This window comes from Flavobacterium hydatis, assembly GCF_000737695.1.
Taxonomy (GTDB): domain Bacteria; phylum Bacteroidota; class Bacteroidia; order Flavobacteriales; family Flavobacteriaceae; genus Flavobacterium; species Flavobacterium hydatis.
This window is the reverse complement of record NZ_JPRM01000024.1, coordinates 57,672-115,342: the sequence shown is the minus strand read 5'-3', so window position 1 is coordinate 115,342 and position 57,671 is coordinate 57,672. Positions and strand designations below refer to the sequence as shown.

At 32.9% G+C, this 57,671-nt stretch carries 56 protein-coding genes (1 of these 56 only partly in view); 20 read left to right on the top strand and 36 right to left on the bottom strand.

Annotation, left to right across the window (positions count from 1 at the left end):
* The first annotated feature begins 133 nt into the window (after positions 1–133).
* The 8 genes from hisD (at position 134) to hisIE (ending at position 7,462) form a co-directional block, all read left to right on the top strand.
* Positions 134–1,426 (top strand): histidinol dehydrogenase, encoded by a 1,293-nt coding sequence (gene hisD / locus IW20_RS15305; protein WP_035624049.1) that lies wholly within the window; start codon positions 134–136, stop codon positions 1,424–1,426.
* Positions 1,427–1,595: 169 nt separating this feature from the next.
* A complete protein-coding gene (gene hisC / locus IW20_RS15300; protein WP_035624046.1) occupies positions 1,596–2,645 on the top strand; it encodes a histidinol-phosphate transaminase in 1,050 nt (349 codons plus the stop codon).
* 287 nt (positions 2,646–2,932) lie between these two features.
* Complete coding sequence (gene hisB / locus IW20_RS15295) at positions 2,933–4,069, top strand: bifunctional histidinol-phosphatase/imidazoleglycerol-phosphate dehydratase HisB (protein ID WP_035624043.1); 1,137 nt, start codon at positions 2,933–2,935, stop codon at positions 4,067–4,069.
* Positions 4,070–4,124: 55 nt separating this feature from the next.
* Positions 4,125–4,706, top strand: a complete 582-nt coding sequence (gene hisH / locus IW20_RS15290) for an imidazole glycerol phosphate synthase subunit HisH (RefSeq protein ID WP_035624041.1) — start codon at positions 4,125–4,127, stop codon at positions 4,704–4,706.
* Between the two features lie 54 nt (positions 4,707–4,760).
* On the top strand, positions 4,761–5,486 hold the full coding sequence (gene hisA, locus IW20_RS15285) for a 1-(5-phosphoribosyl)-5-[(5-phosphoribosylamino)methylideneamino]imidazole-4-carboxamide isomerase (RefSeq protein WP_035624279.1): 726 nt from the start codon (positions 4,761–4,763) through the stop codon (positions 5,484–5,486).
* Positions 5,487–5,517: 31 nt separating this feature from the next.
* Positions 5,518–6,273 carry an imidazole glycerol phosphate synthase subunit HisF gene (gene hisF, locus IW20_RS15280; protein WP_035624039.1) on the top strand — a complete coding sequence of 252 codons (756 nt, stop codon included), beginning with the start codon at positions 5,518–5,520 and terminating at the stop codon, positions 6,271–6,273.
* Positions 6,274–6,301: 28 nt separating this feature from the next.
* Positions 6,302–6,856, top strand: coding sequence for an STM3941 family protein (locus IW20_RS15275; RefSeq protein WP_035624035.1), 555 nt, complete (start codon positions 6,302–6,304; stop codon positions 6,854–6,856).
* 6 nt (positions 6,857–6,862) lie between these two features.
* Positions 6,863–7,462 (top strand): bifunctional phosphoribosyl-AMP cyclohydrolase/phosphoribosyl-ATP diphosphatase HisIE, encoded by a 600-nt coding sequence (gene hisIE / locus IW20_RS15270; RefSeq protein WP_035624032.1) that lies wholly within the window; start codon positions 6,863–6,865, stop codon positions 7,460–7,462.
* A 222-nt stretch (positions 7,463–7,684) separates the two neighbouring features.
* On the opposite strand, the gene IW20_RS15265 is transcribed toward hisIE, so the two are convergent.
* Positions 7,685–8,383, bottom strand: coding sequence for a carbohydrate-binding family 9-like protein (locus IW20_RS15265; RefSeq protein ID WP_035624030.1), 699 nt, complete (start codon positions 8,381–8,383; stop codon positions 7,685–7,687).
* A 175-nt stretch (positions 8,384–8,558) separates the two neighbouring features.
* Between IW20_RS15265 and IW20_RS15260 the strand changes: the two genes are divergently transcribed.
* From IW20_RS15260 to IW20_RS15250, 3 genes are all read left to right on the top strand, one after another.
* A complete protein-coding gene (locus tag IW20_RS15260; protein WP_035624027.1) occupies positions 8,559–10,214 on the top strand; it encodes a M1 family metallopeptidase in 1,656 nt (551 codons plus the stop codon).
* A gap of 229 nt (positions 10,215–10,443) precedes the next feature.
* Positions 10,444–10,653 (top strand): hypothetical protein, encoded by a 210-nt coding sequence (locus IW20_RS15255; protein WP_035624024.1) that lies wholly within the window; start codon positions 10,444–10,446, stop codon positions 10,651–10,653.
* Between the two features lie 616 nt (positions 10,654–11,269).
* Positions 11,270–13,012 (top strand): DUF885 domain-containing protein, encoded by a 1,743-nt coding sequence (locus tag IW20_RS15250; RefSeq protein ID WP_035624022.1) that lies wholly within the window; start codon positions 11,270–11,272, stop codon positions 13,010–13,012.
* A 115-nt stretch (positions 13,013–13,127) separates the two neighbouring features.
* Here the strand turns inward: IW20_RS15250 and IW20_RS15245 are convergent, their stop codons facing one another.
* Positions 13,128–13,529, bottom strand: a complete 402-nt coding sequence (locus tag IW20_RS15245; protein WP_035624020.1) for a hypothetical protein — start codon at positions 13,527–13,529, stop codon at positions 13,128–13,130.
* Positions 13,530–13,599: 70 nt separating this feature from the next.
* Here IW20_RS15245 and IW20_RS15240 point away from each other — a divergent pair, with 70 nt between their 5' ends.
* On the top strand, positions 13,600–13,983 hold the full coding sequence (locus IW20_RS15240; protein WP_035624017.1) for an acyl-CoA thioesterase: 384 nt from the start codon (positions 13,600–13,602) through the stop codon (positions 13,981–13,983).
* A gap of 105 nt (positions 13,984–14,088) precedes the next feature.
* Here IW20_RS15240 and IW20_RS15235 read toward each other — a convergent pair whose 3' ends face one another.
* Positions 14,089–15,345: a mechanosensitive ion channel family protein gene (locus IW20_RS15235; protein ID WP_035624014.1), complete on the bottom strand. Its 1,257-nt coding sequence runs from the start codon at positions 15,343–15,345 to the stop codon at positions 14,089–14,091.
* Positions 15,338–15,622, bottom strand: a complete 285-nt coding sequence (locus tag IW20_RS15230) for a DUF3817 domain-containing protein (RefSeq protein ID WP_035624012.1) — start codon at positions 15,620–15,622, stop codon at positions 15,338–15,340. Before IW20_RS15230 ends, IW20_RS15235 begins: the two co-directional genes overlap by 8 nt.
* A gap of 104 nt (positions 15,623–15,726) precedes the next feature.
* On the opposite strand from IW20_RS15230, the gene IW20_RS15225 reads away from it, so the two are divergent.
* The 4 genes from IW20_RS15225 to IW20_RS15210 all read left to right on the top strand — a co-directional run bounded on the left by IW20_RS15225 (position 15,727) and on the right by IW20_RS15210 (position 21,055).
* A complete protein-coding gene (locus IW20_RS15225; RefSeq protein ID WP_035624011.1) occupies positions 15,727–16,260 on the top strand; it encodes a DUF6155 family protein in 534 nt (177 codons plus the stop codon).
* 108 nt (positions 16,261–16,368) lie between these two features.
* The gene (locus IW20_RS15220) at positions 16,369–17,907 is read left to right on the top strand and encodes a DEAD/DEAH box helicase (protein WP_035624010.1); all 1,539 of its coding nucleotides are present in this window, start codon (positions 16,369–16,371) and stop codon (positions 17,905–17,907) included.
* Between the two features lie 458 nt (positions 17,908–18,365).
* The gene (locus tag IW20_RS15215; RefSeq protein ID WP_035624008.1) at positions 18,366–19,700 is read left to right on the top strand and encodes a DEAD/DEAH box helicase; all 1,335 of its coding nucleotides are present in this window, start codon (positions 18,366–18,368) and stop codon (positions 19,698–19,700) included.
* An 89-nt stretch (positions 19,701–19,789) separates the two neighbouring features.
* The gene (locus tag IW20_RS15210) at positions 19,790–21,055 is read left to right on the top strand and encodes an NAD(P)/FAD-dependent oxidoreductase (RefSeq protein WP_035624005.1); all 1,266 of its coding nucleotides are present in this window, start codon (positions 19,790–19,792) and stop codon (positions 21,053–21,055) included.
* 235 nt (positions 21,056–21,290) lie between these two features.
* Here IW20_RS15210 and IW20_RS15205 read toward each other — a convergent pair whose 3' ends face one another.
* A complete protein-coding gene (locus IW20_RS15205; RefSeq protein ID WP_035624002.1) occupies positions 21,291–22,520 on the bottom strand; it encodes a multidrug effflux MFS transporter in 1,230 nt (409 codons plus the stop codon).
* A 150-nt stretch (positions 22,521–22,670) separates the two neighbouring features.
* On the opposite strand from IW20_RS15205, the gene IW20_RS15200 reads away from it, so the two are divergent.
* The gene (locus IW20_RS15200; RefSeq protein WP_035623999.1) at positions 22,671–23,084 is read left to right on the top strand and encodes a hypothetical protein; all 414 of its coding nucleotides are present in this window, start codon (positions 22,671–22,673) and stop codon (positions 23,082–23,084) included.
* Positions 23,085–23,756: 672 nt separating this feature from the next.
* On the opposite strand, the gene IW20_RS15195 is transcribed toward IW20_RS15200, so the two are convergent.
* The 12 genes from IW20_RS15195 to IW20_RS15155 form a co-directional block, all read right to left on the bottom strand.
* Complete coding sequence (locus IW20_RS15195; protein ID WP_035623995.1) at positions 23,757–24,266, bottom strand: hypothetical protein; 510 nt, start codon at positions 24,264–24,266, stop codon at positions 23,757–23,759.
* Between the two features lie 2 nt (positions 24,267–24,268).
* Positions 24,269–24,808 carry a hypothetical protein gene (locus IW20_RS15190; protein WP_035623992.1) on the bottom strand — a complete coding sequence of 180 codons (540 nt, stop codon included), beginning with the start codon at positions 24,806–24,808 and terminating at the stop codon, positions 24,269–24,271.
* Positions 24,809–25,074: 266 nt separating this feature from the next.
* Positions 25,075–25,599, bottom strand: a complete 525-nt coding sequence (locus IW20_RS15185; protein WP_051885796.1) for a hypothetical protein — start codon at positions 25,597–25,599, stop codon at positions 25,075–25,077.
* Positions 25,592–25,756 carry a hypothetical protein gene (locus tag IW20_RS26350; RefSeq protein WP_165571451.1) on the bottom strand — a complete coding sequence of 55 codons (165 nt, stop codon included), beginning with the start codon at positions 25,754–25,756 and terminating at the stop codon, positions 25,592–25,594. The genes IW20_RS15185 and IW20_RS26350 overlap by 8 nt, the downstream gene beginning before the upstream one ends.
* Before the next feature lie 59 nt (positions 25,757–25,815).
* Complete coding sequence (locus tag IW20_RS15180) at positions 25,816–26,304, bottom strand: hypothetical protein (RefSeq protein ID WP_035623990.1); 489 nt, start codon at positions 26,302–26,304, stop codon at positions 25,816–25,818.
* Entirely contained in the window at positions 26,304–26,483 is a 180-nt protein-coding gene (locus IW20_RS15175; RefSeq protein WP_035623988.1) for a hypothetical protein, read from the bottom strand. The genes IW20_RS15180 and IW20_RS15175 overlap by 1 nt, the downstream gene beginning before the upstream one ends.
* The gene (locus tag IW20_RS15170; RefSeq protein WP_035623986.1) at positions 26,483–26,998 is read right to left on the bottom strand and encodes a hypothetical protein; all 516 of its coding nucleotides are present in this window, start codon (positions 26,996–26,998) and stop codon (positions 26,483–26,485) included. The genes IW20_RS15175 and IW20_RS15170 overlap by 1 nt, the downstream gene beginning before the upstream one ends.
* Position 26,999: 1 nt before the next feature.
* Positions 27,000–27,719: a hypothetical protein gene (locus IW20_RS15165; RefSeq protein WP_035623983.1), complete on the bottom strand. Its 720-nt coding sequence runs from the start codon at positions 27,717–27,719 to the stop codon at positions 27,000–27,002.
* A gap of 82 nt (positions 27,720–27,801) precedes the next feature.
* Positions 27,802–28,002 carry a hypothetical protein gene (locus tag IW20_RS26120; RefSeq protein WP_131494835.1) on the bottom strand — a complete coding sequence of 67 codons (201 nt, stop codon included), beginning with the start codon at positions 28,000–28,002 and terminating at the stop codon, positions 27,802–27,804.
* Positions 28,003–28,049: 47 nt separating this feature from the next.
* Positions 28,050–28,283: a hypothetical protein gene (locus IW20_RS15160; protein WP_035623982.1), complete on the bottom strand. Its 234-nt coding sequence runs from the start codon at positions 28,281–28,283 to the stop codon at positions 28,050–28,052.
* A gap of 123 nt (positions 28,284–28,406) precedes the next feature.
* Entirely contained in the window at positions 28,407–28,604 is a 198-nt protein-coding gene (locus IW20_RS26115) for a hypothetical protein (protein ID WP_131494834.1), read from the bottom strand.
* A 255-nt stretch (positions 28,605–28,859) separates the two neighbouring features.
* On the bottom strand, positions 28,860–29,918 hold the full coding sequence (locus IW20_RS15155) for a hypothetical protein (RefSeq protein ID WP_165571450.1): 1,059 nt from the start codon (positions 29,916–29,918) through the stop codon (positions 28,860–28,862).
* A gap of 375 nt (positions 29,919–30,293) precedes the next feature.
* On the opposite strand from IW20_RS15155, the gene IW20_RS15150 reads away from it, so the two are divergent.
* Together IW20_RS15150 and IW20_RS15145 are read left to right on the top strand one after the other, a co-directional pair.
* Positions 30,294–32,207 (top strand): DUF294 nucleotidyltransferase-like domain-containing protein, encoded by a 1,914-nt coding sequence (locus IW20_RS15150; RefSeq protein WP_035623976.1) that lies wholly within the window; start codon positions 30,294–30,296, stop codon positions 32,205–32,207.
* 1 nt (position 32,208) lies between these two features.
* The gene (locus tag IW20_RS15145; protein ID WP_035623975.1) at positions 32,209–32,805 is read left to right on the top strand and encodes a 3'-5' exonuclease; all 597 of its coding nucleotides are present in this window, start codon (positions 32,209–32,211) and stop codon (positions 32,803–32,805) included.
* 98 nt (positions 32,806–32,903) lie between these two features.
* Here IW20_RS15145 and IW20_RS15140 read toward each other — a convergent pair whose 3' ends face one another.
* The 14 genes from IW20_RS15140 to IW20_RS15075 form a co-directional block, all read right to left on the bottom strand.
* On the bottom strand, positions 32,904–33,392 hold the full coding sequence (locus tag IW20_RS15140) for a 4'-phosphopantetheinyl transferase family protein (protein ID WP_035623973.1): 489 nt from the start codon (positions 33,390–33,392) through the stop codon (positions 32,904–32,906).
* Positions 33,389–33,643, bottom strand: coding sequence for an acyl carrier protein (locus tag IW20_RS15135; RefSeq protein WP_035623971.1), 255 nt, complete (start codon positions 33,641–33,643; stop codon positions 33,389–33,391). Before IW20_RS15135 ends, IW20_RS15140 begins: the two co-directional genes overlap by 4 nt.
* A 27-nt stretch (positions 33,644–33,670) precedes the next feature.
* The gene (locus tag IW20_RS15130) at positions 33,671–34,942 is read right to left on the bottom strand and encodes a beta-ketoacyl-[acyl-carrier-protein] synthase family protein (protein WP_035623968.1); all 1,272 of its coding nucleotides are present in this window, start codon (positions 34,940–34,942) and stop codon (positions 33,671–33,673) included.
* A 163-nt stretch (positions 34,943–35,105) separates the two neighbouring features.
* A complete protein-coding gene (locus IW20_RS15125; protein ID WP_035623965.1) occupies positions 35,106–35,534 on the bottom strand; it encodes a 3-hydroxyacyl-ACP dehydratase FabZ family protein in 429 nt (142 codons plus the stop codon).
* 13 nt (positions 35,535–35,547) lie between these two features.
* Positions 35,548–36,600 carry a type III polyketide synthase gene (locus IW20_RS15120; RefSeq protein WP_035624273.1) on the bottom strand — a complete coding sequence of 351 codons (1,053 nt, stop codon included), beginning with the start codon at positions 36,598–36,600 and terminating at the stop codon, positions 35,548–35,550.
* Positions 36,597–37,310: a methyltransferase domain-containing protein gene (locus IW20_RS15115; RefSeq protein ID WP_035623962.1), complete on the bottom strand. Its 714-nt coding sequence runs from the start codon at positions 37,308–37,310 to the stop codon at positions 36,597–36,599. Before IW20_RS15115 ends, IW20_RS15120 begins: the two co-directional genes overlap by 4 nt.
* Positions 37,310–38,443: an NAD(P)/FAD-dependent oxidoreductase gene (locus IW20_RS15110; RefSeq protein ID WP_035623959.1), complete on the bottom strand. Its 1,134-nt coding sequence runs from the start codon at positions 38,441–38,443 to the stop codon at positions 37,310–37,312. The genes IW20_RS15115 and IW20_RS15110 overlap by 1 nt, the downstream gene beginning before the upstream one ends.
* 180 nt (positions 38,444–38,623) lie before the next feature.
* Positions 38,624–40,531 (bottom strand): acetate--CoA ligase, encoded by a 1,908-nt coding sequence (acs, locus tag IW20_RS15105; protein WP_035624270.1) that lies wholly within the window; start codon positions 40,529–40,531, stop codon positions 38,624–38,626.
* 596 nt (positions 40,532–41,127) lie between these two features.
* Positions 41,128–42,597, bottom strand: coding sequence for a ketol-acid reductoisomerase (gene ilvC, locus IW20_RS15100; RefSeq protein WP_035623957.1), 1,470 nt, complete (start codon positions 42,595–42,597; stop codon positions 41,128–41,130).
* Between the two features lie 75 nt (positions 42,598–42,672).
* Positions 42,673–43,197 carry an acetolactate synthase small subunit gene (gene ilvN, locus IW20_RS15095; protein WP_035623953.1) on the bottom strand — a complete coding sequence of 175 codons (525 nt, stop codon included), beginning with the start codon at positions 43,195–43,197 and terminating at the stop codon, positions 42,673–42,675.
* Positions 43,198–43,202: 5 nt separating this feature from the next.
* Positions 43,203–44,900: a biosynthetic-type acetolactate synthase large subunit gene (gene ilvB / locus IW20_RS15090; RefSeq protein WP_035624268.1), complete on the bottom strand. Its 1,698-nt coding sequence runs from the start codon at positions 44,898–44,900 to the stop codon at positions 43,203–43,205.
* Between the two features lie 126 nt (positions 44,901–45,026).
* Positions 45,027–46,700, bottom strand: coding sequence for a dihydroxy-acid dehydratase (ilvD, locus tag IW20_RS15085; protein WP_035623951.1), 1,674 nt, complete (start codon positions 46,698–46,700; stop codon positions 45,027–45,029).
* Positions 46,701–46,970: 270 nt separating this feature from the next.
* On the bottom strand, positions 46,971–48,089 hold the full coding sequence (leuB, locus tag IW20_RS15080) for a 3-isopropylmalate dehydrogenase (protein ID WP_035623949.1): 1,119 nt from the start codon (positions 48,087–48,089) through the stop codon (positions 46,971–46,973).
* A 45-nt stretch (positions 48,090–48,134) separates the two neighbouring features.
* The gene (locus tag IW20_RS15075) at positions 48,135–49,310 is read right to left on the bottom strand and encodes a 2-isopropylmalate synthase (RefSeq protein WP_051885795.1); all 1,176 of its coding nucleotides are present in this window, start codon (positions 49,308–49,310) and stop codon (positions 48,135–48,137) included.
* A 155-nt stretch (positions 49,311–49,465) separates the two neighbouring features.
* Between IW20_RS15075 and IW20_RS15070 the strand changes: the two genes are divergently transcribed.
* Positions 49,466–51,010, top strand: a complete 1,545-nt coding sequence (locus tag IW20_RS15070; protein WP_035623946.1) for a hypothetical protein — start codon at positions 49,466–49,468, stop codon at positions 51,008–51,010.
* A 319-nt stretch (positions 51,011–51,329) separates the two neighbouring features.
* Here the strand turns inward: IW20_RS15070 and IW20_RS15065 are convergent, their stop codons facing one another.
* The 5 genes from IW20_RS15065 to IW20_RS15045 form a co-directional block, all read right to left on the bottom strand.
* Positions 51,330–52,604, bottom strand: coding sequence for a histidine-type phosphatase (locus IW20_RS15065; protein ID WP_035623943.1), 1,275 nt, complete (start codon positions 52,602–52,604; stop codon positions 51,330–51,332).
* 216 nt (positions 52,605–52,820) lie between these two features.
* Positions 52,821–54,002, bottom strand: coding sequence for an MFS transporter (locus tag IW20_RS15060; RefSeq protein ID WP_035623940.1), 1,182 nt, complete (start codon positions 54,000–54,002; stop codon positions 52,821–52,823).
* A 139-nt stretch (positions 54,003–54,141) separates the two neighbouring features.
* A complete protein-coding gene (locus IW20_RS15055; RefSeq protein ID WP_035623937.1) occupies positions 54,142–54,651 on the bottom strand; it encodes a hypothetical protein in 510 nt (169 codons plus the stop codon).
* Between the two features lie 60 nt (positions 54,652–54,711).
* Positions 54,712–56,796, bottom strand: coding sequence for a hypothetical protein (locus IW20_RS15050; protein WP_035623935.1), 2,085 nt, complete (start codon positions 56,794–56,796; stop codon positions 54,712–54,714).
* A 225-nt stretch (positions 56,797–57,021) separates the two neighbouring features.
* Positions 57,022–57,671, bottom strand: partial view of a gliding motility-associated C-terminal domain-containing protein gene (locus IW20_RS15045; RefSeq protein ID WP_035623932.1) — the 3' portion only. 583 nt of this gene lie beyond the right edge of the window; the window shows 650 of its 1,233 coding nt (coding positions 584–1,233); the start codon falls outside the window, past its right edge; it ends in the stop codon at positions 57,022–57,024.

The window sequence follows — 57,671 nt, the reverse complement described above, 5'->3', positions numbered from 1 at the left end:
TTGCCCGCTTTAAGCCTTAGGCAATATGCTTTAAGTCCAAAAAAAACAAAGCTTATGGCTTAGAGCCTAAAGCATAAAAAAAAGAGATTCCAATTGCTTAGAGCCTAAAGCTTAAAGCATAAAGCAAAAAAAAATGAACAAGATATACAATCCAGCACCCGAGACTTGGTCGGAAATATTAAAAAGACCAACCAAAACAATCGATGATATCGAAACTACGGTTAAAGAAATATTTAAAGAAGTACAAAAAAAGGGAGACGAAGCAGTTTCTAAATACACATCGATATTTGATGGGATTGCTTTAGATGATAATGAAGTATCGCAAAGCGAAATAAGCGAAGCAATTGCTTTGATATCCAATGAACTTAAAGAGGCTATTCAGTTAGCAAAAAGTAATATTTACAAGTTTCACCTAGCTCAAAAAACAGATAGAATCACTATCGAAACTACCGAAGGTGTAAACTGCTGGCAAGAAAAAAGACCGATTCAAAAAATTGGTTTGTATATTCCGGGAGGAACAGCACCTTTATTTTCTACAGTTCTAATGCTTGCAGTTCCTGCGGCAATTGCAGGTTGTAATGAAATCGTTTTGTGTTCTCCTCCAGATAAAAACGGAAAAATAAATCCAGCTATTTTATATGCTGCAAATTTATGCGGAGTAACTAAAATTATAAAAGTAGGAGGGATTCAAGCTATTGCCGGAATGACGTTTGGTACAGAAACAATCCCTAAAGTTTATAAAATATTTGGTCCAGGAAATCAGTTCGTAACCGTGGCAAAACAATTGGCAACACAGTTTGGAGTAGCGATAGATATGCCTGCGGGACCATCAGAATTATTAGTAGTTGCCGATGATAGCGCCGTTCCTGCCTTTGTAGCTTCGGATTTATTATCGCAAGCTGAACACGGAACAGATAGTCAGGTAATTTTAGTTTCTACATCTAAGACGCTAATTGATGCTGTAGGAAACGAAATTCAATCACAAATTGCTGTTTTACCAAGAAAAGCAATCGCCGAAAATGCAATTGCAAATTCAAAACTGATTTTTGTTGAAAATAGTACTGTTGCGCTTCAGCTAATTAACGAATATGGCCCAGAACACTTTATTATTTGTACAAATGAAGATGATTTTTATTCGGATGAAATTTATAACGCAGGATCGGTTTTTATAGGTAATTATACGCCCGAAAGTGCTGGGGATTATGCTTCTGGAACGAATCATACTTTACCAACAAATGGATATGCTAAGAATTATAGCGGAGTGAATCTGGATAGTTTTATGAAATCGATGACTTTTCAGAAAATTACCGAAAAAGGAATCAAAAATATCGGAAAAGCTATTGAAATTATGGCTGAAGCCGAAGGATTACAAGCTCATAAAAATGCGGTTACTTTGAGGTTGAAGCAGATAGAGTTAAGAAATTAGAAGCAAGAAAATAGATAATAGAGTAAAGACTATATAATGAATACATGTAGAGTAAAACCTATATAATGAAATAAAGAAAATCAATACAATGTTTTTAAAGCCAATGTCTACTCTCTTTACTCTATTTTCTTTACTCTATTCTCTTTTTTCTATAAATTAAAAAAATAACATGGAAAAGTTTGATATAAATACCCTAGTACGTGAAAACGTAAAAACCTTAAAACCATATTCGTCTGCGCGTGATGAATTTGAGGATTTTGATACTGCCGATATGATTTTTCTGGATGCTAACGAAAATCCTTTTGAAAACGGCGTAAATCGTTATCCAGACCCACAGCAAAATAACGTAAAGCAAGTTTTGGCAAAGCAAAAAGGCATTAACCTAAATCAAATATTATTAGGAAACGGAAGTGATGAAGTATTAGATTTATTGTTTCGTGCATTTTGTGAACCAAAAAAGGACAATATAATTTCATTGCCACCTACATACGGAATGTATAGTGTTTTGGCTAACATCAATGATGTAGAAAATAAAGAGGTTTTGCTTTCAGAAGATTTCCAACCAAAAGTTGACCAAATATTAGAAGCGGTAGATGCTAATACCAAAATACTCTTTTTATGCTCGCCAAATAACCCAACAGGAAATTCATTTTCTGATGAAAGCGTAGTAGCTTTATTGCAGAATTTTAAAGGTTTGGTAGTTATAGATGAAGCTTATATCGATTTCTCTAAAAAAGAAAGCTGGATAAACGAGTTAGATGAATATCCTAATTTGGTAATCACACAAACACTCTCTAAAGCGTATGGTTTGGCAGGAATACGTTTAGGAATTTGTTATGCATCGGCAGCAGTAATTTCGGTTTTAAACAAAATAAAACCACCGTATAACGTAAACGAACTTACACAGCAAAGAGCAGGTTTACGATTAAAAGAAACGGCTAAAATAAATACCGAAATAGCTGCTATTATTGCACAAAGAGAGCAATTACTTAAAGTATTACTTAATATGAAATTTGTAGAAAAAATATACCCAACCGAAGCTAATTTTATATTAGTAAAAGTAGATGATGCCAACAAAAGATACGATGAGTTAATTGCAAAAGGAATCGTAATAAGAAACAGAACAACTCAGGCATTATGCGAAAATTGTTTGCGATTAACGATTGGAACTGAGGCTGAGAATAAAAAATTAATTGAAGCATTAAAACTATTGAACTAAAAAACAGGCCACAGATTTTTTAAGACTTTGAGAAAGAGTTGCTAACTTAGATTATCTATAAAGGGACGCGGATGATACGGATTTACAAAAATAAAGCCGCGGATTAAAACTGATTTAAAAACAATCAAAAATAAAATCCGTTTTAATCCGTGTTTTCGCGACAGCGAATCCGCATAATCTGCGTTCCTTTCGCAAAGAGTTAGATAAGATTTCACAGATTATTAAAATTTTCCCTTAATAAAAGAAATCTCCTTAATCCTTGAAATCAGTGGCAAAAAAAATAAACCATGAAAAAAGTACTTTTTATAGACCGTGACGGAACAATGGTTCTGGAACCAGCAGATTACCAATTGGATAGTTTTGATAAACTGGAATTCTATCCAAAAGCATTTCAATATTTGGCTAAAATTGCCAATGAGTTAGATTATGAACTTGTTATGGTTACTAACCAAGACGGATTAGGAACTGATTCTCACCCTGAGCATTCGTTCTGGCCAATACATAATTTTATTATGAAGGCATTTGAGAATGAAGGAGTTGTTTTTGAAGCTGTTTTTATAGATAAAACGTTTCCACACGAGAACGCAATAACTCGCAAACCAAGAACAGGAATGCTTACTCAATATCTCGATAATCCTGAATATGACTTAGAAAATTCATTTGTGCTGGGAGATCGCTTAACAGATGTAGAATTAGCTAAAAACTTAGGGTCAAAAGCTATTTTTATTAATACAGATGAAGGTTTGGGTAGTGCAGAAGTAGCATCAAAAAGAGAAGAATTAAATCCAGTAATCGCATTACAAACTACCGATTGGAAAACAATTTATGAATTTTTGAAGCTTGAAGAACGTTCGGCTTCAATAACGCGAAAAACCAACGAAACAGATATTTATATCAACCTGAATCTTGACGGAACGGGAAAAAGTAAAATCGAAACCGGAATTGCATTTTTTGACCATATGCTGGATCAAATTGCGCGTCACGGACAAATGGATCTTGAAATCCTTGTAAAAGGAGATCTGGAAGTCGATGAACACCACACGATAGAAGATACGGCAATTGCACTAGGAGAAGTGTTTGCCAAAGCATTAGGGAATAAATTAGGAATCGAACGTTATGGTTTTTGTTTACCAATGGACGATTGCTTGTCGCAAGTTGCCATAGATTTTGGTGGTAGAAACTGGTTGGTTTGGGAAACAGAATTTAAACGCGAAATGGTTGGGAAAATGCCAACAGAAATGTTTTATCATTTCTTTAAATCATTTTCGGATGGAGCCAAAGCAAATATCAATATTAAAGCCGAGGGTACAAACGAGCATCATAAGATTGAAGCCATTTTTAAAGCTTTTGCAAAAGCAATAAAAGTAGCCGTAAAAAGAGATACCGAAAAAATGATTTTACCATCGACAAAAGGAATGTTGTAAAAACGCAATAGGCTGTAGGCATTAGGTCTAAAGCTTAAAGCATAAAGCTTTTTTAATGAAAATAGTAATTATAAATTACGGTGCAGGAAATATCCAAAGTATCATGTTTGCAATCGAAAGATTAGGATTTAAAGCTACTTTGAGCAATAATCCTGACGAAATACAAGCGGCAGATAAGGTTATTTTTCCTGGAGTTGGCGAAGCAAGTTCGGCAATGGAAAAGTTGATTGAAAGCGGTTTAGATGCGCTAATTCCGTATTTAAAACAACCCGTTTTAGGGATTTGTCTAGGAATGCAGTTAATGTGCAAATCATCTGAAGAAGGAAATACAAAAGGATTAGGGATTTTTGATGTTGATGTAATAAAATTTACCCCTTCGGTAAAAGTACCACAAATGGGTTGGAACAATATTTATAATCTGCAATCGTCTTTGTTTACAGGAATCAGCGAAAACGAATATATGTATTTGGTACATAGCTTTTACGCGCCACTTTGTAAAGAGGCAATCGCGACAACAAATTATGAAGTAGAATACGCATCGGCATTACAGAAGGATAATTTTTACGGAACCCAATTTCACCCAGAGAAAAGCGGAGATATTGGAGAACAAATTTTGTCGAATTTTCTAAAATTATAAAAGAAATCTAGAGTCTTTATGACTTTAGGCTTTCAAACTTTAAGACTTAAAAAAATGAGAATAATACCAGCCATAGATATCATCGAAGGAAAATGTGTTCGCTTATCCAAAGGCGATTACAACACCAAGATAATTTACAATGAAAACCCGCTTGAAGTAGCCAAATCATTTGAGGCTCACGGAATAGAATACCTGCATTTAGTCGATTTAGATGGTGCGAAATCAAGCCGAATCGTGAATTATAAGATTCTGGAACAAATTGCTACAAAAACAAGTTTAAAAATTGATTTTGGCGGAGGATTAAAGTCCGATGATGATTTAAAAATTGCTTTTGAAAGTGGTGTAAACCAAATCACAGGCGGAAGTATCGCTGTTAAAAACAGAGCAATATTCGAAAAATGGATTGCCGAATATGGTTCGGACAAAATTATCCTAGGAGCCGATGCCAATAATGAGAAAGTAGCAGTTTCGGGTTGGTTAGAAGATTCTAACGAAGATTTAATTCCGTTTATTCAAGAGTATCAAACCAAAGGAATTGAATATGTGATTTGTACCGATATTGCGAAAGACGGAATGCTCGAAGGTCCAAGTTTTGATTTATATAAAAAAATATTAAGCGAAGCTAAAGACGTTAAACTAATTGCATCTGGTGGAATTTCAACCTTTGACGAATTACCAAAATTAGCCGAATTAGGTTGCGAAGGAACTATCATAGGAAAAGCAATTTATGAAGGAAGAATTTCCTTGAAGCAACTAGAAAAATACATAATTAGTAAATAATTGGCTCATTAATAATTAAGACTTACGATACATGTTAACAAAAAGAATAATCCCTTGCCTTGATATAAAAAACGGACGAACTGTAAAAGGGGTAAATTTCGTAGCTTTACGTGATGCGGGAGATCCAGTGGAATTGGCCAAAATATATTCCGACGAAGGCGCCGACGAATTGGTTTTCTTAGATATTTCGGCAACAGAGGAAAGACGCAAAACTTTAGTCGATTTAGTTCGAAAAGTAGCTTCGACAATAAATATCCCGTTTACTGTAGGTGGTGGAATTTCGGCTGTAGAAGATGTTGAAATTTTACTGAATAATGGTGCCGATAAAGTCTCTATTAATTCCTCTGCTGTTAAGAATCCACAGTTAATTAATGATTTGGCTCAGAAATTCGGAAGCCAATGCGTAGTTGTTGCCATTGATGCCAAACAAATAGACGGACAATGGATTGTGCACTTAGTAGGTGGAAAAGTCCCTACGGAATTAAATCTATTCGATTGGGCTGTAGAAGTTGCCGAGCGTGGCGCAGGCGAAATCTTGTTTACCTCGATGGATAATGACGGAACAAAAAACGGATTTGCAAATGAAGCTTTGGCTAAACTTTCAGAACTGGTAAATATCCCAATAATAGCATCGGGTGGAGCAGGAAACATTCAGCATTTTACTGATGCTTTTAAACTTGGAAAAGCAGATGCAGCATTAGCAGCAAGCGTTTTTCATTTTAAAGAAATCGAGATAAAAGTCTTAAAACAAGAACTTAGGAGTAATAATATTGAAGTAAGGCTTTAAGTTGAATTTTTATAATACAAACCAATATATGCAGAACAAAGACAAAATAGAAATTCCAATGAGTAAAGGTAAATTGATAAAAATATTATTTTTTTCAATCCTTTTTTTAGTTGCAAGCCTTTGGATATTATTGGATCAACCGGAAGTAGGTAATCCGATTTTTAATAATCTAATTATAAAAAACACAGCCTCTGTTTTGGGGACTTTAATGGGATTGTTTGGTATATATTTCTGTACAAAAAAAATATTCGATAAAAAACCGGGAGTTATTATTGATAATATAGGAATTATCGATAACTCATCTGGAGTTTCTCTGGGCAGGATTCCATGGACAGATGTTATGACTGTTGCCGAAAGAACAGTTATAACTCAAAAAATGATTACTATTTATCTTAAAAATCCTGATGATTATATAAATAAAGAAAGTAGCTCAATTAAAAGAAAAATGCTGAAAATGAATTTAAAGGAATCCGGTTCACCAGTAAGTATTTCTGCCAATGGACTCAAAATTCCATTTAACGAACTTAAATATGCGATAACACAGAAATTCGAAGAATTTCAGGCAAATAAAACCTTAGACTAAAACAACATGAATATAGATTTCTCAAAAAACAGCGACGGACTAATCCCAGCAATAATCCAAGATAGCGAAACCAAAAACGTATTGATGCTTGGTTACATGGACGAAGAAGCGTATCAAAAAACAATCGAAACTCAAAAAGTAACATTCTACAGCCGTACCAAAAAACGATTGTGGACAAAAGGCGAGGAGAGTGGTAACTTTTTGCACCTAAAAAGCATCAAAAATGACTGCGATAACGATACACTTTTAATACAGGTACAACCCGAAGGCCCAACCTGCCATACTGGTGTGGATACTTGTTGGCAAGAAGAAAACAAGACTACTTACGGATTCATTTCGAATCTTGAAAACACGATAAAATCAAGAAGAGAAAATGCCGATTCAGAGAAAAGTTATGTTGCATCATTATTTAAATTAGGGATTAATAAAATTGCCCAAAAAGTAGGCGAAGAAGCCATAGAAGTTGTAATCGAAGCCAAAGACGATAACGATGATTTATTTTTGAGCGAAAGCGCTGATTTACTTTTTCACTATCTTATTTTACTGCAAGCTAAAGGTTTCCAAATCAACGATGTTATTGAGGTCTTAAAAAAACGTCAGAAGTAGTTTAATAGAGTGGAGCAACCTTTGTTAAAGTTTTGAACTTTGACAAAGGTCTACGCGCAAAAAGCAGGTTTTACATGAACATTGCCAACGGTTGAAACCGTTGGAGTGCAATTTATATCGCAATTTATTATTATAATCAGTATCCCACGGTTGAAACCGTGGGCAATAATAAAAAAACAGGTTTTAACCTTAGAACCTTTGCTTCTCAGAACCTCAGAACCTTTATTCAACAAACTCAAAAGACTTAAATTGATTCGGTTGATGGAACCCAAATTGCGAACCATCATAAGGAGAAATCGCTTGATATTCGGTTTCGTTACCATAATCGATTCTAAAAAGATTCCCTTTCCATATTGTTCCAACTACAGGAGTTGTGAAATTTGCATCTTTAACAGAAGTTAAACTAGAAAACGGAATCATAATTTCGACATCATAACCGTCTTTATTAATTTTGCTGGCGGTTTTTAATCCCGTAATATCCAAAGAAATATCTGTATCCCAGCCACCACAAGAAGGCGAAAGACAGTGTATAATCATATCATAATTGCTTGAAAAAGCATTGACTCCAATCTCGATATAGTTTTCGGAATCGCCATCGGGATCTAGAAACAACTCGACCAAATCATCAGTATTAAATATTTGGCTATCATGCTTAATAGCTGAACCAACAATTTTAGAATCTTTACTTTTATACCCTAAATACAAGTTTTCATTATCCCAAGAAAGAGAAACGTATGTTTCCTGAGTAGTTTTTGCTCCAGAATCATGTATAACAAATGGACCAATAAACGGTGTTTTCCAATCGGATAAATCACCATCGATAGTAATAGTATTTGTTATCCTATGAATAGGAAAAGTTTGAGAATAGGATAAAAGTGGAAAATTTAAAACTACACAATAAAATAAATGGGAGAGCTTCATAACTAGGATTATAGCTTTATATCTTGCTAAAATAAGCAAGAAAATTTAGATGACAATAGCTAATATTTCAATAATTTAAAAAATGAAAACTATCACGAATTTAATTCGATTAGTTACATTTGTTGAAATAAAAATTTAATACCAAAAATTATCTATTATCCAAAAACTACAATTCATGAAAAAATGTTTTAGCGTTATTTTTTTCACAGCATTTGTTTTTAATTACGCAAGTGCACAAGGGCTTCTCAATAAGTCCGAAATGGCCTTTACAAGACAAGACACCTTACGCGGTAGTATTACCAAAGAGAGAGCTTGGTGGGATTTAAAATACTATCATCTGGATGTAAAAGTAAATCCAAAAGATAGTACGATTACGGGATCAAATACTATACGATATACCGTTTTACAAGACTACAACAAAATGCAAATCGATTTGCAAAAACCAATGGATATCTATAAAGTTATCCAAGATGGTAAAGAGTTGAAGTTTGAAAGAGAAGGAAATGTATTCTTTATTCAATTAATTGCAAGTCAAAAAGTTGGAGAAGTAAAAGAACTTAAAATATTTTTTGGAGGAAAACCTAAAGTTGCAGTAAGACCGCCATGGGATGGAGGAATTACTTGGAAAAAAGATAGTAAAGGCAATGATTTTATCGCCTCATCATGCCAAGGGCTTGGAGCTAGCGTTTGGTGGCCTTGTAAAGACCATATGTATGATGAAGTTGAGAATATGCTTATTAGTGTAAACGTCCCAGAACATTTAATGGATGTTTCTAATGGTCGTTTACAAAGCGTGAAAAAGTTAAAAGATGGTACAAAAACTTATAACTGGTACGTTGCTAATCCAATTAACAATTATGGTGTAAATATAAATGTTGGGGATTACGTTAATTTCTCTGAAAAATATAAAGGAGAAAAAGGTGATTTAGATTGTAACTACTATGTTTTGAGAGAAAACTTAGAAAAAGCCAAAATACAATTTAAAGATGCTCCAAGAATGCTAAAAGCATTTGAACACTGGTTTGGTCCTTATCCTTTTTACGAAGATAGTTACAAACTAGTAGAAGCTCCTTATTTAGGAATGGAGCACCAAAGTAGTGTAACTTATGGTAATGAGTATAAAAATGGGTACCTAGGACGTGATTTAAGCGGAACAGGTTGGGGATTAAAATTTGATTTTATCATTATTCATGAATCAGGACATGAATGGTTTGCCAATAATATTACCTATAAAGACATTGCAGATATGTGGGTTCACGAAAGTTTTACCAACTATTCTGAAAGCTTATTTGTAGAGTATTATTATGGTAAAGATGCTGGTGCAGAATACGTAAGAGGATGCCGAAAAGTTATTCGTAATGATAAACCAATCATTGGTAATTATGATGTAAACAATGAAGGTTCGGGTGATATGTACCAAAAAGGAGCTAATATGCTACATACAATACGCCAATTAGTAAATAATGATGAAAAATGGAGAGCTATTTTAAGAGGATTAAATGCTACATTCTATCACCAGACAGTTACAACACAACAAATAGAAAATTATATGAGTAAAGAAGCTGGAATAAACTTAACTCCAGTATTCGATCAATATTTAAGAACAACGATGATTCCAACATTAGAGTATTATTTTAAAGGAGGACAATTAGCATATCGTTGGTCAAATGCAGTAGCAGGATTTAATATGCCAGTTAAAGTTACTTTAAACGGTGTTGAAACTTGGTTAAAACCAGTAACAGAATGGAGTAATCTAAAAGTAGAATCTGAAAAAACAGATTTAAAACTAGATATCAATTTTTATGTTTCTGAATTTAATATTACAAAATAAGAATCTGTATAAAATAGACACAAAGGCTTCCAATTCGGAAGCCTTTTTTTATTGATAATAATTCAAATCTTTTTATAATAAAACTATTATTTGTTATAAAATTTGTAAATAAATTATATTATGTTATTTATTTTTATAATTTAGATTAGCTAAACTTATTAACTATTAGCAAACTAAAAAGCGTAATCCGAAAAGCTAACGAGTAGGAAAAAATCAAATTATTACAATTATGAAAAATTTAAAAAACCTAAAAAATGTTGAAATTATTAGTAATAACGCTCAAAAATTAATATTCGGAGGTGTAAAACTTCCATACGTGAATCCTACAATCGGATTATGCGACAGATTGTGTGGAGAAGCAGGAGGAGTGCTATCTAACACACCAGGACAAGGAGATGTTTGTTTGCAAGGTACATCAACATGTTGTTATTGCAGATAATAATATATATAAGAAAGGCTTCCGTAACTGGAAGCCTTTTCTAATTATGTTTAATTTGTGGTAAAGATTTAACCACAAAGACCGCAAAATTTTAAAACTAGAGTAAATCAGTGCAATTCGTGGCTAACTGTTTAAAATCCATTTAACTCTTTTAATCAGTGGCTAAGAATTAACCGAAGAGTTTACAAAGGTTTACGCAAAGACCGCAAAGTTCTAGACAATCTAATTCGCTACAATCTTGTCTTTCTGAGGAACGAAGACACGAGCGATAGCGAACTGGCGAAGCAATCTCCACGAGTAACTCGATAATCTGAAAATACTTTTTGTTAGTTTCTTGCGGGGACCCTTCCTCTGTCAGGGTGACAAGATTGTGGTTAATAGATAAGAATTAACCGCAGAGTTCACAAAGGTTTACGCAAAGACTGCAAAGTTTTAAAATTAGAGTAAATCAGTGCAATTCGTGGCTAACTGTTTTAAATCCATTTGCCCCTTTTAATCAGTGGCTAAGAATTAACCGCAGAGTTCACAAAGGTTTACGCAACCCTTCATTTAATAAAAATAAAATAGCCCCGATAAAGATCATTTTTTATCTTTATCGGTTTAATACATTATATATATGAAAAAACTTTTTATTCCTATTGTTATTGTTGCTTTACTCGTTTCCTGTAATAAAAATGCTAAAACAGGTGATGATAAAGCTACAAATGAAAAATTCGAGAAATATAAGGATGGTTTTATAACCGACTTATGGAAACTGAATCCTGATTGGGCAGCAAGCCAAGGATATCACAAATTAGATAGCGTTTTGGTTATACCAAATGCCGAAAACCAAAAGAAACAATTGGATTTTGCTAATTCTCAATTAGATTCATTAAAACAATATTCATTAGAAAGTCTTTCAGATAACAACAAAACTGATTTTTATATGATTAAAAATCAGCTAGAAGGAACACTTTTTAGCATAAACGAACTTAAATCAGGACAATGGGATCCATCTGAATATAATGTTTGCGGTGCTTTTGCAGAAATATTAAACGGTAAATACGATTCATTAGATGTTAGGTTGCGTAATTTTAATTTAAAAATGAATGCAATTCCTGCTTATTATGAAGCAGCCAAGTTGAATATTAAAAACCCAACCCAAGAACATACTGCACTTGCAATAGATCAAAATCTAGGAGGGACTTCGGTTTTTAAAGAAGATTTAGTTGCTGCTTTAAGCAAAAGTAAATTATCTGAAGAAGAGAAAAAGGCAATTACTGATAAAGCAGATGTATCAGTAAAAGCAATTACAGATTATGCTAATTGGTTGAAAAAACTAGACAATAAAACACCTCGTTCATTTAGATTAGGTTCTGAATTATATGCCAAAAAATTCAACTTTGATATTGAGTCAGGATATACTGCAGATGAAATTTTTAAAATTGCAGTAAACCATAAGAATGATTTGCATGATAAAATGTTTGTTCTTGCTAATAAACTTTGGACAAAATATAACGGAACAGCTGTAAAACCAACAGATAAACTAGAATTAATTAAGCAAGTAATCGATAAAATTTCGTTGCAACATACAACTCCAGAGAAATTTCAATCAGAAATAGAAAAGCAAATTCCTGAGCTTGTAGCTTACGTTAAGGCAAAAGATTTACTATATATAGATCCATCAAAACCACTTGTAGTAAGAAAAGAGCCTGCTTATATGGCTGGTGTTGCGGGAGCTTCGATATCTGCGCCTGGGCCTTACGATAAAAATGCAAATACATACTACAATGTTGGGAGTATGGCAGGTTGGACAGCCGAAAATGCCGAAAGTTATTTAAGAGAATACAACGATTATATCTTGCAGATTCTTAATATTCATGAAGCAATTCCGGGACATTACACACAATTAGTTTACAGCAACCAATCGCCAAGCATCATAAAATCTATTTTAGGAAATGGAGCAATGGTAGAGGGTTGGGCAGTTTATGCTGAAAGAATGATGCTAGAAAGCGGATACAAAAACTCAGACGAAATGTGGTTGATGTATTACAAATGGAATCTAAGAACAACTTGTAACACAATATTAGATTATAGTGTGCATACAAAAGATATGAGCAAAGAAGCTGCAATAGCTTTACTTACTAAAGAAGCTTTCCAACAACAAGCAGAAGCTGATGGAAAATGGAAACGCGTAACATTATCTCAAGTGCAGTTATGTTCTTATTTTACAGGATATACAGAGATTTATGATTTTAGAGAAGCATTAAAAAAAGAACAAGGAACGAAATTTAACTTAAAAGAGTTTCATGAAAAATTCCTAAGCTACGGTAGTGCTCCGGTAAAATATATAAAAGAGCTAATGACTAGCAAAAAATAAAAAACAGATAAAGCCTTTAGATCATTCTAAAGGCTTTATTGTTTCTAATCCGTTTTTATCAGCGTCTTTACTTCAGTAAATCCGCATCATCCGCATTCTGTTATAGACATTTCTTCTAATTAGATTCTAGTTCAAATAACTGAATCTGGCTTTTAAGTCTTTCAATGACTAGATTCATCATTCTTTTATTCAGGCTAGATGAGTTCAGGATATAAGTCTGATATTCATCTAGAGTAAAAAGAGCGATAACCATTCCTTTTAATGAATTTCGGAACTTAATGTCTTTTTGAATAGCGTTTTCAATTACCGATAGTTTCTTTTCTACGGTGTAAGAATAAAAATCGGTTTTGTTTTTATTTACATAATTTATAAAAACATCCACCAATAAATCATTTTGAAGTTGTAAAATTGGCCGAAGTACTTCGTTTTGAAATAATTCATCTGCAGAAGATTGAGCATTTACAGTGCCTAAAGTTGGTCCTCGGAATTCTTGTAAAAAAGTATCTCGCTGGCTCATGTTTTTCTCTTAAAATTAAAAAAAATAATGATACTAAAATGTTATTTTTGTTACTAATAAATTAACAATTATGAGATTTCATACTCGAAAATGGGTTAAACCCGAAGACCTAAATCCAAACGGAACTTTATTTGGAGGACAATTACTTGCATGGATAGACGAAGAGTTGGCTTTATATACCATCATTCAGTTAGAAAACTACAGAGTAGTAACCAAACACATGTCCGAGATTAATTTTAAAAGCTCAGCCAGACAAGGAGATATTGTCGAAATTGGGATAGATGTAGTTAAGTTCGGAAACACATCGCTAGTGCTAAGATGTATTGTACGAAACATGATGACCAGAGAAATTATTATTACAATCGATAATATTACAATGGTAAATCTGGGAGAAGATGGAAAACCAAAAGCACACGGAAAAACGAAGATAGAATACGTAAAAGACCGTCTGTAGTTTTTAAATTATATAAAATAACCACATAAGTTATGTAAGTTCATTTAAGCAAAGCTTATATTTCCTTATATAACTTATATGGTTTAAGAATTGTATTTTGAGTATTTAATCTAAATGCCCAATCTTAGATGGTAATTCGAATATCTCAAGATCAAAATAGGCAACCGAAGCCATAACGTGATCAAATATATCCGCCATTATATATTCATAATTAGCCCAACGCTTATCACTTGAGAAAGTATAAATTTCCAGAGGCACACCATGCGCTGTAGATTGTAACTGACGGCACATCATATGCATTTCTTTATTTAATCCCGGATGATTTACCATATATTGAATAATGTATTTCCTGAACAAACCAAGATTAGTCATATTACGACCGTTTAAAGCAAGTGATTTATCTATACCATGCATTGCATTAAACTTTTCTATTTCGGCCTGACGAGATTCGATATAAGGAGCAATGAGTTGGATTTTTTTCATCATAGCCAAATCTTCATCAGACAAAAAACGAATTGTACTCGTTTTAATCAAAATATGTCTTTTTATACGACGCCCATTCGATTTTTGCATCCCGCGCCAGTTCTGGAACGAGTCCGAACTCAACGCATAAGTAGGAATCGTAGTGATTGTATTGTCAAAGTTTCGAACCTTTACAGTAGTAAGATTAATTTCGATAACATCACCATCGGCACCAAATTTCTCCATCGTAATCCAGTCGCCAATACGAACCATATCGTTTATCGCAACCTGCACACTAGAAACAAAACCAAGAATAGTATCCCTAAAAATCAAGATAATAATTGCCGAAAGCGTTCCTAAAATAGTTAGCAATTCGCCTTGCTTGATTCCGAATAATTTAGAAATAATAATAGCTACCCCAAAAATCCAGAGTACCATCATGACAACCTGAATAAAACTATCAATAGGTTTATCGCTATATTCGGGTTTTTGCTTTAAGTAATCCTTAAGCGAATTAAATACCGTACGGATAATCCATAACAATAATAATACGATATAAACGCCAACTATTTTTCCGAAGATTAATTCCCAATATTCATATTTATCCAATATAATCGGAACAGCTTTATAAATAAAGAAAAACGGAATTAAGTAAGCCGTATATTTAGTTGTTTTATTATTAATTAAAAAATCATCAAACTTAGTTTTTGTCTTTTGGGCAAAAACAGCTGTAAGCGTAACCAAAACAAATTTTGCTACATAATACACAGCATAAGCCATGATAATTAATAAAGCAATATTAATAATAAGGCTGAGATAAGACGCAATATTGCGGCTCATACCCCAGTCTCTAAAAAGAGGGTATAAAAAGTTAAATATTTTCTCCAAAAAATTAGGCATTTTTTAAGTATTTGTACTCAACATAAAAAGTTCCAAACGGTATAACAGAAGCAGCCAAAATCAACATAAATGTTTTAAAGTCCCATTTTTGAGCACTTTTTAATAAAATAGCCAATAAGATATAACCAATAAATAATAAACCATGACTCATTCCTATCGGGAACAATAAAGTTTTATATAAAGGAAAATTAGTAGGCTTAATAAAAAGCATGTTAGAGAATAAAACCAAGTATGAAATTCCTTCTAAAATCGCTGTAATCTTAAAAATCTTGAGCATTTAATTATTTTTTTAAATTATTATCGGTAAAATTAATGATTCTGCTTGATTTTTAGAGCATCGGAAGCTAAAGTAATTTACTTTTACAATCTTAAACAGTGATAATGAGTAAACGCGATTTAAAAAAATATTTAAACGATCTTACCAAAGAACAACTCGAAGAGCAAATAATCGAATTATACGAGAAATTTAGCCCTGTAAAAGTCTATTATGATTTTGTTTTTAATCCAAAAGAAGAAACACTTTTGCAGGAATGCAAACTAAAAATTTCGCACGAATATTTTCCAGTAAAAGCAAAAGCAACAAGACGTCGCGTAAAACCAAAAATGCGCCGGTCTGTAGCCCAAAAATACATCAAACACTTTATACTTTTAGGTGTAGATCCGTTTGTAATTGCCGATGTTATGCTTTATAACATCGAAATTGCTCAAACATTTTCTTCGGAAAACACAATAAAGCAAGAACTTTTTTACAAAAGTATGTTTAATTCATTCGAGCAAGCCGTGAATTTTATAATTTCTAACGGAATTTTAGCCGAATTTAAATCCCGAATTAATCAAATTCATCAGGAAACTATTACCCAAAAATGGAAAAACGAGCCTGATTTTGAAGTAATTTTGGATAAAATGACCTTTTAGAACCGAATTCATAATTAAATATTAGCGAAACTTTTCCTTTTATTTTAAGATAAAAAAGGCAGAATAACTGTTTTTTAGGTGTATTTTTGCAAAAACCAATAAAATACAATGTCTCAAAACACTTTAGAAATAGAAAGAGAAGAAAAAAAAGAACTTTATGCATACCAAAAAGGCGATATCGACGCCATTTTTGATCGTTTAGATAACGGTTCGGCACAACATCATTTGTTGTATCAATTGCCTACAGGTGGAGGAAAAACAGTAGTTTTTTCCGAAATCGTACGCCGTTATTTGTCACAACACGATAAAAAAGTAGTAGTTTTAACACACAGAATTGAACTTTGCAAGCAAACTTCAAAAATGTTGAAAGGTTTTGGTGTTAAAAATAAGATAATCAATAGTAAAGTAAAAGAACTTTTAGATCAAAACGAGTACTCTTGTTTTGTAGCTATGGTCGAAACATTAAAAAACCGTATTAATGACGAAAAACTACATTTAGATAATATTGGTTTAGTAATTATCGATGAGGCGCATTACAACTCCTTCCGAAAACTATTAAGCTCGTTTAAAAATGCATTTATATTAGGAGTAACAGCAACGCCGTTAAGTTCTAATATTAAATTGCCAATGCACGAAAGTTACGATGAACTAATTGTAGGAGACACAATCGGTTCATTAATCGAGAAAGGATTCTTGGCAAGAGCAACAACCTATAGTTATGATGTAGGTTTAACATCATTAAAAGTAGGTATCAATGGAGATTACACCGTAAAATCTTCAGATGATTTATATACAAATACAATCATGCAAGAAAAATTATTGCATGCATATACAGAGAGATCATTAGGCAAGAAAACCCTAATTTTTAATAATGGTATCCATACTTCATTATATGTGTACGAAACATTTAGAGAAGCAGGATACGATATACGCCACCTAGATAATACAAGTAGCAACGAAGAACGAAAAGATATTTTGCAATGGTTCAAGAAAACTCCAGATGCTATTTTAACATCGGTAGGAATCTTAACCACAGGATTTGATGAGCCAACGGTAGAAACTATTATCTTAAACAGAGCAACCAAATCATTGACATTATATTACCAAATGATTGGTCGTGGATCAAGAAAGTTACCTAATAAAGACGAATTTACAGTTATCGATTTAGGAAACAATGCAGCACGTTTTGGTTTATGGAGCGAGCCAGTAAACTGGCAACACATCTTTAAATCGCCAGAATTCTATTTGGAGAATTTACGTGATGATACCGAAATCGAATTGTATTTTAAATACAGCATGCCACCAGAATTGCGTGCAAAATTCAGCAAAACAGCCGATGTAACTTTTGATGTCGATGAAGAACATAAAATTGCCATAGCACAAAATTTACGTTCAAAAGTAGTTTTGGATAAATCACTAGAGCAACACGCGGCAATGTGTGTAGATAATACCGAAACATTACAAGAAGCAAAAGCATTAGGAAAAGAACTAGAAGACGACATCGATTGTCGAATCAAGCGTTATTCTAAATGTTTAAGCCAGTGTAGTAAGAATTACCGCGAATGGCTTATAGACGATTACAAATTAAGATTAGTATTATTAACCGGTAAAAAATACCGTGAAAAAATAATGAACGAACCAGATTGATGCACTTTTAGTCTGAAAGCCGAAAGTCTTAAAGTCAAAAGTTTGTCACTCTGAAATAGTTTGTTACTGTGAGTCGAGGAGTTTTAGAAGCTATTTCCTGCTGTACACTATATCTTTTATTTTTTTAAAGAAAAAAAATAAAAGGATGCCGTTACCATCAGGGCTAGGAGTTTCGTAGTTATAATAAAATATAAATTTTGAACCATTAAGAGATTAAGAAAAATTAAGTCAAGTCTAAATGAAACTTAATCTCTTAATGGTAAAATAAAAAATTCAGTGCAAACTGATTCAACGTCAGATTTGAGAAAAGAATCCTTTTAATCTAATCAGTGGCAAGAAAAAAAGAATAAACTATTTAAGAGATAAAGCTTAAATTTCCTTAATCTCTTAATGGTAAAAAACACACAATCAGAAATCTTTAAATCTTTAAATTTTTCAATTTTTAAATAAATTAAACAATGTCAAAACAATTTTCAGATTTAGGAATTTCAGCACCGATATTAAAAGCGTTAACCGAATTAAATATTGTTACACCAACAGAAATACAGCAGAAATCAATTCCGCTTATTTTAGCAAATAACAGTGATGTAGTAGGATTAGCAAAAACAGGAACAGGAAAAACTGCTGCTTTCGGGTTACCATTATTGCAGTTAATAAATCCTGAAGTTCCTACGGTACAAGCTGTAATTTTAGTTCCAACAAGAGAATTAGGACATCAGATATTTAAAAATTTAGAAGATTTCTCAAAATACCTGCCACAAGTTTCAATTGCTGCAACTTGCGGAGGAATCCCAATAAAACCACAAATTGAGCGTCTTACACAACCTACACATATAGTAGTTGCAACACCAGGACGATTAATCGATTTAATTCAGCGTAAAGCGGTTAACCTAAAAGACACACAATACCTTGTTTTAGACGAAGCCGACGAAATGGTTTCTATCCTAAAAGAAAGTCTGGACGAAATCGTAGCCGAATTACCAAAAAAACACACCACGTTATTATTCTCGGCAACATTGCCAGGTACAATTAAGCAATTAATTCAGAACTATTTATCTAAAAATGTAGTTCAGGTAAGTGCTAATATGGAAACGGTAGGAAACCAAGGAATTGATCACGAATATATTGTAGTTGACCCAATCGAGAAACTAGAAGTATTAATGCATTTCTTAAACCCTAGAGATGGAGAACGCGGAATTATCTTCTGTAAAACAAAAGCAGCTGTAAATAAATTGGCAAAAAACTTAGCCATAAACCGTTTCTCATCAGGAGCATTACACGGAAGTTTGTCACAAGGAATACGTGATAGAATCATGGAACAATTTCGTGAAGGACACATCAATATATTAGTAGCAACAGATTTAGCTGCAAGAGGAATAGATGTTAAAGAAATTTCTTATGTTGTAAATTACCATTTACCAGATGCTTACGAAGCTTATGTACACCGTAGTGGTAGAACCGCAAGGGCAGGAGCAAAGGGACTTTCGCTTACTGTTTTACAACCAGAAGAAGTAGTAGAAATAGCAGATTTTGAAAAAGAATTAGGAATTAAATTCACCGAGTTCAAGAAACCATCAGTTGCAAGTCTTGAAGAAAACAATACCTTATTGTGGGCAAAACAAATCTTTAAAACAAAGCCAAATCACGACGTTTCTACAGATTTAAAAACCAAAGTAAAAACAGTTTTTCATCATTTAACCAAAGACGAATTGATAGAAAAATTGCTTGCTAATTATTTGTTGCAAAACAAAACTGAAGTGGCTGAAAAACCTGTTAAAAAATTCAAAAAGTAACAAAACTGACAATTGTCATTGCATATTAATGTTGTACTTTTATAAGGTAATTTTTTTAAAATCAAACTTACTTATAAAATAACATATATATGAAAATAGTTATTATAGGTGGCGGTTTTGCAGGAATCAATCTTGCAAAAGAACTAGTCAATCACAATCAAATCCAAGTTACACTTGTAGACAAAAACAATTATAATTTTTTTCCGCCGCTTATTTATCAAGTCGCTACTGCTTTCTTAGAACCATCAAGCATTAGCTATCCATTCAGAAAATTTTTTGCAGGTAAAAAAAACCTGCATTTCAGATTAGGAGAACTACAAGAAGTAGTTCCTTCCGAAAATAAAGTAATTCTTAATAACGGAGAATTAGCATACGACTATTTAGTATTTGCAACTGGAGCTGAAACCAGTTACTTCGGGATGGAAAACGTAATGAAAAACGCCATTCCGATGAAAACACTAAATGACGCCATCGTAATGCGCAATACGCTGCTTAAAAATCTTGAGAAAGCAGCTATTACCAAAGATATTCGTAAACGCCGTAAATTATTAACCATAGTTGTAGCCGGAGGCGGACCAACAGGAGTTGAAGTTTCGGGAATGTTTGCCGAAATGCGTAAAAACATCCTATTAAAAGAATATCCAGAACTAGACACCACAGCAAGTAATGTTTACTTAGTCGATGGAGGAGATGCTCTATTGGCACCAATGAGCAAAGCATCGCAACAAGATACCTTAAAAGCACTTACTGATTTGGGTGTAGTAGTGAAACTAAACAATAGAGTTACAGATTATGTAGATGATATTGTATATTTTTCAAATGGAGAAACTATTCATACCAAAAACCTAATTTGGGCAGCCGGAGTTTCGGCCAAAGCTTTCGACGGTATTCCGATGGAAAGTTACGGACGTGGCAAACGTATGGCAACCGATGCGTACAATAAAGTAAACGGACTTGAGAATGTTTATGCCATAGGAGATACATCTATCATGGATACAGATCCTGCGTTTCCTAACGGACATCCACAAGTGGCACAAGTAGCGATTCAGCAAGGAATAAACTTAGCTAAAAACTTCAAATCACTTGCTCAAAATAAACCATTAAAACCTTTTATATATGTAGACAAAGGTTCGATGGCAATTATTGGGAAAAACAAAGCCGTTGTAGATTTACCAAAACCAAAATGGCATTTCAACGGATTCCTGGCTTGGGCAATTTGGTTATTTATACACCTAGTTTCGCTTATAACATATCGTAACCGCCTTAGTACTTTTTATAATTGGATGATTGCTTATTTTGCAAAAGACCAATCATTGCGTATGATTATCAGACCTGATAAAAAAGCAATAAATTAAAAGAGATTTTTCGGACTCAGATTTACTTGGTCTAGAAGAACACGGATTAAACAGATTTTTATCTTTTAATCCGTGTTTTTATTTCTGTAAATCCGTATTGCGCGTTTCTTTAGCAAAGAGTTAAGATGGAGTAAATAATCTAAATTTTATTTTTCATTAGAAGTTCCAGCGGAGCGACATCTTATAGTTTTTTAAATCCGTTTAATCCGCGTTCCTCTGTACAAACTATATTTTATTAATGAATCATTGCTGTTTCTTCATCATTAGAAGCAGCAATTTTTTCTTTTATAAAACGTTTACCGATATTTAAAATTATAAATGCTGTAATTGTAGTTGTAGTCATGATGGCAACCATCGGAATAATAGAGTTTACAACAAATATACCAACTGCAAATGATGCAATAGCGCCTAAACCAAGCTGAATCGCACCCATTAATGCCGACGCGCTTCCAGCATTTCTTGCAAAAGGTGCCATTGTAAGACCAGCAGTATTAGGATTCGAAATCCCTAAACAAGCAAGATAAATAAACAACATACCAATTGTTTCATATAAACCTAGAAGATTATTCATTGCCAAAATCAAGAATACAATACTAATTACAGATTGAGTAATCAACGCACCAAATATCATTTGCTCACTAGAAAACTTTCTTAATAAAAAAGAATTAAGCTGGCTAGCACCAATGAAACTCAATGACATAAAGGCAAAAATCCAACCATAAACTTTAGCATCAACCTTAAAAATATCCATAAAAACGATAGGAGAGGACGCTACATAAGTAAATAATCCAGAAAAAGATACAGCACCAGTAAAAGCGTAAGTAAAAAACTGAGGTTCTTTTACCACTTTAAGGAAGTTGGCAATAATAGGTTTTGGTTTTAATGAAATAGATGTATCCGGTTTGTGAGTGTTTGGTAAACCAATTTGCGAAGCCAATAAAATAACGATTCCCATACACATTAATATAAAGAATACAGTGTGCCAACCAGAATATGATGTTACATAACCACCAATAGTTGGCGCAAGCATTGGCGAAAGACCCACAACAAGCATTAACATAGAAAATACTTTAGAAATATCTTTTACAGGAAAAAGATCACGAACCATAGCTACAGAAGCAACAGTTGCAGCACAACTACCAACAGCTTGAAGAAAACGTAAACCAATAAAAGTATCAATATCAGTAACAAAAATACATCCTAAGGAAGCCAAGATGTAAACTAGTAATCCAACAAATAACGGTTTTTTACGTCCGAATCTGTCTAATAGCGGACCATAAAGTAATTGTCCAGCCGAAATTCCTATAAAATAACTAGATAAACTCATTGAAACTTTTGCAACAGAGGTATTTAAGTCTTTTGCAATATCAGAGAAACCAGGTAAATACATATCAATAGAAAATGGTCCTAAAGCAGTTAGAGAACCTAAAATAAGTATAAGTTGAATGTATTTTTTTGTAGTCATTGTATTTTAAAAATATTTTTTTTATTTCATGGCAAAGATAAATATTTCGTACCTTGTTAATTCATTAAAGAAATTTTTAATGAAAAAACCATTTTTTTAACATAGTTAGCTTTGTAAAGGGCTATAATTATTAATTTAAAATTATCAATTATGAAAAGATGTGCCTTATTATTACTATTAGTTACTACAATTTCTTTTTCTCAGACAATTACTTCCAAAATTGAGCCTGTAAGCGTTGAGCAGTATGAATTTATTAAAAAAGTAAATCAGTTTTATCCTGATATTCCGCTTACAAAACAAATAACAAATTTTTATTCAGACGGAAAAATTATCGATTCTAGACAAGAATTCGATTTAAAAGGAACACCATTTTCAGATTATAGTTTGGCAGTTGGGCCGTATAATAAATCAATCAAATTTGATTATACAACAAAAACTGACGGAAGAACTCGTGGAGACATTTCTCTGTTTAAAGGAGATGTTTATAAAACGGTTTTTTATGATGACAAAAATCAATATGAAGTTTTTATAAACGGAAAATCTGTTTATCTAAAGAAATATTAACATTATTTATATTATAAGTAAACCATCTTAGCAATAAGGTGGTTTTTTATTTGTTCCCATTTAAGCTAGTATATAAATGAACTATAATTTATATTATGTGTTTGGAAATTCAAAAATTGTATTATCTTTGTCATAGATTTTTATCAATGAGAGCCGAGGTATTCCACTACCGTTTGAGGCTCTTTTTTTGTTTATAATATTACCAGTTGTTTTTAACTCTGCCCCTACTCTTGAAAGTGGGGTAGGAGTCTAAAAAATCCCCATTTTTATAGTAACAAAGGATTTGTCTTGTGCGCCTAACGTAAACTAATAAGTAATCCCACGCTATAGACTGTTTTTTAAGCCATTGAGCGTAAGTGTAAATGTTATGCACATACTCTGTAAAGAGTCTTTTCTGTTGATTTTGATATACCGTTACTGAGTAATCATTCTTCTTTTTAAAATCTTCCATGTGATAGGGGTTAGAGATAAAAAAAAATAAAGGGACCTAGTAGGAGGTAAGAGATAAAAAAAAATAGTACACCCAAATTAATGAGCATACTATTGGTATAAATAGTTTTGGAAATATACATGATATGAGATTTTTATCGCCGAGAGAAGTATTCCACTACTTTTGCCCCTCCTTGAAGTTTATACAAATATACATATTTATTTAAATTAAATGTTAAATTTTTAAACAGGCATAGCATGACGTTTTTTATTAGAAAAAATGCCCTTTTCCACATCTTTGAGCATAACCCAATAATCGACATTAGTCATCATGGGCGCGCTGTTAATAAACATTGAACTTGATTCATTATCCCTTATGAGCGGATAATATGGACCTTCTTCTAGTTTACTTCCTAAAACCAAAACAGGCTTTGGATAATTCCAAAAGGCTTCATCTGTTTCAACTCTATCCAAAATTAATGGAGGATTCACCTGACACAATGGTTCAAGATATGTATTTTCCTTTCTATAATGTGATTCATTTACGAAATTTAGATCATTATAATCACTAGACATGATTAAACGTTCAAAATCAGTAAATGCAATACATTTATGAGGTTCTTTAATAAAATTAATACCCTCTCGAAGAGCCACAAAAATTAATCTTTCAGGGATTCGTAAAGGTTCATCTAATGAAGCGGTTTCAAGAGTGTTAATGTTCATATTTTCATTAACATAGTATAGTGTATACATAATTAGATTTTTAAATATTTACGTAAATAGGTCAATTCGCCCTTATCTAAGTACTGTAAGATATCTTTTCTCAGAGAACGACTATTTGTATCAACTTCAAAATATAGCTTCTCTAGGATAGGAAAATAGTTCCTGTAGAGTACTAAGGTTTTTCGAATATTTACATCATTTTCTGTCCAACCTCTAGGATTTAAAAAATCGTACCAATTTCCTTTATCAGAGTATTGTACTCCGAAATCTGAAGCTAAACTTTGTGACGCTGCATGCAAATCTTTTGAAGCCGTAATTTTAAGCCTTTTTGCATTTTGCGTGAGTGGATTGGTATTGTCAATTAGTTTGATTTCTTTGACGTAATTTACATTTGCTTCTTTCTCTTTTACTGAATTTTCTAATACGGCTTCATCAGTTTTTTGCGATTGCGATTCAATGTATCTTCTTAGATATGGATATCCGATTAATATTGCAGTAATAAAAAGCCAGTACTTTTTAAGAAACTGCATTATCTTTTCTGGGTAATCTGTTTTATTTTGTGGTTTCTTCATCTTTGAAAACTTTATGAACGATATACAATAAAAGTAAAAAGCCTATAAGAGAGAGTATTTTAAACTCTCTCCATAGTGCTAAAAGTGGTAGTAAAAACGGCATGTTTTACTTTTTGTCTTGAATTAGTACTTTATATCCTAAGATAATGACTGATATTACAATAGACACGATGATTGCGAATTGATTTACTACTACGAATGTTTTTAATTTTTCCATTTGGATTTTGATTTATTAGTTAAAGATTTTGAATTGTGAAAGTGATTAATTAAAAAAAAAAGACAACAAAAAGTATTGCTGGTGCGAAAATCTTCCATCCTTTTGTGATAGTGACTTTCAATTTTGTGGTACTAACATCACCTAAAAGCTGTAAGGCTTCGTTAATGTCTGTATCAGTAACTTCTTTGTGTGCTTTACCTAATTCGACCATTAAAATTGCTCTAGTAAGCAAGATTAAGAAATCATTGTTTATAGCAGTAATTTTCTCGTCAGGGTCAACTTTGATGGTATTACATACTCTTTTGATGTAATCGGCTGTATTGTTTTCCGATTTTGGTGCGTACTCGTTTATGAGTTTTCTAACAGTATTCTGACCTTTATTGATGTCATTGATTAAATCTTTCAACATGGCACGAAGACCGTAAGTAATAGAAGTAAATTGCTCAAATTTAGCATCTTTGCTCTGAGGTTTTGGGATTTTTCCTTGCCAAGCGATATTTGTATAAATCAAATTGCCCGGATTGTTGTTTCGAAGACCTCTAACGCTATGATTATTTAAAAAAGACTTACTCATGCTCTACGATTTTTGCAGGTTCTTTCGGCTCTTCTTGCTCTTTAATTTCGTCTATAGTTGCTATAGCGAATTGAACAATTTTAATAAGTGCGGTAATGTAAACTGCATATTTTAAAATAAACTTTAAACCTCCTACGATTCCACCTAATTTTTTCATAATGATTTTTTGATTGATGATTGAAAAAAAAGCCTTTACCGTGATAAAGGCTTTATGATTTATGATTTATAATTTTTACCAAAATAACCTGTTACACGTTTACCGCTTTTGGTTGTTCCACTTCCATTTGGTGTAATACATAAACCAAGTTCTTGAATTACGATAACTTGAGTTTTCAAATTCATTAAAACATGATAAGTTTGATTAGTACCTAAAGAAGTGTTTTGAATGGTGCAAATCATTTTTTGATATTCTTTATCTTGATTACCTGATTTACCCGATGAATTTACGATTTCTCGACCTTTACCACCCTGACCGCTGTACGGTGCAACAGTAGCTTTCATTAATCCCAATTTTGTTGAACGCCATGCATTTACAATTGTGTCACCCTCGAAATTTCCATTTCTGATCCGTGAGTAAACAGCACCGCTACGTTTATAAATTGGTTTCTGACCATTTGAATGATTGTTATTATTTGAATGGTTGCTTTGGTTCTGTACAGGGTAGAAATTACCATCATTACCTCTGTAGTACTGTTGTTGAGCCATTATTGTTGATTTTGATTACTAATTACTTCTTTTGGTTTTTTAAACATTTTGAAAAGTGTTGCAACTCCAAGTATTACTTGAACAACAACTTTTACAATCTCCATGGTGACGTTTGGAGCGGGGAGATGTTGAACCCCCTCTATTGCTCCAATTCCGACAGTACCTAATAATGCTTTCATTATTTTCTACGATTAAATGATTTTTTCTTGTCTGCTTTTGATTTTCTGTAGATGTAAACACCGCCAATTATAGCACACAAAGCAATTAGCATGTTTTTCCAATGCTTTTTAAACCAAGCCTTAATAGACTGGTCAGCTACAGAAGCACCAACATTACCAACAAACTCTTTTGAAGTATTAGAAACCGATGCAAGCATTTCGTCTGTAGCACCTTTTGTAAATGCTTTAATGACACCTCCCGCTTGTTGTCCAACTTGTGCACCTTTCAATTGCGCTAAATAATCAGCTTGTTGTTGTAAAGCTTGTGCATCTGCAAGTTTTCCTTGTTCTTCGGCTTCACGTGCTTGTTTTCTCAATTGGTCGGCTTCTGAAATACCTGTAACAACATCTTTTAATGTAGAACCAACGACTGGTATTGCTCCTAATAGGGGAGTACCAAATTTAACAGCGTTTTTAAGGGATATTTGTTTAACGCCCTTTTTTACTGCGTTTCCTAATTTTTTGAAGAACCCCATATTAAGCCTCCAATCTTGTTAAAAGATTTACGATAGAACCTTGCGCTTTTCTAATTTCAACAGATCTAACACCAAATAATGGAAGTTGTAATTTTGCACCAAAACCACTTTTTACCATACCATCTTGTTTAACATACGCAACTGGGTCAACAGAACGACTTAATACTCTTAATTCATGCAAAGTGTATCTTACTACCACATCATTTAAATAGGTATATGAAACCTCTTCAATTGTGTTTGAATTGTCTAAAAGGGCTAAATCGCAATGGTAGATATCAAAAACTTTGTTCTTTTCATCTGATGCCATCGATTTGTTTTCGAATGAAAGCGTTTTTTCTGATGTTTGTGGCATTTCAATGCCATTTAAAACATAAGTCTCATCAGTTTTAAGACCTGTTAATTGAATTTTAATAACATCTTTTTCATTTAAGAAAATTGCACCATCTTCGCAGATTTCACACTCTGCAGTTGTTTTGTAATTTGTGTCTGCAGTTACTGCATCCCCATTGAAAGTAGTCAAGTAGATAAAATCTGCTAAAGACATAAAACCTTTTGTGATTTGTAAATTCCCTGTCAACTTCTCGACCTCGATACTGATTTGCTCAGTTGTCAATGCTTCTACATCAAGTGAAGTAGAAACGATAAGAGAACCGATTGCCTTAGTTACAAGTAAGACAGGCGATTTTGTTACATTTTGACCTTGTGAATTAAATAATTCCATAATACCCTATGATTAATGATTGATTAATGATTGGCACAAAATTTGGAATAAAAAAACCGCAGATATTGCGGTTTAGAAGTTTTTACGTGTTTTTGCTAGTTTCTGCAATTTTAAAGTAGGATTTAAAATGCGAAAAAAGAACTGTTTTAATGCCGTATTCTTTCTTAATGTCCGTTAAATACTGCGTTGCAGTCCTAGGAGATATCGAGATTAAAAGGATTTCAATATCTTTGGAAGTGATTCTTTGAAACTCTGAATATGAAGCGGGGTTTTGATTAGTCATATTTTAATTTTTTGATAGGAGGGGAGCAGTAGGATGCTCCCCTTTTTTTAGTTAAATAAATTCAATTGTGTTACTGATGGTAATTGGTTCACATCTATTAATGGTTTAAAAATTTCGTCTCCAGAAGCGTTCGAACTCGAAAAATATTCTTTACAATTTTCAGTTCTAAAAACTACTTCACACCATTTGGCGCAAATTCCTGCATGTTTAGTGCGTGGGTCATTCTTGTGTTTGTCTCCACTGAAATAGTGGCAATTTTCGCATTGATTTTTAACAGCCATTTTGTAAGAATTTTAGAGGTTTGATTATAGACTAGGATTAAAGAAAAGTTTAATTGAATCCCGACTATCATCAGTCGGGATTTTTGCATTTACTGAGGTTAACATAATTTGTAAGGATTTAAGTTATTTATTATAATGATGCATCATTGAAAGAATTATTCTAGCATGATTGCTTTTTAAGTTTTTTATTTCATTTTTTTTTTGATGTAATTTTTCTTCTAGATATTGAATTTTACGTAAATCTTTTGAACGATTATCTGTATTTATCTTGTTAAGAAAATTTATAAAATGACGTAGTATGTTTATTAAATTTGAAATCATAATTCATAGTTTTTATATTAGATTGTCCGACCGCATAGGACATTTATAGCTTTATATATGGCATTATTACACAATTGAAATCATTAAAACGTATGATTTCGTAACATGAAAGTTCTTTTTCGTTCTTTTTTGTAATGCATGCAAAGTGGTAACTAGTTGATTTTGTTACTGGTGTCACCCAGTGACTAAAAGCAAAGCTACTTAGGTGCTCATGGAACCGTTTCTTTCCGCAGTTTACACAGGTGCTTCTTTTTCTCATATCCCTAGATTTTTTAAGAAAATATTTGAGTTTTCATTTTCGATTATTTCTGCTTTTAAATTTTTATCTCTGTTCGTTAAATCATCGATTAACTTTTTTGCTTTGATTTTTGTGTTTGAGCGAGATACTGGGCAATCAATTGAATATGTAAATCCGAGTAGTTTTTCTTTATCGAATCCTAATTTTATTAAATTTTCAATATAAAATTGAATCATTACATCTGTAGGTTTTAATTCTCTATCGACATTAGATTTTTCCTTTTTTTCAACATAACATTTTAAGCCTGTTTGAGCGATTAACTTTAAATCGTCAGGTTTAGCAAGTAACAAATCGTAAAATGTCTTAAAATCAGCTTTTAAACCTTGTTTAATTAGGTATTCTTTGTGTTTATGCGCTTTAATTGTAAATTCATAACGTACCAAATTATCTATTACAGCTTTTTTCATAGGCTCTAAATAGGCTTTATAAAATATGATTGATTTAGAAAGTAATTCGAAACCTTTATGATAGATTTTACAATATGGCGCAGAGTTAGAAGCCTTTTCACGTTTGTTAAAATCCATACCTAAATTAGCAGTACCTTTTAAAGCATTTGAATTATTGATATGATGAATTAAAGGTAATCGCCCAGAATTTGGATTTTGTAGAATAAATGAAAATGCAGTTTTTAAACTTTTTAAATCAATAAGTTGATTGATACAGATATCAATATCAGAAACCAAGCCTTGTAAAAAATCTTCTTTTGAAACTTTTAAAACACCAAATGAATTAATATCATCAACAATTAAATGATAATTACTTGAGGTAATTCCTTCAAAATATCTTTTTTTCAACATTTTTGCAGAAATTTGAAATACTACATATTCATGAGCCAATTTATTTTTATCAATAAAAGCTTTGATATAAAAACGGTATGTAATTCCGTTAATAATCTTAGTAAAAGGTTCAGCTTTACGGTAATCATCACCAAGTTTAGTTTGCTCATTACCATCATTATCAAGATGCTCAATAGATGGATAATAAGCGATAAAATCCGTAATTAATCTTTTATCCAATATCTTAACTTTATCAAGTTTGACGCGGATTTTCAGCGAATCAATTAAACCAGTGTTAAACATAGATTAAAGTTTTGTTTAATAACTCGTTTTTTTGGCTATTAAATGCCAGGGCGAACACATATATAACTATTTGAATGTCAATTATTTGCACTTTTAAAAATGACCTATAATTTATATTATGTAAAATAGAATGTTTTTAAACCCTTAAAACAATCATATCAATCCCTATCTTTGGTATTGAATACTTTTATTGCTTATTTTAGCTAATCAATATACAGCAAAATAAATAGATTCAAAATTATTTATGCTTTCATTGTAAGGGTTTATTTTATTATTTTTACAAACGATACTTTCTAAAAATTTATCAATCTTATGAATACAATTGCTGAGCATATTGCAGATTTCCTGAAAGAATATCCGCCATTCGATAATTTGACTTTTCAAGAATTATCTGAAATTGCAACGAATATTCGTGTTATTAATTTAGAAAAACACGCAGTATTATTTCAGGTTAACGATGCGTTACACGATAGTTTTTACGTAGTTGCTTCAGGCGTTATTAATTTGTCTGTAATTGCAGATGCCGAAGAAACTTTATTAAATAAATGTCATGATGGTGATATATTTGGGTTACGCCCATTTTTTGCCAAGAATAACTATATGATGACCGCTAAAGCCAGAGAAGAAACTATTGTGTATGCAATACCAATCGCTGTATTTAGACCGTTTGTTGCAAACAATCCAGATGTTTTAAATTTCTTGTTAGAGAGTTTTGCTACAAATACACGTCACACAAAAGACAATTCTGACGCAAAAACTCATATTTCTGATAATATTTTTTATTCAGATCAACAGTCTGAAATACAATATATTCAGTCCTTAACGTATAATAATTCACCATTAACAGCTGTGGGAAGTGATATTGTAAAAGATGTTGCTTTGCGTATGACAGATGCTATGGTAGATAATGTTGTTGTTTGTGACAATAATAAACCAATTGGTATTGTGACTGATGCCGATTTATCATCTAAAATTGCTACAGGTAGATTTTCAATTGAAGAAACTGTAGATAAAATTATGTCCTCGCCTGTTGTAACTGTAATAGAAAATGTTTCATTAGCCGAAGCTCAATTATTGATGCTAAAACATAATGTTAGTCATTTATGTGTTACAAAAGATGGAACAAGTAAATCTGCAGTAAAAGGAGTTATTTCTGAACATGATTTAATTGTTGCTCAAGCGAGTAATCCTGGTGTATTGATAAAAGAAATCAAACGTTCGCAATTGCCAAAGGATTTAAAACAAATCAGAGATCGTTTGTCTGATTTAATTCAGAATTACATACAAAAGAATATTCCGCTTTCTCATATAAGTAATATTGCAAACGAAATTAATTTAGCGTTGATTAAACGTTCTGTTGAGCTTTCAATTTTAGAAATGGGCTCACCTCCTGCTCGATTTGCATGGTTAAGTATTGGGAGTCAGGGCAGAAAAGAACAACTTTTATTGACGGATCAGGATAGTATCTTGATTTTTGAAGATGTTACTGCAGATAAATATCGTGATGTAAAAGATTACTTTTTACTTCTAGCGAAAAGAACTACAGGAACGTTAGAAAAAATAGGATACGATTATTGCCCTAACGGACACATGGCTAGTAATATGCTTTGGTGTAAGTCATTGACAGACTGGACAAAACAGTATAATAGTTGGATGAATACTCCAGGTGAAAATAGCAATGATTTAAGTAGTATTTTCTTTGATTATGAGATTGTTTTTGGAGAGCCAAAAATAGAAGAAGCTATAGAAAATGTTATATTCAAGAACGCAATCAATAATACATTATTCTTTGATTTCTTAGGAAATGATGCTTTGAGAAAAAATTCTCCTTTAAGTTTCTTTAAGAAATTTATAGTTGAAGAAGATGGACCGCATAAATTTATGTTTGATATTAAAACCCGTGCATTGATGCCATTAATTGATGGAGCGCGTTTATTGATATTAAGCTCGAACATAAAAGGAATAAAAAATACTTATTTAAGATTTAAACAATTAGCAATTACAGATTCTAAGAATGCAGATATTTATCTTAGCTGTGCTGAAGCTTTTTTAACGTTATCTAAGTTTAGAACTATTGAAGGTTTTAAAAATGATGACTCAGGACAGTATATAAATTTAAGAGAATTATCTAAAAGTGATAAAGAAAAATTAAAGAATGCATTAGCTCCGATGAAAGAACTTGAAGAGCTTATTAAGAGTAAATTTCAACTGACCCAATTTTCATAATATGTTAGACTGGCTGAAAAATATCAACAAAGAATACCCTGATTTCTGGAAAGAATACCTTGCTAAATTTGAAACTAAATCAGAGCGTTTTGTTGTTTTATCTACCGAAACATCTGGATTAAATCCATCAAAAGATGTAATCTTATCTATTGGTTCATTTGCTGTTGTAAATAATAGTATTGTAATTCAAGATAGCTTTGAAGCTGTTTTGTTACAATATAAGTTCTTTCATGATAATGGACTCACCAATGAGTTTATTATAGAAAGTAAAATGGAAAAATTAGCTGAGCCTGATGCGCTTAGAGGATTAATCGAATATATTGGGAACGGTATTTTAGTTGGGCATCATATTAATTTTGATGTCGAAATGATTAATGCTGCCTTAGAAAAACTAGATTGCGGAAGGCTAAAAAATGAAGCACTAGATGTTGATGTTATGTATCGTAAGTTGCACGATATCAATGACCGACAGTTTTCTCTAGATGAGTTATGTGAAATTTATAAAATCCCAAAAAGCGAAAGAAATTCATCTGCGGAAGATGCATATAAAATTGCTTTATTGTTCTTAAAACTAAAATCAAGATTAGGAATAAAATAATATTTATAGAATATTAAAGACAAATATAAATTCCACAAATTTTCACAAAACCAATTAATGTGAATTTGTGGAATTTGTGTTTATATAATAAGTGTTTACTACTTAATTCTTACAGTCTTAATAAAACGACCGTGATGACTTACTGAGACTGGTATTGTAAATTTTGTTACTGCATCAATTATATAAGGAATCCCAACATCCTTATAGATTTTAGTTTCGTTATCTAAAACAGCGATTTTATTTAAATCATTCTTTTTAGCAACAGCTATAGTGTCAATACAATCTTCTGTAATTACAGTTTTTGTATAATATAATGTGTTGTTTATAGTTACTGTGCCAGAATTTGCACTTTCGTAAAAGCAAACTAGTTTGGTTGGAAAATAGCCACTTATTTTAGTTTCGCGGTTGTATATTTTATAAGCGGCTTCTTTTCGGCTCCATAAATTCCAAACCATGATTTCAGGTTTTTCAGAATTCAGAATAAGAAATTGCTCTTCTGGAGTAAAGATTTTATCCAAAAAACCTTTTCGTTTCCAGTTACTTTCCTGTCTAGCAGTTTTTAAATCGATAATGTCATTGCCTATCATTTTTCATCGAGTTTGGCTTGGATAACACTTAAAGCAACTTTAGCATTAATCATTTTTTCCATCGACTCATTATCGATTATAATATCAAACGCTTCTTCGACGTCTAATACAATATCGACCAAATTGGCAGAATTGATATTTAGATCGGTTATAAAATTTGTTTCTTCTGTAAAGTTTTCAAAAGCTTCATCATTCTTAGTATAAGGCTTTACAATATTCTTTAATTCGGTAAGTATCTGATTGTTGTTCATATTTAATTATTAGTTTTAAATTGAATATTAGTTATACTTTTTTAAAATTACGCAACCATTAACATCTCCAAAGCCAAAACTTGCCTTGGCAATAATATTTAAATTAGAGTTAATTAACTGAGTTGGGATTTTCGATTTATCAATAATAGCTGTGATTTCGGGATTTAAATCTTCACAATTAATGTTGGGAGAAATAAAACCTTGGTGTAATTGCAAAACTGCAGCTACAAGCTCAATGCTTCCTGCTGCCGATAAGCAATGTCCGATAATTGACTTTAAGGCGTTTACATAAGGGAAATCTTTTCCTTTTCGGTTTAATGCAATACTCCAATTCTCAATTTCTAATGCATCTTTGGATGTTGCTGTTAAATGCCCGTTGATTAAATCAATTTCCGATGCCGAAATTTTAGCATTTTCTAATGCGCTAGTAATGCATTTTTGCACAGCGACTGAGTTTGGAGCGGTCATACTCCCACTGCCACGTTGTCCGCCAGAATTTACATTTCCGCCTAAAATTTCCGCATAAATTCGGGCTCCCCTACTTAAAGCAGTTTCTAAATCTTCTAGAACTAAAGCTCCTGCCCCACTTCCTGGAACAAATCCTGCAGCACTCTCACTCATTGGTCTTGAGCCACTTTCGGGAGAATCATTGTGTTTGAACGTGCATACTTTCATAGCATCAAATCCACCCCAGATGTATGGTCCTGAATCACTTGTGCTTCCTGCCAGAATGCGTTTGGCTTGACCTAGTTTTATGCGTTCATACGCCATTAAGACACTTTCTGTGCCTGTTGTACATGCAGAGGAATTGGTTGTAACCTGATTTCCAAATCCAAGTTTTCCGCCTAAATAAGCGCTTACGCCACTATTCATGGTTTGAGCAACAACTGTACTTCCTAATCGTCTGGTTTGTAAATTATCGATTTTATAAATGCTTTCTCTAAATTTTTCTATACCCGATGTACCCGCGCCAAAGATTGTTCCGCTATCCCAATCGGGCTCTCTGTTTTCTTCAATTAATAAACCAGCATCTTTCCAAGCGTCTAATCCGGCAATTACACCATATAAAATCCCACTAGCATTAAAGTTTCGTAATTCTAATTCGGTGAAATACTCCGCAATTAATTCAGGGGATAATTCTGGTTTTCCTGAAATCTGACAAGAAAATTGTAATTGTTCTAATTCTGGATCATGTTTAATTCCTGATAAACCTTTTTTTAATGCATTTGTAAATGCATCAAGTCCTACCCCGTTTGGGGCAACAACTCCAAGACCTGTAATGACAACTCTTTTTTGCATTTTAATGTTTTTTAAGTTTATAATTTCTGTAACTATTACTAATTTTCTGCCACAGATTAAAATGATTATACTGATTTAAAAATCCGTTCTTTTCTGTGTTTTCGCTTTAGCGAATCCGTATCATCCGCGTTCAATCTTTAACGTAAAGCATACTATTAGTTATCTAAACAATCATTCCTGCAATTGTTCCGGAACAAACCTCTATTCCTAGTTCATTTTTCATGCTTACTTTACATTTTAATTTTCCAAATCTAAAATATATTTTCTCTGAAACAACAGTAACTTTCTCCTTAGGATAAACAGGTTTTAAAAAATCAATTTCAACTGATGTTAAAGCAATTGAAGTGTTTTTTGTAAACTCTTTATTTAATAAAAATATTCCCAAACATACAAGACCTATTTGTGCCATAACTTCAGTTAAGATTACTCCAGGTGTAATGGGATTAGCGATAAAATGACCCTTGTAAAAATCTAGATTTTCATCAAAATAATAGCTCCCTTCTACTCCATTTTCGGATATAGATATAATTTCATCTACAAACAAAAAAGGTTTGGAATAAGGTAATTTAGAAATTATATCCTGATTTGTCATTTCTAATTTTAATTTAAAATTGTAATAAAATACGTTGAGCCGAAAACCCAGGACCAAAGCTCAGCATCAAGCCTTTCTCTCCTTTTTTAGGCTTTTTATTCATAATTTGTTCTAAAACATATAAAACGGTTGCACTAGACATATTTCCATACAATCGTAATACTTCTTTTGTATCGTCAATGTTTTTGCCTAAATCCGAAAATAGTTCTTCTACTGTTTGTATAATTTTTTTTCCTCCTGGATGAAATATTAAATGATCTATATTTTCTATTTTTAAATTGTTTTTTGCTAAAAAGGGATGGATAATATCAGGAAAATGAGACGCTATTGTTTCTGGAACTTCAATATCAAGTACCATTTGCAATCCTGTGTTTACAAGCTTAAAACCCATCATATGGATGTTGTCGTAAAAATGATACATTTCTTCATCTAGAATCTCTGGTCCATTATCGTCTTTATGGGATGATAGTAAGGTACAAGCTGCTCCGTCCCCAAAAATTGCTGCTGATACAATGTTAGCCATTGAAAAATCATCTAACTGAAATGTTGCCGTAGGACTTTCTACAGCAATTACTGCAGCGCGTTTTCCGGGATTGGCTTTTAAGAAGTTTTTAGCATAAATAATTCCAGAAATCCCTGCTGCACATCCCATTTCGGTTACAGGGAGTCTTACAATGTCTTGGCGTAGTTTGAGTTTATTTATAAGATAAGCGTCTAGGGATGGAATCATGATTCCTGTGCAACTTACTGTTATAATATAATCAATGCTTTCTGGTTTCCAGTTTGCTTTGTCTAATGCTTTCTTTAATACTTTTTCTCCTAGATCAATAACTTCACGAACATAAATATCGTTTCGTTCTTCAAATGAAGTATTAGCGAAAACTTCTATTGGATCCATAATAGAATAGCGCTTATCTACAGCTGCGCCTTCAAATATTTTTTTGACTTTTCGAATAAAGCGTTCATCTTGGTTAATAAGCCATGAATCTAAAAACGGAATAATTTCTTCTGTTGTCCTTGAATATTTGGGTAATTGCTTGGCAACTGTTGTTATTTTTACACTCATATTTTTGAAATTATCCATTGATATCGGAAAGCCCATTTCCATTGAATAGTATATTTTTTTAATTTTAATTGTTTTGAAAAATCTACTAATTCATTTTTTTTAAATCCTCTTAAAATAGATGTTAATCCGTCTTTTTTAGGCATTCCGTTTAATCTGGTAATAAAGCATATTGCTTGGAACAAACGATAGGAAACTATGCTTCTTTGTAAATCATTAATTACAACACCATATCTTGCATTGGTATCAAAAACAGTCGCCAGATTAATAATCTCGTTAGTCTTAAAATGATGTAAAGTCAATGTGCATAAGGCTATATCATATTTTAATTGACTAAAAGCTTCGTTAAATACATCTTCGCAACGATAGCTGATATTAGGATAATGTTTAGATAGTTTTCGTGCATAGCTTATTGTGAACGCATTTGCATCAATACCTCTTAACTGAAAATCCCAATCATATTTTAATCCATAATCAGCTAATTTTCTCAGCATATCTCCGTTCCCGCATCCAACATCTACAATAGTTATTGTCTGGTTTTTATCAATGCCTATTAATAATTTTTCAACTCCTTGTAAAGTTAATTGGTTCCCTCCTAGCAGTTGATTTATTCTGGCAATTTTATCCAAAGCATTTTGTAAAATTTCACCTTCTAAATTAAAATCATCCATAATCTCAGGATCATCAGTTCTATATTTGGTTTTTATAGCCATTAATAATTTATAATTATAGGTTTGCCATGTGTTCTTTTAATAATTTGGGGTAATAAAAGAGGAAATTGAATTAATAACCACATAATAAATGTGGATTGGGTTTTATTTTGCAAAATCGCAGCCAGAAAGCGTCCTATTTTTAATCTTTCTTTAAAATTATAATTCCATGATTTGATATAACTATCTTCAAGTTCTTTTCTTGATCTAATTGTATTGCTGAAAAATTCTGTAATTAATTCGGATGCAATTTTTGCACTATGTATTGCCATTGCCATTCCGTTACCACATAAAGGCTGGATTAATCCTGCACTATCACCAACCATTAGAATGTGATTTTCGATTGCTGTTTTTTCTTCAAATGAAATTTGACTTATTGTTAATGGTTTTTCAAACAATGGAGTGCTATTTGTGAAAAACTGCTTTAAATGCTTGTTTTTGTACATGATGTTTATTTGAAAGTCATCAATATTTTTGAATTTTTTAAAGGTTTCAAAATCCACTAAATAGCAAATGTTTATGATGTTATTTTCAACTTTTGAAACACCGCAATAACCTCCTTCAAAATTGTATAAACCTACAAGACTGTTAGAGAAATTGCCTTTATAATGTCCTTTTACAGCCAGCCAAGGAGCTTTTTTTAAGATGAAATTACGTTGTAGCTTTTGATCAAAAGAGGAACGTTTGCCAAAAGCACCGATAGCGATTTTGGATATAATTAGTTTAGCGTCTGAAGTTGATGTAGTGAATACATCATTCTTAAAATGAATATCTTCTACAGAATCATGGATTATCTCACACCCGTTTTCGATTGCTTTTTGATATAGGTAATAATCTAATGCATAACGACTAATCCCGAATCCGCCTAAAGGTAAATCGCAATGAATTAATTTGCCGTTGGGTGAAGAAAATTCTAATTCTGTAATTGTTGTGGGGTTTAAATCTTGAATTTTTAAGTCAAGCCAATCCAAATATGGTTTTATTTCATTGGAAACGTATTCGCCACAAACTTTATGTTTTGGGAATTCGTTTTTTTCAATCAAAATCACTCGTAGTTTCATTTTGGATAAATGAATACCACAAGTAAGTCCTGCTAGTCCGCCACCAATAATCACTACATCAGCATTTTTTTTCATATGTAGATACTATTCGTTTTTAACAGTTATGAGTTCGTTTATTTATATTTTATGCAATGTTTTAAATCTTAACGAATTAATGCTATTGCTAATTTAACTAATTTCTTAATAGAAAACCATTTTAAAACAAAAAAAGCTGCCTCATTGAGACAGCTTTTAAATTTATTTTTAGAAAAGGTATTAGATTTTATCTTTCATAATCTCTTCTACAATTTCTGGATTCAATAAAGTCGAGATATCTCCAAAGTTAGAGAAATCACCTTCGGCTATCTTACGTAAAATTCTACGCATGATTTTTCCAGAACGTGTTTTTGGTAAACCAGATACAAACTGAATTTTATCTAATTTAGCAATTGGTCCAATGTGATCAGATATGTATTGGTTAATTTCTTTACTTAAATTGGCTCTATCTCTATATTCTCCTGTTTCTTTTAGGATTACGAAACCGTATAAAGCATTTCCTTTTATATCATGTGGGAATCCAACAATTGCAGATTCTGCTACTGCAGGATGCTCATTAATAGCATCTTCTATTGGAGCTGTTCCTAAGTTGTGTCCAGAAACAATGACAACATCATCTACTCTACCCGTGATTCTGTAATATCCTACTTCGTCTCTTAAGGCACCATCTCCTGTAAAGTATTTACCTGGAAAAGCTGAGAAGTAAGTGTCTTTGTAACGTTGGTGATCTCCCCAGATTGTTCTGGCGATTCCTGGCCATGGGAATTTAATACATAAACTTCCTACTACTTGGTTTCCTTCAATTTCATTACGTTTTTCATCCATTAAAACTGGTTGAATTCCAGGAAGAGGTAATGTTGCATAAGTAGGTTTTGTAGGTGTTACAAAAGCAATTGGCGAAATCATGATTCCTCCAGTTTCTGTTTGCCACCAAGTATCTACAACTGGACATCTTTTATCTCCTACGTGGTCATTGTACCAGTGCCAAGCTTCTTCATTGATAGGCTCCCCTACTGATCCAATTACTTTAAGTGATTTTAAAGGATATTTCTGAATGTAATCTAAGCTTTCTTTTGCCAAAGAACGAATTGCTGTTGGCGCAGTGTAAAACTGAGTTACTTTGTGTTTTTCGATAATTTCCCAAAAACGGCTGAAATCTGGGTATGACGGAACTCCTTCAAAAATTACTGTTGTTCCTCCGTTTAATAATGGTCCGTATAATATGTATGAATGTCCTGTAATCCAACCAATATCGGCTGTACACCAGAAGATGTCATTTTCTTCGTGACTAAATACGTTTTTAAATGTATACGCTGTGTAAACCATATAACCTGCTGTGGTATGAACCATTCCTTTTGGTTTTCCTGTAGAACCAGACGTGTATAAGATAAATAACGGATCTTCAGCATCCATAATTTCAGCAACATTATAGTCTAATGCTGCATCAAGAAGTGGTTGTAACCATTGGTCACGTCCTTCTTTCATTTTCACTTCAGTTTGCGTTCTTTTTGCAACCAAAACTTTAGTTACACATGGGCAAGTTTCTAATGCTTCATCAACGATTGCTTTTAAGTCAATTGTTTTGTTTCCTCTGTAACCTCCATCAGATGTGATAACCATTTTACATTCGCTATCATTTATTCTTGCTGTTACTGCCGATGCCGAAAATCCTGCAAATACAACTGAATGTATGGCTCCAATTCTTGCACATGCTAAAACAGAAACTGCCAATTCTGGAATCATTGGTAAATAAATACAAACTCTGTCTCCTTTTTTTATTCCTTGTTCACGAAGAACATTTGCCATTTTCGAAACTCTCTCGTACAACTCATTATAAGTAATATGTAATGAACTTTCTGATGGATCGTTTGGTTCGAATATTATTGCTGTTTTTTCTCCTCTTTTGCTTAAGTGTCTGTCAATACAGTTTTTAGTAATGTTTACTTTTGCTTCAGAAAACCATTTTACTTCTGCATCTGCCATATTAAAATCAACAACTTTTTCCCATTGTTGATACCATGTGAAATTTTCCTCTGCTATTTTTCCCCAAAATTTTCTTGGTTCACGAACAGATTTATTGTAGTGTTTAAAATATTGTTCTAAATTTTCAATTTTGTAATAACTCATGTTTCCAATTTTTTTTATAAAAGTATTAAATCTCTTTCTATTCTTAAAACTATTTAATTTATTAATTATGACAAAAAATTGCATTATACATTTAAAAATTAGCAATTTATTTGCATTAATTTAAAATTTTGCGATTATAGGTAAATTTACTTTTCATGAAAAAAGGCATGATAAATAATATCATGCCTTTTTTCATGAAAAAAGGCATGATAAATAATATCATGCCTTTAGTCTTAACAAGATTAACAACAATTAATTTTAATGCCTGAAAATTGTGATTTGGATAAATTCGAATCAATTGTTTTCATTGTTCCTTTAATGTATAAATAAGGCATTAATTTCATTTTCTGTATCTTACATATCTTCTCGATTTTGAAAATAGCAGCAACATTATTAATTAAATAGGATACTAAAAGACGGGGTTTAAAATGTCTTTTATTAGGTATTACTTCACTTAACTATCTTCTCGTTTGTAGTTAAGTGAAAGTAATATGCATCTATATCCATATTATCTTAATAAGTGCTTACTAATTCAAAATATTATATAAAAACAGAGATACAGCGCAAACTTCAACATTTGTGAAGTCCTAATTTTATTATCCAATTTTTTTCATTGCAGTCATCGATTCTCTCAACCATGCTCCTACCTCTTCAATAGGGTGCTGACGAATCGTTTTGTTTACTGCAATAAGTACTGCATTATCTACTCCGTTAGAAGTCGAGAATGGTTTTCCGATTACGTTTGTATCAACTGTTTTCATAAAATCAGTTAATAACGGTTTGCAAGCGTGATCAAATAAATAACAACCATATTCAGCAGTATCTGATATAATTCTATTCATTTCGTATAATTTCTTTCTTGCAACAGTATTTGCAATAAGAGGTAATTCGTGTAATGATTCGTAGTAAGCAGATTCTTCGATTATACCTGCTTCTGTCATAGTTTCAAAAGCTAATTCTACACCAGCTTTTACCATTGCAATCATTAATACTCCATTATCAAAGTATTCTTGTTCAGATATTGGAGCTTCTGTTGGAGCCGTTTTCTCGAAGTTAGTTTCTCCTGTTGCAGCCCTCCAAGTCAATAAATTAACATCGTCATTTGCCCAGTCAATCATCATGTTTCTTGAGAATTCTCCAGACATGATATCGTCTTGATGTTTTTGGAATAACGGACGCATAATATCTTTTAATTCATCTGCAATTTCGTAAGCTTCGATTTTTGCAGGGTTAGAAAGACGATCCATCATATTAGTGATTCCACCATGTTTTAACGCCTCAGTAATAGTTTCCCATCCGTATTGGATTAATTTTGAAGCATAACCTGGTTCGATTCCTTTTTCGACCATTTTGTCAAAACATAGGATAGATCCCGTTTGTAACATTCCGCAAAGGATAGTTTGTTCTCCCATTAAATCCGATTTTACTTCGGCAACAAATGAAGATTTTAAAACACCAGCTTTATGTCCACCAGTTGCTACAGCGTAAGCTTTAGCTTGATCTAATCCTAAATTATTTGGGTCGTTTTCTGGGTGAACAGCAATTAATGTTGGTACACCAAATCCTCTTTTGTATTCTTCGCGAACCTCAGAACCTGGACATTTAGGAGCACACATAATTACAGTAATGTCTTTACGAATTTGCATTCCTTCTTCAACAATATTAAAACCGTGAGAATATGCTAGTGTCGAACCATTTTTCATTAATGGCATAATCGCTGTAACTACAGCTGTATGTTGTTTATCTGGAGTAAGGTTACAAACTAAATCTGCTGTTGGGATTAATTCTTCATAAGTACCTACTGTAAAACCATTTTCGGCAGCGTTTTTATAAGAAGCTCTTTTTTCTGCAATTGCATCTGGACGTAAAGCGTAAGAAATATCTAGTCCTGAATCTCTCATGTTTAAACCTTGGTTTAGTCCTTGAGCTCCACAACCTACGATAACTACTTTTTTTCCTTTTAAAGCAGCAATTCCATCAGCGAATTCTGATTGTTCCATAAATTCGCAAACGCCTAATTGTTCTAATTGTAATCTTAGTGGTAATGTGTTGAAATAATTTGCCATTTTTTTTAAAAAATATTTAATGAATGTGAGATTTAATAATTGTATTAGTTAATTGGTATGTAAAGCTGAAACTAATTATAGCTTTAGCTCTTCTAGTAATGTGGATACTTCCATTTTTTCTTTAGAAACCGAGATTCTACCTGAACGTACAAACTGCATGATTCCAAATGGTTTCAGTTTAGCGTGTACTTCTTCTATTTCTGAACGCCTTCCTGATTTTGAAATCACAAAAAAGTCACGAGAAACAGTTACGATAGTAGATTGGCTTTCTTTGATAATGTTCTGAATTTGTTTTTCATCAAATAACAAATTTGAATGTATCTTAAACAAAGCGTTTTCTAAATAAATTGTCTCTTCGTCTGTGTGATAAAAAGCTTTTATTACCTCGATTTGTTTTTCTATTTGTCCAACGATATTCTTAACCCATTTTTCTGTTGTTTCTACAACTATAATGAATCTTGAAACATTATCTATTTCTGATTCTGAAACGTTTAGACTTAATATGTTAATGTGACGCTTTAAGAATATTCCTGATATTCTATTTAATAAACCCACATTGTTTTCTGAGTATACCGAAATGGTAAATGTTCTATTTTCCATGTTTTTTAGCTTAATCTGATATCAGAAACACATGCTCCTGTTGGAATCATTGGGAATACATTATTTTCTTTTTCTACCATAACTTCTAAGAAATAGGCATCTTCTGAAGCCATCATTTCGGCAACAGCTGCATCTAAATCTTCGCGTTTTGTTACTTTTTTGGCTTTGATATAATATCCTTCTGCAATAGCAACAAAATTTGGATTTATCATTTCTGTAGAAGCATATCTGTTGTCAAAAAACAGTTCTTGCCATTGGCGTACCATTCCTAAGAATTCATTATTAAGTACGACAATTTTTACGGGTACTTTGGTCTGAAAAATGGTTCCTAATTCCTGAATAGTCATCTGAAATCCTCCATCTCCAATAATGGCTACAACTTCGCGATCTGGTCTTCCCATTTTTGCTCCAATTGCGGCTGGTAATGCAAATCCCATTGTTCCTAAACCTCCAGAAGTAACATTACTTTTGGTTGTATTAAATTTAGCATAACGACAAGCAAACATTTGGTGTTGACCTACATCTGAAACAATTATTGCATCACCTTTTGAGTGTTTATTAATCATTTCCATGGCTTCACCCATTGAAATACCTTTATTGTTTGTTGGATTTAATTCTTCTTTTATAACCGAATCAAATTCAATTTGATGCTTTTCTTTGAATATATTGTGCCAAGCTTCGTGTTTGTTGTTGTCGATTAGCGGAAGCAATGCATCCAAAGCTTCTTTTACATCTCCTAAAACAGCAACTTCTGTCTTAACATTTTTGTCAATTTCGGCTGGATCAATATCAAAGTGAATCACTTTTGCTTGTTTTGCATAAGTTGCTAAGTTTCCTGTAACACGGTCATCAAAACGCATTCCTAATGCAATTAAAACATCACATTCGTTGGTAAGCAAGTTTGGCCCGTAGTTTCCGTGCATCCCTAACATTCCTACGTTTAACGGATGATCTGTAGGTAAAGCCGAAAGGCCTAAAATTGTCCAACCTGCTGGAATTCCAGTTTTTTCAATCAAAGCTTTTAGTTGTTCTTCGGCTTGACCAAGAATAATTCCCTGACCAAAAACGATGAAAGGTTTTTTTGCTTTATTGATTAATTCGGCTGCTGCTGCAACTTTGTCTAGTTTTAGTTTAGGAACTGGTGTATAACTTCTTATTCCTGTACATTTTTCATAGCTAAAATCGAATTCATCAAATTGTGCATTTTTAGTTATATCAATTAAAACTGGGCCTGGACGACCTGATCTTGCGATATAAAATGCTCTTGCAATAATCTCTGGAATTTCTGAAGCTTCGGTAACTTGGTAATTCCATTTTGTTACTGGAGTCGAAATCCCGATGATATCAGTTTCCTGAAAAGCATCAGAACCTAGTAAGTGTTTCCCAACTTGTCCTGTAATGCAAACCATTGGAGTCGAATCGATTTGTGCATCGGCAATTCCTGTAACCAGATTTGTAGCTCCAGGTCCTGAAGTTGCAATTGCTACTCCTACTTTTCCTGTTGCTCTTGCATATCCTTGTGCAGCATGCGTTGCGCCTTGTTCGTGACGTACAAGTACATGGTGCAATTGATCTTTAAATTTGTATAATTCGTCGTAAACTGGCATTATAGCTCCACCCGGATATCCATAAACTAAGTCTACTCCTTCTGCTAACAAACATCTTATAACGGCTTCGGCGCCTGATATTTTTATCTTTCCCATATTGGTATCTTTTTCTTCACTCCTACCTTCAAAAGAAGGAGAGCTGAGATCTATATTTTCTTCTTTCAATAATTCTTTCATTTTTTTTGAAATTTGAAATTAAACTTTTGAAATTATAATTGATTGCTATTTATCGGTAACACAACCTGTAGATGCGCTTGAAACCGATCTTGCGTATTTTAGTAAAACTCCTTTTGATGCTTTTAAAGCTGGTTGAATCCAATTGGCTTTTCTTTCGTCAAATTCTGCGTCGGATATTTTCAGGTTAATGGTATTTTTAATCGCATCGATAGTTATTAAATCACCATCTTGTACTAAGGCTATACCACCACCATCATAAGCTTCTGGTGTCATGTGTCCTACCACAAATCCATGTGAGCCTCCAGAGAATCTACCGTCTGTAATAAGAGCAACGCTACTTCCTAAACCAGCTCCTATAATTGCCGATGTTGGTTTTAGCATTTCAGGCATCCCCGGACCACCTTTTGGCCCACAATACCTGATGACGACTACATCTCCTGGTTTTACTTTTCCGGCTTGAATACCTGGAATTACATCAAATTCGCTTTCAAAAACGACTGCTGTTCCTTCAAAATATTCTCCTTCTTTTCCGCTTATTTTGGCAACTGCTCCTTCAGAAGCTAGGTTTCCGTATAATATCTGGATATTTCCAGTTGGTTTTAGTGCTTTTTGGATTTCAAAAATTACTTCTTGTCCATCATTTAAATCTGGAACTGAAGCTAAATTTTCGGCTACTGTTTTTCCTGTTACTGTTAAACAATCTCCGTGTATGAATCCTTCTTTTAATAGATATTTCATTACTGCTGGAACTCCTCCTACATCATGTAAATCTTCCATCATGTATTTTCCACTTGGTTTTAAATCAGCAAGAACAGGTGTTTTGTCACTGATTCTCTGGAAATCTGCCAAAGTAATTTCAACATCTACAGAATGTGCCATTGCAATTAAGTGCATAACTGCATTTGTAGATCCTCCTAAAACGGCTACAAGTGTAATTGCATTTTCAAATGCCTTATGAGTCATGATGTCTCTTGGCTTGATATCTTTTTCTAGTAATACTCTGATTGCTTTACCTGCTTCCAGGCATTCTTGTCTTTTTTCTGCGCTTAACGCTGGATATGAAGAACTAAAAGGTAAACTCATTCCTAATGCTTCGATTGCCGATGACATTGTATTTGCTGTGTACATTCCGCCACAAGCTCCAGCTCCTGGACATGCATTTTGTATTACTCCTTTAAAATCTTCGTCAGAAATCGTGTTTTGGAATTTTTTACCTAATGCTTCAAAAGCTGAAACAATATTTAAAGATTCTCCTTTCCATTTTCCTGAATGTATTGATCCTCCATAAACCATAAGTGCAGGGCGATTTACTCTTCCCATTGCGATTAGGGCTCCTGGCATATTCTTATCACAACCAGGAATTGCAATTAAACTATCGTACCATTGTGCTCCCATTACTGTCTCGATAGAATCGGCAATAACATCACGTGAAACTAATGAAAAACGCATTCCGTCAGTACCGTTTGAGATTCCATCACTTACTCCAACTGTATTGAAAATTAATCCAACTAAATCTGCATTTGAAACTCCTTTTTTGACATCTTTAGCTAAATCGTTCAGGTGCATATTACAAGTATTACCTTCATATCCCATGCTTACAATTCCAACTTGTGCTTTTTTCAAATCTTCTTCAGTTAAACCAATTCCGTATAACATTGCTTGTGCTGCTGGTTGGGTTTGGTCTTGAGTAATGACTTTGCTGTACTTATTTAATTCCATTATGTGTTATTTGTATTTTAATTTTTGTTCAAAAAAAAACCTTCCAGTATTTGGAAGGTTTATAATATTATTTTTCAATTATATTTATACCATTCCCCTATGTATATGTGATTACCACATTGACATTAATGACAGAAGCTATAATAATTGAAATTCTCATGTTTTCTTTTTAGATGTGTCAAAAGTATAAAAACTAATACTACTAAAAAAATAAAATCTCAACATTTCAACTTCTTATTGTGATTAATTTCATGATTTTAACAAAATACGTTAAACAATCGTAGATTGTCCGATGTATACGTTATCATTATTAAAATAAAGCAAGTCATCTTTGCTTAAAATGAAATTAGAAACGAACTCTCCTACTTCGTTTGTTCCAAATTTTGAATCAGATTTTAAATCTGCTGTCACAACTTGATATTCAATTGCTTTTTCTACCGCTTCGTATACTTTATTTGCTTCTGTAAAAAGACCAAAATGCTCTAGTAACATTGCTGCCGATAATATTGATGCAATTGGATTTGCAATGTTTTTTCCTTTTGCTTGCGGATAAGAACCGTGAATTGGTTCAAAAAGCGCATTTTTTTCTCCTAATGAAGCCGAAGCTAATAATCCGATAGAACCTGTAATTACACTAGCCTCATCTGATAGGATATCTCCAAATAGGTTTTCTGTTAGGATAACATCAAACTGTCTTGGATTAAGAATAATTTGCATTGCAGCATTATCTACAAATAGAAAATCTAAAGCTACATCTGGGTAGTTCTCACTTACCGTTTTTACAACTTTTCTCCATAATCTAGACGTTTCAAGTACATTGGCCTTATCTACCATTGTTACTTTTTTGCGACGGTTTTGAGCTGCTTTAAAAGCTAAATGTGCAATTCTGGTGATTTCTTCTTCTGAATACTCACATAAATCAGATGCATGTGTTCCTTCTTCATTTAGTTTTTTCTCACCAAAATAAGCTCCACCTGTAAGTTCTCTAAAAATTGTAAAATCAGCACCTTCTATAATCTGTCTTTTTAAAGGTGATGCATCTAATAATGCTTTGTATGGCTTTATCGGACGTATGTTTGCAAATAAACCAAGTTCTTTACGCAGTTTTAATAATCCTTGCTCCGGACGAACTTTTGCACTTGGATTATTATCATATTTAGGGTCTCCGATTGCTCCAAATAAAACAGCATCGGTATTTAGGCAAAGGTTCAGTGTTTGTTCAGGAAGTGGATTCCCTGTTTTATCGATTGCAATTGCTCCCATAAGTGCATCTTCAAAAACAAATTCATGATTGTACACCTCGCCTATTGCGTATAATGCTTTTTTGGCCTGTAAAATTACTTCTGGACCGATCCCGTCCCCTGATAAAACTGCTATTTTCAAATTCATAATGCCTCGTTCTTTATGTATTTAAATCTTAATTTATTTGTCTAATTAACTTCTAATTAATTCGCTTTCTATTCTACAAGCTTCAATAATTTGATGAATATCTTCGTCTATAACTTCTTTTTTAATGTCTGCAAATCTTAAAAACTCAACATATACAATGTCTAATTGTACTTTGGTAAGTTCATAACCTACTTTCTTAGCACGGTAAGCTAATGCTGCTCTACCACTTCTTGCTGTAAGGATGATCGAAGATTCATTTACTCCAACATCTAGTGGATCCATGATTTCGTATGTTGCTCTGTTCTTAATCACACCATCTTGATGAATTCCTGAACTGTGCGCAAAAGCATTTGCTCCTACAATAGCTTTGTTTGGCTGAACTATCATTCCCATACTTTCAGAAACCAAACGACTCATTTCGTTTAACTGTCTTGTATTGATATTGGTATCTAGGTTTAAGTAAGGATGTTGTTTAAAAATCATCACTACTTCTTCTAGTGCTGTATTTCCAGCTCTTTCGCCAATACCATTAATAGTACATTCTATTTGTCTTGCTCCATTTATAGCTCCTGCAATTGAGTTTGCGGTTGCCATTCCTAAATCATTATGACAATGACATGAAAGAATTACATTCTCGATGCCTTTTACGTTTTCTTTTAAGTATTTAATTTTTGCTCCGTATTCATCAGGCAAACAATATCCTGTTGTATCTGGAATATTAAGTACAGTTGCGCCCGATTTTATTACTTCTTCGCAAACTTTTGCAAGGAATGCATTATCTGTTCTACCAGCATCTTCGGCGTAAAACTCTACATCTTCTACGTATGATTTTGCATGCGATACTGCAAATTTTGCTCTTGCTATTATGTCTTCTCTGGTTGTGTTGAGTTTATGGAGGATGTGAGATTCAGAGGTTCCGATTCCTGTATGGATTCTTGGTTTTTTTGCATGTTTTAATGCTGCCGCAGCAACATCAATGTCGTTTTTTACAGCTCTTGTAAGACCACAGACGGTGGCATTCTCTACAATTTTGCAAATCTCAGAGACTGATAAAAAATCCCCTGGGCTAGACACAGGGAAACCAGCCTCGATGATATCAACTCCCATTTCGTCCAGTCGTTTTGCAATAACTAACTTTTGTTTTGTATCTAACTTACATCCTGGGACTTGTTCGCCATCTCTTAAGGTGGTATCAAAAATTTGAACTTTCTCTCTATTCATTTTAATTTATTTAATGTAATTTCACATCCTGATAACAAACTTATATTGTATTACTTTAGTATGAAATTCATTTTAGTGAAAATATACTGTTCATAACACAAATTAAAACCTATCAACTATCTAAATATCAATAAATTACATTATTATATTTTACAATGGCTAACCATCAAAAAGATTTTTTATTTGTATTAATAAAGTCCCTTTCCAAATCAGAAAAAAGACAATTTAAGATTTTTGCCAGTCGATTAGAGACTAGCTCAAACACGAAATTTATCGAGCTCTTTAATATTTTAGACAAGTCTGAAAACTATGACGAGAAGCTTATTTTGAAAAGTGGAATTATTAAAAAAGTACAATTATCTAATCTTAAATCGTATTTATACAAGCAAATTTTGGTTAGTATTCGGTTGAATATTCCTAGTCAGAACATTCGTTATCAGTTGCGTGAACAAATTGATTTTGCAGCTATTCTGTATAATAAAGGGTTGTATAAACAGAGTTTGAAAATCTTGGATAAAACCAAGCAACAAGCGCTGGAAAACGACGAAAAGTATATGGCGTATGAGATTGTTGAGTTTGAGAAATTAATTGAATCGCAATATATTACACGAAGTATTCAAGGTCGAGCCGACGAATTGGTTATTCAGGCCAAAGAATTAAATTATCGCAATACTATCTCGAGTAAACTTTCTAATCTTTCGCTACAGTTATATGGTATCATGCTAAAAACAGGTTATGTAAAGAGTGATGAGGAATATAAATATATCGATGATTATTTTAATAAACATATTTCCAAATTAGACGAAAGTAAGTTTGGCTTCCGCGAAAAATATTGGTTCTATAATGCTAATTTATGGCGTAGTTTCTTGGTTCAGGACTTTTTGGCCAGTTATAAATATGCTTATAAATGGGTTACGTTGTTTTATGATAATCCAAATATGATTTATCTGAATCCTGTATTCTTCCTTAAAGGAAATCATTATTTCCTGGAGTCGTTGTATATGCTGAAATATAAATCTAATTTCAAGAAATACTTAACGTTATTAGAAGAAACTATAAATGATCCTCGTTTTCCTGTAAATGATAATGTGGCTTCATTATCGTTCTTGTATTTGTATAATAATAAACTAAACTATCATATTCTTGATGCATCTTTTGCTGAAAGCGAATATTTAATTCCTGAAATTTTAGATAAAATAAAACTTCATAGCGAACATCTTGATGAGCACCATGAGATGTTGTTTTACTATAAAATTGCTTGTATTTATTTTGGTAACGAAAAGTATAATGAGTCGATATATTATTTAGAGAAAATCATAAACAATAAGAATCTTACGATGCGTGAAGATTTAATGTGCTTCTCGCGAATACTATGTCTTATTGTTCATTATGAATTAGGGAAAGATTATTACTTAGAAAACCAATTGAAGAATACGTATAAGTTTTTATTAAAAATGAACGACTTACACGAAGTGCAAAAAGAGATTATTAAGTTTTTAAAGAACCTAAACAACTTCTACCCTAACGATATTAAAAAGGAGTTTATAAAGATGCGTGAGCGTTTTATAGAGCTTGAAAAAAACACTTACGAGAAAAGAGCTTTTTTATACTTAGATATTATTTCGTGGCTTGAAAGCAAAATCGAAAACCGAAAAATTGCCGATATCATGAGAGAAAAAGCGAAGCTTATTAATAGGTAGTTTTAAGGTTCTAAGTTGCTAAGTTTCTGAGAGACTAAGATTTTTTTGGGGTTAATTTTTTGCCACAGATTAAACAGATTAAAAGGATTAAAAAAGTAGCCACGAATTACACGGATTTACTCTAATTTTAATACTTTGTGTTCTTTGCGTAAACCTTTGTGAACTTTGCGGTTAAATCTTTCGCCACAGATTAAAGGGATTAAATGGATTTAAAAAAGTAGCCACGAATTACATTGATTTACTCAAATTTAAAAGCTTTGCGTTCTTTGCGTAAACCTTTGTGAACTTTGCGGTTAATTTTTTGCCACAAAGTCCTGTTTTAACTAGAAAGCAAACTGTTATAATAAGCTTTTACATCTTTCCAATGATAATAAGGTGCTTTATCTGTTTGTATAGTCGGAACGAGTATTTCTTTTTCGTGTAGAAGGAATTTTACAAGAACATCATCAGATTTTGGTTTTCTGAAGAATACAATTTGTATGTTTCCAGCCATAGGCGCTACTTTAAAGCTGCTCCAAGCTTCGTAAAACTTGTTAGGATCAGCAACGCTATTATAACTTCCGTCTAAATGAAGTAACATTGCAAGCGGAATTATATTACCATCATGCGCAAAACGTAGTGTCGCTCCTTTTCCTTTGGATGCAATTATTTTATTAGCATTTTCTAAGATATTTTTTAGAGTAGGCTTTTGATTCTCAAACATAATTCCGTTATTAAGAGCCGAGTTTGCATCATTTACATATAAACGATAGTTGTTAGTTTGCCATAAATCAAACAATTCTTGTTTTTCGAATAAATCATAAAAGGATAATTTTGTTTCTGTATTTTGCATCCCTCCTGCTATGGCAAATAATTTTTTCATGAGATCATCAGGATTTACTTTCTTGATGATATAGTCGTTATCAGAAAATAACGAATTTATTAAACGATCTGGGTTTGTATGTTTGGTTTCAAATTTCAGGAACTCTTCTTTCCATGTGTCTTTGGCAGATCTAAAAGCAATTGCTTCTTTTGTATGATAGTTTAGGTATTGTTGCCATTTGATACCTGCATTTCGAGAGATTTGTAGGTTTGGGTTAAACTCTTTTATGCGTTCGCAAAAAGCATCCATACTTAATACAACTCGTAGTACTGTTGTGGCATTAGCTTCTATTTGGGCATCTTTTGTAAAAACTTTTGGATAATGGTTATACATACGTTCTGCAATACCTCTTTGTTCTCTTTGTCCTAAAGGAGAAAGTTCTCCGCCTCTAAACTCTACTTCTGTCCAAAGTTGTTGCAATCGTTTTAAGGCGTCTTTGCCTAAATCTGATAAAGCTCCGCTTTTATTAGCATCTTCAAACAGATTGATAACATCTTTATATTCGGCATCATTTATTAAATAACGTGAACCATGTCGCCCAAAATGACTTATATAAAAGGCTTCATAGCCTTTTGGTACTTTTGTATAAGCTACAATATCTTTGTCTGGATAAGCATAGTGTACACCTGCAGTTTTTTCGGGAGTATCAAACAGTTCTTGTTGGGGTGTTTGGGATAAAATAACAGATAGATTGGCTAACGTAAGTAATAATGATAAACGGATTTTTTTCATTTTGGTTTAGTTTTTTGCGAAGTAAATATATTGTAAATACTAGAAAATAATTGCAGTTATTTAGGTCATTAAATTATCATTAACATCTTTTTCTGAATAAATAATAAGAGTTTGATGAAATTTATGAAGCATGAAAATAAACCTCGATAAAATCGAAGAAATGAAAAATGATAAAACACAACGTGTTGTAAGTACTATTTGCTGTTATGAAAAAAGTTAGGCTTTTTCCGTTTTTCGCAATCGCATCCAAACATAACCAAGAGCAAGAAAAACCATTGATGCACTGGCATACATAAGCATCGGAATTTTTGCAATTACATCCTGATACATCCATCCTGCGATAAGTGCACCAAGACCAATTCCTGCCTCAAGGGCGATGTACATTGTTGCCATGGCTTTACCTCGATGATCGGGGAAACTCATATCGACTGTCCAGGCGTTTAGCGCTGGCGAAACAATTCCTGTGGAAACTCCATAAAGTGCTGCACCAACTAAAAGTCCGGTTATAGAGGTTGAAAATCCAACAATGATTAGTGATATTATTAAAAAGAAAAGTCCGATTCCTATAAGATGTAAACGACCGTATTTATCGGATGCTTTTCCTGCTCCAAAACGAATTATTACCGAAGTAATCGTAAAGACCATAAAAAACAATCCTTTATTGGTTATCCCTAAATGCTGACTCCAATCTGGAATTAATGTGAGTATTACACCATAAGCCATATAAGAAAGAAAGGTTACAATTGCTGCTGGCAAAACCTCGACTGCAATAATATCTTTTCTTGAAATTTTTAGGATATGTAAACTAAAACGCTGTTTGTATTGTAGTGTTTCTTTCATATTCATTAAAATTAGAATAGATAAAAGTGCAAAAACTGAAGATGCATAAAAAAGCATATTCATAGAGGAGTATATTTTAATCGTACTACCAATGGCTGGCCCTAAAGCCATCCCGATAGAAAAACAAAGTCCGTGTAAGCCTAAAGCTTCTCCCCAGCGTTCTCTAGGTACAATATCGGCTACATAAGCTGCTGTTGCTGTAGGTTTAAATCCTGTAGAAAATCCGTGTATTAATCGTAGGAATAAGAATCCAGAAACGGTTCCTAAAACTGGATATAGAATACCACAAACAAAACATACAATAGATCCGACTGCCATAACGGGAACTCTTCCTAATGTATCGGTTAATCGACCACTGAACGGTCTTGAAATTCCTGCTGTTAATGTAAAAAGCGCAACAATTAATCCCTTATACTCTGCCCCACCCATATTGCTCAAATATTCTGGGAGTTCAGGAATTAGCATATTAAAACTAGCAGAAAAGAGTAAAGAACTTAAACATACTAATCCGAACTGAAGATTATAGATCGGATGAACGGCTTTTACAGGGGAATTCATGAGGTATTTTTAGAATTGCAAAGATAGGGAAAACTCCAGCTTTAAACTGTGTGATGAAATTTTAATGCAAAAAAAATCCCCTGAAAAGGGGATTTTTACTATTTCATGTTATACAATAGATACAACAATTTTTTATTATCTATTTCCAGAATGTCCATTCACTTCCATTATAGATACAAACCATCTTTTTATTTGTGTCATAACAAATTGTGCCCGGCATAGGTTTTATAATATTGAGATGTGGCGAAGCTAGTCTTGGCAGAATCAAGGCTTTATTTGATGATTCTAAAACAAGAACTCCATCTACGCTGCTACTTTCAGCCCCAATTACGGTTCCTTTTGTTGCTGCTTCGGGTACTGATGCCTGAATGGATAAATCAACAGAACCTGTGCGTCTGGATAAATCTACCCAGTTTGTTTCGTTATAATATACTACTTTTTTCAGGTTAGCATCAAACAACATTACGCCTCCCGCCAGTGCTGTACCTGTAGGCAATGCTGTTACCCACGGTAATACAATACCAGATTTATCTGCGGTATTAAAATCAACAATTCCTGAACCTTGTGGAGATGTTTTTCCTATAACGGCTTGTGCATTTACTGACAATACAATAAAAAATACACCTATTATAAATTTGATTTTTTTCATGATAATTCGTCTTTATTGTTCAATTAAATTTTATTCCTTTTACGAGAATAAATCTATTTTTTAATCAGGACATGCTTGTTGAGTCATAGCTTTCCAAGTTGTACCATTATATAATTTAATAACTTTATTTATAGTATCATAAACAATCATTCCTTCTACAGGTGCTGTAATTGCAGTTTCTGGAGATGCTATTCTTGTTAATACTAACCCTTTTTCTTTAGACTCTAATATCAAACTTCCGGTTCTTGCATCGGCATAGTCACGAGGTGTAATTGTCCTGTCTAATGTTGATATAATAGTTTTTATAGGAGCTGCTGTACCTGCTGTAATGGCTGGTTTGTAACAAACTGCACAAGTTGCATCAAACGTAACAGTAAGCGTTGCACTTGGAGAAGAACATCCGTAAAGATCAGAGAAAAAAGATACGGTATATTTTCCCGCCACAGTAACATCTGTAGGATCTGGAACTACTACTCCTGACGCATTTTTCCATTGTATTACAGATCCTAATGGTGGCTGTGAACCTAGATAACTGTTTAGGTTAAACGAAGTTCCTGTACATGGTTTTACTGTTGAACTGGTTAAAACTGGTGCATCATCTCCTGCCTCACAGGCAAAAATTAAAGCATTTTCACTATTAAAAGTACCTGGAGTTGTACCAAAGTTCATAGAAATACCAATACCGTTATCTGTAGCGGGATTTGAATCAATTACATTACCGTAAGTCATGTAAGTAGCTTCTGATCTATTCAATTGACTATTAAGCATATTAAAATGCGCTGAATGGTAACCAGACCATGGTACACCGCTTTTATATTGAAAGGCTTCGTATGAAGATGAAGCCTGTTTAAATACCCCCATTACTAAATTCGGAGCAGTTCCTTTAACAAATCCCGGCCCTGTATCTCCTCCACTTAAATAAGTGTCCCAGGCATGTGCTAACTGTATTTTTTCAGTATTACCTGCAGGAATTGTAACGATATAATCTATAATAATATATGGATTAGGATAATCGTAGGTGTATTTCACATCTAATAAATAAGTTAGTCCATTTTTCTCTGCCTTCATTTTAATTGTGTTCTCAAAATGCCCAGGAGTCGATTCGATAAGCGACTGTTGTGTACTGGTAATAGGAACTAGATTTTTAACTCCTACAGCCCCTAAAGGTTTTAAAGTTCCGCTTTTAAAAATGTCTCTCCCTATAGAAAGTGCTAATCCATGCGTACCACTAACGATATCAAATGGCTTTGTTGTACCTGTTAATACTAAATCACCTATAGAATATATTTGACCAATACCCTTCCTTATAATCTGCATATTTCCTGCTCCAGAAATATTAAGCCTGATTCCATCATTAGCATTTGTACCACCAGGAGCATTAATAACGGTTTGTCCAAAATAACCAATAATGGTACTTTTATTTATGAAACGATACAGCTGCCCACTTGCCGGGCGATTAGTAATAGGTTTTACAAAAGTTTCTGAAGTTCCAGGATTGGTTCCAAAATCAGTAAGCCACAATTGTGCTCCTTTTTCACCGTACATTTCTTCTCCACCATAATAAAAACCAATTGCGGTCTCATAATTCGTTGCCATAGCGACTCCCTGATCGTATATGTATTCTATAACGTTAGTTCCTTCATACAGTTTTACCTGAAAACTTATTGAATTTACAGGAGTATAATACCATCTCCAAGAATGCCACTCTGCCGTAAGTACCCTATTAGGGGCATCACCAGTTGTTTTATACGAAAAACTACCGCCAGAGCCATGTAGATCAGCCATTAAAGGTGCTAAGATTAAGGAAGTCCCTACAGGAGCCGTATGTGCCCTGCTACTTGTTTTGAAAGTAAGAGTACCGTTTGAACTTACATAAAAAGTATTATGCTCATCTCTACCTGTATTAAACGTAAATCCTATAGGTAATGCGCCACTAATACCTTCGTCAGAAGAAAGAGGCGTTACTTTTGTACCTCCAACTAAAGGTATATATTCACTGCTTTCAGCTTGCATTTTTATATCAGTCGATAAACGTGCTAGTTGCTTTTCCTGTGCTGTAATCGCAGCAGGAAATCCTAACAAAAGAGTAAAGAGTATAAAAAAACAAAATCTAATTTTCTTGTTTTCGTTAATATTTAGTATCATATAAAAATATTTAAATAATTCATTATTTGCTCATTATGTTTAATCACCTCTAGTATAGTTTTATATTCTAAAAAACTAATTTCTCTGGAAATTTGGATTATTTATGGGCAAATTTATAGCGATTGCTTTTTTTGAGACTGCCATATTAAATCATAAAATCAGTATGTAAAGGCATAACAATTTTATAGATTATGCTTTTATTTTTAATTTATGGCTAAGTCGTAATTAATCATTATTGATGTATAAATACCCTGCTTTATCTTTGTAGTCACCATCTGGCATTTTAAATTTTAGAGTATAAAAATATGTTCCTGTTGGTAATCCTTCTCCTTTGTTTATGGTAACTCTTCCTTCGGAGATTCCTCTGAACCAATTTCCATTGGCTCCATAATTTGTGGTTTCATAAACTTTTACTCCATAACGATTGTATATTTCTAAAGTATTATCAGGGAATTTATCTAATCCCTGAATATTGAAATAATCATTTAATCCATCTCCATTAGGTGATACTGCGTTATAAATAACAATATCATCTACATTGGATACTCTAACTTTTCCGAGTGTAAAAATCCCTGTTTTATTAATTGCTGCGGTGACGGTTTCGTTTTGGTTGTCTGTAGCAGAAGTGTAGTATATCCATTTTGATTGTGCTTCGTCCCAGTTTATTATTGCTAGCGAATAGGCAGAATCTTCTTTGGTTATTTCGTTTGGAGTTGTATTACTATTCCACGTAAGTGTTAAAGCTATATCTATGGTTGATTGATTGCTTTCGATTTTCCAATATTCTGTTGTATTAATTAAGGAAATCAACTTGTCTTTTTGTGTGTGCGGATGTAATGCATTTGAATTTTCGAATACATATTTACTTTTAAAGA

What these genes read in the sequence shown, in the direction of transcription:
- ilvB (WP_035624268.1), bottom strand. Translation starts at nt 44,900, where the DNA reads ATGGGAAAGATAAAAATATCAGGCGCCGAAGCCGTTATAAGATGTTTG.
- IW20_RS15115 (WP_035623962.1), bottom strand. Translation starts at nt 37,310, where the DNA reads ATGGCTATAAAAACCAAATATAGAACTGATGATCCTGAGATTATGGAT.
- IW20_RS15190 (WP_035623992.1), bottom strand. Translation starts at nt 24,808, where the DNA reads ATGAAGAAACCACAAAATAAAACAGATTACCCAGAAAAGATAATGCAG.
- IW20_RS15185 (WP_051885796.1), bottom strand. Translation starts at nt 25,599, where the DNA reads ATGAGTAAGTCTTTTTTAAATAATCATAGCGTTAGAGGTCTTCGAAAC.
- acs (WP_035624270.1), bottom strand. Translation starts at nt 40,531, where the DNA reads ATGAGTTATTACAAAATTGAAAATTTAGAACAATATTTTAAACACTAC.
- IW20_RS15065 (WP_035623943.1), bottom strand. Translation starts at nt 52,604, where the DNA reads ATGAAAAAAATCCGTTTATCATTATTACTTACGTTAGCCAATCTATCT.
- hisH (WP_035624041.1), top strand. Translation starts at nt 4,125, where the DNA reads ATGAAAATAGTAATTATAAATTACGGTGCAGGAAATATCCAAAGTATC.
- ilvN (WP_035623953.1), bottom strand. Translation starts at nt 43,197, where the DNA reads ATGGAAAATAGAACATTTACCATTTCGGTATACTCAGAAAACAATGTG.
- IW20_RS15110 (WP_035623959.1), bottom strand. Translation starts at nt 38,443, where the DNA reads ATGAAAAAAAATGCTGATGTAGTGATTATTGGTGGCGGACTAGCAGGA.
- IW20_RS15070 (WP_035623946.1), top strand. Translation starts at nt 49,466, where the DNA reads ATGGCTAACCATCAAAAAGATTTTTTATTTGTATTAATAAAGTCCCTT.
- IW20_RS15170 (WP_035623986.1), bottom strand. Translation starts at nt 26,998, where the DNA reads ATGGGGTTCTTCAAAAAATTAGGAAACGCAGTAAAAAAGGGCGTTAAA.
- IW20_RS15135 (WP_035623971.1), bottom strand. Translation starts at nt 33,643, where the DNA reads ATGAACAACAATCAGATACTTACCGAATTAAAGAATATTGTAAAGCCT.
- IW20_RS15260 (WP_035624027.1), top strand. Translation starts at nt 8,559, where the DNA reads ATGAAAAAATGTTTTAGCGTTATTTTTTTCACAGCATTTGTTTTTAAT.
- IW20_RS15255 (WP_035624024.1), top strand. Translation starts at nt 10,444, where the DNA reads ATGAAAAATTTAAAAAACCTAAAAAATGTTGAAATTATTAGTAATAAC.
- IW20_RS15265 (WP_035624030.1), bottom strand. Translation starts at nt 8,383, where the DNA reads ATGAAGCTCTCCCATTTATTTTATTGTGTAGTTTTAAATTTTCCACTT.
- IW20_RS15165 (WP_035623983.1), bottom strand. Translation starts at nt 27,719, where the DNA reads ATGGAATTATTTAATTCACAAGGTCAAAATGTAACAAAATCGCCTGTC.
- IW20_RS26120 (WP_131494835.1), bottom strand. Translation starts at nt 28,002, where the DNA reads ATGACTAATCAAAACCCCGCTTCATATTCAGAGTTTCAAAGAATCACT.
- IW20_RS15275 (WP_035624035.1), top strand. Translation starts at nt 6,302, where the DNA reads ATGCAGAACAAAGACAAAATAGAAATTCCAATGAGTAAAGGTAAATTG.
- IW20_RS15055 (WP_035623937.1), bottom strand. Translation starts at nt 54,651, where the DNA reads ATGAAAAAAATCAAATTTATAATAGGTGTATTTTTTATTGTATTGTCA.
- IW20_RS15215 (WP_035624008.1), top strand. Translation starts at nt 18,366, where the DNA reads ATGTCAAAACAATTTTCAGATTTAGGAATTTCAGCACCGATATTAAAA.
- hisC (WP_035624046.1), top strand. Translation starts at nt 1,596, where the DNA reads ATGGAAAAGTTTGATATAAATACCCTAGTACGTGAAAACGTAAAAACC.
- IW20_RS15205 (WP_035624002.1), bottom strand. Translation starts at nt 22,520, where the DNA reads ATGACTACAAAAAAATACATTCAACTTATACTTATTTTAGGTTCTCTA.
- IW20_RS15235 (WP_035624014.1), bottom strand. Translation starts at nt 15,345, where the DNA reads ATGCCTAATTTTTTGGAGAAAATATTTAACTTTTTATACCCTCTTTTT.
- IW20_RS15210 (WP_035624005.1), top strand. Translation starts at nt 19,790, where the DNA reads ATGAAAATAGTTATTATAGGTGGCGGTTTTGCAGGAATCAATCTTGCA.
- IW20_RS15175 (WP_035623988.1), bottom strand. Translation starts at nt 26,483, where the DNA reads ATGAAAGCATTATTAGGTACTGTCGGAATTGGAGCAATAGAGGGGGTT.
- IW20_RS15060 (WP_035623940.1), bottom strand. Translation starts at nt 54,002, where the DNA reads ATGAATTCCCCTGTAAAAGCCGTTCATCCGATCTATAATCTTCAGTTC.
- hisIE (WP_035624032.1), top strand. Translation starts at nt 6,863, where the DNA reads ATGAATATAGATTTCTCAAAAAACAGCGACGGACTAATCCCAGCAATA.
- IW20_RS15220 (WP_035624010.1), top strand. Translation starts at nt 16,369, where the DNA reads ATGTCTCAAAACACTTTAGAAATAGAAAGAGAAGAAAAAAAAGAACTT.
- IW20_RS15250 (WP_035624022.1), top strand. Translation starts at nt 11,270, where the DNA reads ATGAAAAAACTTTTTATTCCTATTGTTATTGTTGCTTTACTCGTTTCC.
- ilvD (WP_035623951.1), bottom strand. Translation starts at nt 46,700, where the DNA reads ATGGAATTAAATAAGTACAGCAAAGTCATTACTCAAGACCAAACCCAA.
- IW20_RS15125 (WP_035623965.1), bottom strand. Translation starts at nt 35,534, where the DNA reads ATGACAAATCAGGATATAATTTCTAAATTACCTTATTCCAAACCTTTT.
- IW20_RS15195 (WP_035623995.1), bottom strand. Translation starts at nt 24,266, where the DNA reads ATGTATACACTATACTATGTTAATGAAAATATGAACATTAACACTCTT.
- IW20_RS15200 (WP_035623999.1), top strand. Translation starts at nt 22,671, where the DNA reads ATGAAAAGATGTGCCTTATTATTACTATTAGTTACTACAATTTCTTTT.
- IW20_RS15150 (WP_035623976.1), top strand. Translation starts at nt 30,294, where the DNA reads ATGAATACAATTGCTGAGCATATTGCAGATTTCCTGAAAGAATATCCG.
- hisF (WP_035624039.1), top strand. Translation starts at nt 5,518, where the DNA reads ATGTTAACAAAAAGAATAATCCCTTGCCTTGATATAAAAAACGGACGA.
- IW20_RS15145 (WP_035623975.1), top strand. Translation starts at nt 32,209, where the DNA reads ATGTTAGACTGGCTGAAAAATATCAACAAAGAATACCCTGATTTCTGG.
- hisD (WP_035624049.1), top strand. Translation starts at nt 134, where the DNA reads ATGAACAAGATATACAATCCAGCACCCGAGACTTGGTCGGAAATATTA.
- IW20_RS26350 (WP_165571451.1), bottom strand. Translation starts at nt 25,756, where the DNA reads ATGAAAAAATTAGGTGGAATCGTAGGAGGTTTAAAGTTTATTTTAAAA.
- IW20_RS15225 (WP_035624011.1), top strand. Translation starts at nt 15,727, where the DNA reads ATGAGTAAACGCGATTTAAAAAAATATTTAAACGATCTTACCAAAGAA.
- IW20_RS15230 (WP_035624012.1), bottom strand. Translation starts at nt 15,622, where the DNA reads ATGCTCAAGATTTTTAAGATTACAGCGATTTTAGAAGGAATTTCATAC.
- IW20_RS15075 (WP_051885795.1), bottom strand. Translation starts at nt 49,310, where the DNA reads ATGAATAGAGAGAAAGTTCAAATTTTTGATACCACCTTAAGAGATGGC.
- IW20_RS15180 (WP_035623990.1), bottom strand. Translation starts at nt 26,304, where the DNA reads ATGGCTCAACAACAGTACTACAGAGGTAATGATGGTAATTTCTACCCT.
- IW20_RS15050 (WP_035623935.1), bottom strand. Translation starts at nt 56,796, where the DNA reads ATGATACTAAATATTAACGAAAACAAGAAAATTAGATTTTGTTTTTTT.
- IW20_RS15245 (WP_035624020.1), bottom strand. Translation starts at nt 13,529, where the DNA reads ATGAGCCAGCGAGATACTTTTTTACAAGAATTCCGAGGACCAACTTTA.
- leuB (WP_035623949.1), bottom strand. Translation starts at nt 48,089, where the DNA reads ATGAATTTGAAAATAGCAGTTTTATCAGGGGACGGGATCGGTCCAGAA.
- hisA (WP_035624279.1), top strand. Translation starts at nt 4,761, where the DNA reads ATGAGAATAATACCAGCCATAGATATCATCGAAGGAAAATGTGTTCGC.
- IW20_RS15160 (WP_035623982.1), bottom strand. Translation starts at nt 28,283, where the DNA reads ATGGCTGTTAAAAATCAATGCGAAAATTGCCACTATTTCAGTGGAGAC.
- ilvC (WP_035623957.1), bottom strand. Translation starts at nt 42,597, where the DNA reads ATGGCAAATTATTTCAACACATTACCACTAAGATTACAATTAGAACAA.
- hisB (WP_035624043.1), top strand. Translation starts at nt 2,933, where the DNA reads ATGAAAAAAGTACTTTTTATAGACCGTGACGGAACAATGGTTCTGGAA.
- IW20_RS15240 (WP_035624017.1), top strand. Translation starts at nt 13,600, where the DNA reads ATGAGATTTCATACTCGAAAATGGGTTAAACCCGAAGACCTAAATCCA.
- IW20_RS26115 (WP_131494834.1), bottom strand. Translation starts at nt 28,604, where the DNA reads ATGATTTCAAATTTAATAAACATACTACGTCATTTTATAAATTTTCTT.
- IW20_RS15140 (WP_035623973.1), bottom strand. Translation starts at nt 33,392, where the DNA reads ATGATAGGCAATGACATTATCGATTTAAAAACTGCTAGACAGGAAAGT.
- IW20_RS15130 (WP_035623968.1), bottom strand. Translation starts at nt 34,942, where the DNA reads ATGCAAAAAAGAGTTGTCATTACAGGTCTTGGAGTTGTTGCCCCAAAC.
- IW20_RS15120 (WP_035624273.1), bottom strand. Translation starts at nt 36,600, where the DNA reads ATGAGTGTAAAAATAACAACAGTTGCCAAGCAATTACCCAAATATTCA.